We start from the raw sequence: 48,805 nt of genomic DNA on the forward strand, positions 1-48,805 counted from the left end.
ATGATTGTTAGCTGTGTGGGAGTGAGCTTTGCTTATAATCTTTTTGCAGGTTTGCTACGCTCTGTTGGCGATAGTCTTGCTGCGCTTGGTTTTCTTATTTTCTCAGCCATCGTTAATGTCATTCTGGATTTGTATTTTATTACACAATTGCAGTTAGGTGTTCAATCTGCTGGTCTTGCAACCATTATATCTCAGGGTTTGTCAGCTATCCTTTGTTATCTCTATATCCGAAAGAGTGTTCCAGAGCTCCTTCCTAGGTTGAAGGATTTCAAATGGAATAAGGCCCTCTATGTCGATCTCTTAGAGCAGGGGCTAGCCATGGGGCTGATGGGTTCAATCGTCTCTGTCGGAAGTGTTATTTTGCAATCCTCTGTCAATAGTTTTGGAGCAGTCATTATCAGTGCTCAGACAGCAGCACGCCGAATCATGGCCTTTGCCTTATTGCCAATGACGGCAATTTCTGCCTCTATGACCACTTTTATCTCTCAAAACTTTGGTGCAAAACGTCCAGATCGCATTGTCCACGGTCTTCGACTAGGGAGTTATATCAGTATGGCTTGGGCAAGCTTTGCTTGTGTATTCCTATTTTTTGCAAGCCCTAGCCTAGTTTCTTTCCTGGCAAGTTCGACAGACGGTTACTTGATTGAAAATGGGGCTTTGTACCTACGCATCAGTTCTGTATTCTATCCGTTTTTGAGTCTTTTATTGATCTATAGAAATAGCTTGCAGGGTCTCGGTCAAAAATTCTTGCCACTTGTATCAAGCTTTATCGAGTTTTTTGGTAAAATTATTTTCGTGGCTTGGATTATTCCTTGGACAGGTTATACAGGTGTGATTCTATGTGAGCCCCTTCTCTGGCTAGTTATGACTGCCCAACTTTACTTCTCACTTTCCAAACATCCATGGATCAAAGAAGGCAAAAAACTCTTGGCTACTGGCGGGAAATCCTAGCTTAATTTACAAAAGAAAAATCCATTTCCTCTAGTGAAAATCGGATAGACTTGTGTTATAATAAGAAAGATTAAAATGTGAAAAAAGGAGATTCCTAATGGGACGTAAATGGGCCAATATCGTAGCTAAGAAAACGGCTAAAGATGGAGCTAACTCTAAAGTATATGCAAAATTTGGTGTAGAAATCTATGTAGCAGCTAAAAAAGGTGAGCCAGATCCAGAACTAAACACTGCTTTGAAATTCGTTATCGATCGTGCCAAACAAGCGCAAGTACCAAAACACGTTATTGATAAAGCAATCGATAAAGCAAAAGGAAACACAGACGAAACCTTTACAGAAGGACGTTACGAAGGATTCGGACCAAATGGTTCTATGTTGATCGTTGATACCTTGACTTCAAACGTTAACCGTACAGCTGCCAATGTGCGTGCTGCCTTTGGTAAAAACGGTGGGAACATGGGAGCTTCAGGTTCTGTATCTTACCTCTTTGACAACAAAGGTGTTATCGTTTTTGCAGGTGATGATGCTGATGCTATCTTTGAACTCTTGCTTGAAGCAGATGTCGATGTAGACGATGTAGAAGCAGAAGAAGGAACAATCACTGTTTACACAGCTCCAACTGATCTTCACAAGGCTATCGTTGCTTTGCGTGAATCTGGTATTGAAGAATTCCAAGTAACTGAATTGGAAATGATTCCTCAATCAGAAGTTGAGTTGTCAGGTGAAGATTTGGAAACATTTGAAAAACTCTACGGAGTCCTTGAAGACGACGAAGACGTACAAAAAATCTACACAAACGTAGACGGATTCTAAGAATAAAAATAACCCCTTTGAAAATTCAATATTTTCAAGGGGTTTGTTTATCCTGTGATGACAAAAGGGCAGGAAAGAGACGAAAATCTCTTTTGCTCAAAACGTTATTAGTAATCTATGATTGTCCATAATCCAATGGATTGTGGAAATATCGTGGTGTTGGGATTTAGAAATCGAGACTTGGTCTATCGATTGCTATTCCCAGTACCTTTTTAGTTATGTTAAACTTTCACTCCAGAATCAGATTGTTCTTTTCGGTCCAGTCCGACAGCAAATTTACGGATTAGAAGAAACTGGCCATTTTCCTGCTTAACAAACGTGAGCACAACTGTCTTAGGGTCTGAACTGATGGAGAGATAGGTGATTCTTTTTATTTCATAGTCTCCCATAACTGAATCTGTTTCTGAATCTGGGATTCCGTGTTTTCTGATAATATCTTTGTAGTTGCTGCCACCTTTCCCACTATCAGAAGTGTCCCCTTCTACCAAGGCATCAAACTGTTCCTGGCTCCAAGTGAAGTATTCAGTATCCTCCTCGTCATCTTCCTCGCCTATACTACTATCAGGAAGTTCACCATAATCCTCAGCATCAGTTGAAGAAGTGATGTTTCTATAGGGGTGACTAAAGGTTCTGGCGAAATCAGTAAAGATATTAGTAGATAGAACTTGAGTTATTAAAACAAGGACAATGGAAATAAGACCTAAGGTTGTCCCGATGATAGCCAATGTTTTACGGTTTCTGAGATTGATGGCAATGCCAAAAACTCCTAAAATCAAAGTGGCAATGGCAAGGAAAAATGATAGGATGTTGACGATAGGTATCCAAGAACCAAGAAGCGCCAGGGCTCCAAAGATGATGGCAAGGATTCCTAAGAGTTTCTGTTCTTTTTGTTTCATGTGTGAATTTCTCATTTCTAGTAAACTGGATTCGTATCTTTGTGAGATAGTGTTTATTATAGATAAAATACTACCTAATGTCAATTTCTGCTTAGATAGTTCTCTAGGAAACTTTTTTCTTGACATTCTATTTGAAAATGATAAAATAGTTCTCATGAAAACTTAATTGTTCGCAAGAGAACTATTTTTATTTGGAAGGGAGAAAGCATGGATAAACCGATGTTGGTCTTTAAACGTTTTGGTCATCAGGTTCACCTCATGGTGCAAAAGGAAGCCAAGCGTTGTGGAATTGAATTTATGGGTGGACCGCAAGGGCAGGTCCTCCGTTTTTTAGATCGTCGTGAGCAGGATCAAGAATTGACACTTATCAAGGATATTGAACAAGAACTCAATGTCACCAAGTCAGTTGCTAGTAATTTAGTCAAGCGAATGGTGCAAAATGGTTTGGTAGAGTTGGAGGCGAGTCCAAGTGATAAACGGGCAAAATTTGTTCATTTGACTGAAAAATCTCGCTCTCAAATGAAGCAGGTCAAGTCTTTCTTTGATCGAATTGACCGCAGTTTACTCGATGGAGTATCTGAGGAAAAACTAGCTATTTTTGAGGAAGTCATGGGTCAACTACAAGCCAATGTAGAAAAAATAGGAGGGGAAGATGAAGAAACTCGCTAAGCGTATTACAGGAAAAGAGTGGGGTATGATCATAGTGACTGTTCTCTTTACCTGTTTCTCGGTCTATCTAGAGTTAGAAGTACCGACTTACATTTCAGAAATTACTGCATTGATAGGAACGCCAGGGACACAGTTGGATGCACTTTGGTCACCAGCTATTAAGATGATGGGTTTGTCGCTTTTGGCTTTTCTCTCATCCGTTACTGTTGGATTTTTTGCCGCTCGCGTTGCAGCGTCTTACACAACTCATTTACGAAGCGATATTTTTAATCGTGTTCTGGATTTCTCGCAAACAGAGATTAAACGTTTTTCAATCCCCAGTCTTTTGACTCGGACGACCAATGATATTACCCAGGTACAGATGCTCTTTACCATGGGCTTGCAAGTGGTCACTCGTGGGCCAATTATGGCTATCTGGGCCATCGGTAAAATCCTTGGCAAGTCTGAATACTGGATTTGGGCAGTAGTAGTGGCGGTTATCGTCAATGTTCTGATGACAACTGTTCTCATGACTCTAGCCTTTCCTAAACAATCTGTCATTCAAAAATTGACAGATAAACTCAATAGTATCACTCGTGAAAGCTTGACAGGGATTCGAGTGGTGCGTGCTTATAATGCCGAGGATTATCAAGATAAGAAATTCGAAGAAGCTAATGAAGAAGTCACGCGACTCAATCTCTTTGTTAGTCGCTTAATGGCCATTATGAACCCAATTATGCAGGCGATTTCTAGTGGCTTGATCCTTGCCATTTACTGGATTGGTGCCTATCTTATCAACGATGCTAGCCTGACAGAACGTCTGCCACTCTTTAGTGATATGGTGGTCTTCATGTCTTATGCCATGCAGGTCGTGATGGGCTTCTTGCTCATGGGTGCCCTCTTTATCGTCCTTCCTCGTACCTTGGTTTCTGCAGGACGTATCAATCAAGTGCTGGACTTGCATTCTTCTATTGAAAATCCTAGTCATCCACAGAATGCAGATTCTTCTGTTCAAGGTCAAGTGGAATATCGTGACGTAACCTTCCGTTATTCAAAAAATTCAGAAGCAGTTGTAGAACATGTCAGCTTCAAGGCAGAAGCAGGACAAACCATTGCCTTTATCGGTTCAACTGGTTCTGGTAAATCTACGCTTGTGAATCTCTTGCCTCGTTTTTATGACGTTTCAGATGGAGAAATCCTAGTAGATGGTGTCAATGTGAAAGATTACGACTTGGAAGTTTTGCGTAATAAAGTCGGTTATATCCCTCAAAAAGCTGTTCTCTTCTCAGGAGATGTCAAGGGCAATCTCGACTTTGGTAAGAGTCAAGAAACGCCACTAAGTGAGACTGCCATGTGGCAAGCTTTGGAATTGGCTCAATCTAAGAATTTTATCGAGGATAAGGAAGCAGGTCTAGACTCCGAAGTGGCCCAAGGCGGTACCAACTTCTCAGGAGGACAAAGACAACGTTTGGCCATTGCACGCGCCTTGGCTCGTAAGCCAGAAATTCTCATTTTTGACGATTCATTCTCAGCCTTGGACTATAAGACAGACCGTATCTTACGCCAAGTATTAGCTGAAAAGACACAATCCATGACCAAGTTGATCGTTGCCCAACGTATCTCAACTATCATGGATGCTGACTTGATTTTGGTCTTGGATCAGGGTAAAGTCGTGGGACAAGGCACTCACAAGGAACTTCTTGCAACTAACGAAGTTTATCAAGAAATTGCCTATTCACAACTATCGAAGGAGGAATTGGAACATGGAAAATAAGAAAATGTCCTTATGGAAACAATATAAACCTTTTCTAGCAGGTCTCCAACTTCCCCTACTAGTAGCTGTTGTAGCAGCTATATGTTCAAGCATCATTACGGTGTATGGTCCAACCAAGATTAAGGAAATCACCAACTTAATTTCAGATGGTTTGGCTACAGAAATCGACTTGGTAGCTGTGTCAAGTATCGCTAGCTTTTTGGTCATCCTATATGTGATTGGTATTATCCTAAACTATACGCAAGCCTATATTTTTTCAACGAGTATCCAACATTTTTCAAAACGTTTGCGAACAGCTATTGCTGAAAAAATCAATTGCTTGCCTTTAGGATATTTTGACCGTCATTCTCAAGGGGACACCCTTTCTCGTGTCACCAATGACGTTGATACAGCAGCACAGTCCCTCAATCAAAGTTTGGGGACCGTTATCTCAGCTAGTTTCTTGCTGATTGCTGTTTTGATTACCATGTTTGGGATGAACTGGATTTTGGCATTGGTGACCGTTGTTTCAACCCTTGTAGGTTTTGCTGCGGTTTCAGTGATTATGGCTAAGTCACAAGGTTATTTTAAAGCCCAACAAAATAATTTAGCAGCTGTAAACGGCTATGTGGAAGAAATGTACTCTGGTCACAATGTGGTGACCAGCTATAATGCTGTGGATACCACTAAAGAAAAATTCGCAGGCTTGAACCAGAATCTACATGATAGTATCTGGAAATCTCAGTTTATTTCAGGGATCATGATGCCCGCTATGTTCTTTGTCGGAAACTTTAGCTATGTTTTGGTTGTTATCGTCGGTGCTGCCTTGGCTCTTGAAGGCCATATCAGTATTGGGATTATCGTAGCCTTCATGGTTTATGTTCGTACCTTCTCACAACCCTTATCACAGATTGCCCAAGGGATTACCAGTTTACAACAGGCTAGTGCAGCTATGACACGTGTCTTTGAGTTTCTAGGAGAAGCTGAGATGGAAGACGAGTCTCATAAGGAAAGACAATTAACCGACATGAAGGGTCAAGTGGTCTTTGACAGAGTTGCCTTTGGCTATACTCCTGAAAAAACGATCATTCACGACTTTTCAGCGACAGCTCATGCAGGTCAAAAGGTTGCTATTGTTGGACCAACCGGAGCTGGGAAGACGACTATTGTTAATCTTTTGATGAAATTTTATGAGATTGATAAAGGAAGCATTCGCATTGATGGTGTGGATACCAAGAAGATGAAACGTTCAGAAGTGCACGATGCCTTTTCAATGGTCTTACAGGATACTTGGCTCTTTGAAGGAACCATTCGTGATAATCTCATCTACAACCAAACAGGGATTAGTGATGAACGAATGATTGAAGCAGCAAAAGCAGTAGGAATCCACCACTTTATCACAACTTTACCAGATGGATACGATACCGTCTTGGATGATACAGTGACCTTGTCCGTCGGACAGAAACAGCTCTTGACCATCGCTCGTGCCCTTCTCAAAGATTCTCCACTTTTGATTCTGGACGAAGCGACATCTTCAGTCGATACACGTACAGAGGAGTTGATTCAGAAAGCCATGGACCGTTTGATGGAAGGACGCACATCCTTTGTCATTGCCCATCGCTTGTCAACTATTCGTAATGCCGACTTGATTTTGGTTATGAAGGATGGAAATATCATCGAGCAAGGCAATCATGAGGAGCTTATGGCTCAGGGTGGTTTCTATGCCGACCTCTACAATAGTCAATTTACAGAAGATGAAGTAGAAGAATAAAACCAAAGAAGGCTTGACGGCCTTCTTTTTCTTCTTTATACTGGTATAATAGAAAGAGGAAAGTATGAGTCAGAAATTATACAATATGAAATTTTCTGCGATCTATCCAGCCTTGATTGCAAAGGTTGAGCGAAAGGGTGGAAGGGCAGAGTCCGTTCACCAAGTGACCAGTTGGCTGACAGGTTATGAAGTGAGTGCCATCCTTGCTTGTCTGAATAGGGACCTTACCTACGGAGATTTTTTTCGACAGGCACCGTCTTATGCACCTGAACGGATTGCGATAACAGGGAAGGTTTGTGGGATTCGTATTGAGGAAATTGACGATCCTCTGATGCAGGAAATCCGTCGTCTGGACAAATTAGTGGACTGGCTTGCCAAGGGAAAAACAGCCCAGTAGGTCCTAGAAAAGTATGAGAAATAGACATGAAAAACTATCAAGAGTGGTACGATAAGAGGAAATCAAGTCTCCTTCGTCATCCACAGCTATTACAATTGATGCGAGTTTTTAATCGCACGATGACAGTTCTGATGCCCTTAGCCTACTTGACTTTGCTGGGGACAAGTCTTATAACCAAGGGCTTGGGGAACGACTTTTACGCTTATATCTTAGTGCCAGCATTGGGTTTTGTTCTATTGACGCTGGTGCGTAAGTGGATTAATCAACCGCGTCCCTATGAAACTTGGGGAATTGTCCCACTATTAGACAAGGACAGTTCTGGCAATTCAATGCCTAGTCGCCACGTCTTTTCAGCAACCATTATTTCCATGGCTTGTGTGCATGCAAATCTGCCTGCAGGGTTGATTTTATTGGTCTTATCAGCTTTTCTCGGTCTTGTGCGGGTCTTAGGAGGCGTTCATTATCCCAAGGATGTTCTGGTTGGCTATGCCTGTGGGCTCATCTGGGGAATTCTTTTCTTTATTTTGTGAAATGCAAAGCAAGTGGGCCTGGCCTCGTAACCACTTACGGGTCAAAAGTGACCACTTGCTTTTTTGCCCTTGTAAAGTCCTCTGGCCTTTGGTATAGTAGATGCAGAAAGGAGATAGGATGAAGTTACGAATCGAGATTGATAGTGAATTAACTGAGACAGAGATTGTCATCAAGGCTGCAGCCCTGACAGATGAAATAGCTGACTTGCAACGACTCTTGCAAGAAACCAAGGCTCCTAGGTTGATCTTTTACAAGGGGACGGGTGAGTACTACTTAGACTTGTCGGAAATTCTCTTTTTTGAGACAGAAGGTAGCAAGATTTACGCTCATACCCAGAAAGAAGCCTACGAGGTTCGACTCAAGCTTTATGAGTTGGAGTCCATTCTCCCCCGCTATTTCAGTCGGGTATCTAAGTCGACCATTGCCAATATCCGGCAGGTTTACTCGGTGGACAAGTCCTTCTCAGGTACAGGCACTATTTCCTTTTATCAGACCCACAAGGAGGTACACGTGTCACGACACTACCAATCCCTCCTAAAAGAAAATCTAAGAAACATGAGGTAAGAAGATGAAAAAGAAAGCATTTGGTATTGTATTGCTAGTATTGGCAGCTTTAGTATTGTTACAGGGAAATTTTGGTATTCCTTCACTTGAAGGGAAGATTTGGCCCTTGATCGGTATTGGATTTTTTGCCTATCAATCAGTTGAAGCTTTGTTGCGTCGCCACTTAACTTCAGCCTCTTTTACAGCCCTAGTAGCTTTGATGATAGCCAATCATTTTTATGACATTCTGCCGATTCCCAATCAGTCACTGTTCTGGGCGGGAGTTCTAATCGTTCTCGGAGTAAGTATGCTGACTCATACTAACAGAACTTGGAATGGGAAAAAATGGTGGTATGACGGTGAAAAGACTATTCTGACAGACAAGGAAGTCGCTTTTGGGGCGGGTACATTTTACAAGCAAGACCAAGAATTGGTAGAAGACGAGTTTGAAGTCGGATTTGGGAATGCCAAAATCTATTATGACAATGCAGAGATGTTAGGTGATTTTGCTACTCTGAATATCGAAGTCGGATTTGGGAATGCAGTTATCTACGTGCCTCAACACTGGAGAGTAGATCTAAAGGTAGAGACTTTTTGTGGAGCAGCCAAGGCAGATGCCCCTCTAGGACCAACCAGCAAAACTTTGATTATCCGTGGAGATGTAGCTTTTGGGAAACTAGGAGTTGTTTACGTTAAATAAAAAAATATTCCAATCCCCTTGCCAAAAAAGAGAAAGTGTGATAACATAGTACAGTATGTGGTGCTAGCACATCCGCTATATTAGATCTAATAGGAGGAAAACACAAATGGCTAAAGTATGTTACTTTACAGGTCGTAAGACTGTATCAGGAAACAACCGTTCACACGCGATGAACCAAACAAAACGTGCCGTAAAACCAAACCTTCAAAAAGTTACTGTACTTATCGATGGTAAACCTAAAAAAGTTTGGGCTTCAGCTCGTGCTTTGAAATCAGGTAAAGTAGAACGCGTTTAATAAAGAGTAAAAGGCCATCAGGTCTTTTTCTTTTGCTCTACGCTCAAAATCACTTGTAAAAGGCGCAAATATCCGCCGATACAGTATTCTGCTTTTACACTTGGCCTGAAATATGATAAAATAGAGTATCAACTAGTTGAGGTAGAAAAAATGACTGTAAAAATTAATACAAAAGATGGTCAAATCGAACTAACAGATGAAGTGATTGCTACCGTTGTAGGCGGTGCAGCAACTGAGATTTTTGGTGTGGTCGGTATGGCAAGTAAGAAAGCCCTCAAAGATAATTTCCAAGCCCTCCTTGGGAAGGAAAATTATTCTAAAGGTGTCGTTGTAAAAGCGGCCGAAGATGGTAGCATTGCAGTTGATGTATATACCGTGTTGAGCTACGGAACTAAGATTAGTGAAGTCTCAAAAAATATCCAAGAGCGTGTACGTTTTAGTTTGGAAAATCAACTTGGCATCACTGCTCAAACTGTGAATGTCTACATTCAAAATATCAAAGTTGTAGGAGAATAATCGTGTCAAATATTACTACAAGCTTATTTCAAGAAATGGTACAGGCTGCATCTACTCGTTTGAACAAGCAAGCCGAATATGTCAACTCATTGAACGTCTTCCCAGTTCCAGATGGAGATACAGGAACAAACATGGGAATGACTATCGAAAATGGTGCTAAAGAAGTAGCAGACAAACCAGCTTCAACTGTTGGTGAGGCTGCAAGCATCTTGGCCAAAGGTCTTTTGATGGGTGCGCGTGGGAACTCAGGAGTTATCACTTCACAGCTTTTCCGCGGATTTTCGCAAGCCATCAAGACAAAAGAAGAGTTAACAGGGAAAGACCTAGCTCTTGCCTTCCAATCTGGTGTTGAAGTAGCCTACAAAGCCGTTATGAAGCCAGTTGAAGGAACAATCTTGACCGTATCACGTGGTGCTGCCATCGGTGCTAAGAAAAAAGCCGAGCAGACAGATGATGCTATTGAGGTGATGCGTGCAGCCTTGGAAGGAGCTAAAACAGCTCTTGCGAAGACTCCAGATATGCTTCCAGTATTGAAGGAAGTTGGAGTTGTAGACTCAGGTGGTCAAGGTTTGGTCTTCATCTATGAAGGTTTCCTTTCAGCTCTTACTGGTGAATACAGCGCTTCTGAAGACTTTGTAGCGACTCCAGCCAACATGAGTGAGATGATTAATGCCGAACACCATAAGTCTGTAGCCGGACATGTGGCAACAGAAGACATCACCTTTGGTTACTGTACAGAGATCATGGTTGCCCTTAAGCAAGGCCCAACTTATGCTAAAGACTTTGACTACGAAGAATTCCGTAACTACTTGAACGAACTTGGGGACTCATTGCTTGTTGTCAATGACGATGAAATCGTTAAAGTTCACGTCCATACAGAAGATCCAGGTCTTGTTATGCAAGAAGGTCTCAAATATGGTAGCTTGGTTAAGGTTAAAGTCGATAACATGCGTAACCAACATGAAGCACAAGTGGAAAAAGAAGCTAAAGTCAGCAAACCAGCTGAAGAAAAAGAATATGCTCTTATCGCAGTAGTAGCTGGACAAGGCTTGGCAGACATCTTCCGTGCTCAAGGTGTGGACTATGTCATCGAAGGTGGACAAACCATGAACCCTTCGACAGAAGACTTTATCAAGGCTGTTGAGCAAGTCAATGCTCGTAACATTATCTTCTTGCCAAACAACAAAAATATCTTTATGGCAGCTCAATCTGCAGCTGAAGTCTTAGAACAACCAGCTGTTGTGGTAGAAGCTCGTACAATCCCTCAAGGATTGACTAGTCTTCTTGCCTTCGATCCAAGCAAGTCTATCGAAGAAAATAAAGAACGCATGACTGCAGCTCTTGGTGATGTGGTCAGTGGTAGTGTAACAACAGCCGTTCGTGACACGACTATCGATGGTTTGGAAATTCATGAAAATGATAATCTTGGTATGGTTAATGGTAAGATCCTCGTATCAAACCCTGATATGCACCAAACTCTGACTGAAACTTTGAAACATATGTTGGATGAAGACAGTGAAATCGTAACCTTCTATATCGGTGAAGATGGAAGTGAAGAATTGGCTAACCAAATCGCCCAAGAAATCACAGAAGAATTCGAAGATGTTGAAGTAGAAATTCACCAAGGTCAACAACCAGTTTACCCATATCTTTTCAGTGTGGAATAAGAATTAAATAGAAAACGAAAGAGGTCGGGAAAAGATTCCCGATCTTTTTTGGTTTACAATGATTTTTTGAGCTGATATCTGACTGGTGCTAGCACATCGATCCAATCTAGTAATTTTTATTCCATCATTTTTTTATGACATTTGTCATATCTCCTCATGACAGAAGCTTCTAGTGACACTAGCTTCAAAGAATTATAATAGATGTATCAAATGGAGGAAGAAAAAATGAAACATAAAGTAATTATCGCAATGAGTTTAGTAGCAGCAGGAGTCATGACTTATCTCATGTTCTCAGGATTGGACGAAGGTTTCTATCATTTCCCTTGGGAGTTATTTGCAGGATTTGGCATGATGTCTTGGTTGATCCGAGAAGGTTTGAAATTGGTCTCAGATGTGAAAAAGGAGTTTGAAAAATGAAAAAAGCGATTCTCTATCTCTTTATTGCACTATCACTAGTGGTATGGTTGGTCGAAATGTTTACAGGGTGGTTTGATCAAGCCTTCCTTCACCAAGTCATTCGCGGTGCCTGGGGTCTAGGATTTATGATTTTTATCGCCTTTCCGATGGGAAAGGAGTGGCTGAAAGGAGAGTATCATGAACATGATTAAGGTAGAAAGCCTAAATAAAAGCATCAAGGGCAAGGCTATATTGAAGGATATTTCCTTTGAGGTAGCTGAAGGTGAATGCGTCGCCTTGATTGGACCAAATGGCGCCGGTAAGACAACACTCTTGGACTGTTTGCTTGGAGATAAACTGGTCACCAGCGGTCAAGTATCCATCCAAGGCTTGCCAGTGACGAGTTCTCAGTTAGACTATATTAGAGGCTACCTCCCTCAAGAAAATGTCATCGTTCAGAAATTAAAGGTCAAAGAGTTGATTGCTTTCTTTCAAAGCATTTACCCAAATCCCTTGAACAATCAGGAGATCGATCAACTATTGCAGTTTGACAAGCAACAAAAAGAACAATTGGCAGAAAAATTGTCAGGTGGACAAAAGCGTCTCTTTTCATTTGTCTTGACCTTGATTGGCCGACCAAAGCTTGTCTTTTTAGATGAGCCAACTGCGGCCATGGATACCTCAACCCGTCAACGTTTTTGGGAAATTGTTCAGGACCTAAAAGCGCAGGGAGTCACCATTCTCTATTCGTCTCATTATATTGAGGAAGTAGAGCATACAGCGGACCGAATCTTGGTCTTAAATAAGGGAGAGTTGATTCGTGATACGACACCTCTAGCCATGCGCAGTGAAGAGATTGAAAAGCACTTTATCCTACCTCTGGCTTATAAGGAAGTTGTTGAGCAGTCAAACTTGATTGAAAACTGGTCACAAAAACAAGATGCCCTGCAAGTAGTCACACGTGAAGCGGATGCTTTCTGGGCACTGTTAGTTCAGGCGGGATGTAGCATACAAGAAATCGAAGTTAATAACCGTAGTTTGCTAGATACAATCTTTGAAGAAACACAAAAGGGAGATGACTAAGATGAAACGATTGATCGCACTAAACAAGATAGAATTTCTATTGACCAAACGACAATTAGTCTATTATCTATTATCCGTAGGGATGCCGACGGCCTTCTATTTATTCTTTTCAGGCATGTACCAGGAAACACCAGGTGGACCGGCTAATTTTATGCGCGACTACCTCATCTCCATGACGGCCTTTTCCATGATGTCGACAGCTATCTTTTCATTCCCAGTTGTTTTACATACCGACAAGATCAACAACTGGCAGAAAATATTACGTCATAGCCCTGTAAATATGGTAGAATATTATCTATCAAAGATAACAAGTATGATGGTTGATTATTTGGTTTCAATTCTGGTTGTTTTCTCAGTTGGGCACTTGGTCAGAGGTGTGGATATGCCTTTAGGAAGCTGGATTGGGGCTGCGCTCTTGCTGATAGTAGGAAGTGTAGCTTTTGTAGCTCTTGGCTTGACCTTGACTCTCTTACCTTCTAGTCAGTTGATGTCTGTTGTGGGCAATCTTCTTTACTTTGGCTTGGCTGTGTTAGGCGGACTCTGGATGCCTGTCTCTTTATTTCCAGATTGGATGCAAGCAATCGGGAAGCGTCTACCAAGCTATCAGTTGATGGAATTGCTCAAGACCTTCTTAAATGAGGGTGGCATCAATCTATCAGCCACAATTTATCTACTTGTTTTTTCAGCAGTTTTATTTGGTTTGACTATTTACCTTCAAGGTCATAAGGAGAATGCTTAATGCTTGAAAGACTGAAAAGCATAGACTATATGTATTGGGCCAGTTTGATTTTTATGTTTTTTTCCATCATTCCTGTAGTGACTGGGGAGCTTCCTGTCTGGCATTTATTGATTGATATTCTATTTGTAGTGGCATATTTGGGTGTTTTAATAACTAAGAACCAGCGCCTTTCTTGGCTTTTCTGGGGCATCATGCTGGTCTATGTAGCTGGGTATACTGCCTTTGTTGCTGCGAATTATATCTGGTTTTTCTTTTTCCTTTCCAATCTCTTAATTTATCATTTTGGTGTACGTAGTTTAAAGTCTTTACATGTCTGGACTTTTCTCCTTACTCAAGTCCTTGTTGTAGGTCAACTTTTGATTATTCAGAGAATCGAAGTTGAATTTCTAGTCTATCTGCTTGGAATTCTTACTTTTGTGGATTTGATGACTTTTGGTTTGGTTCGGATTCGGATTGTCGAGGATTTGAAAGAAGCTCAGGCCAAGCAAAATGCTCAGATAAATTTATTGCTTGCTGAAAATGAACGCAGTCGTATCGGTCAGGACTTGCATGATAGTCTGGGGCATACCTTTGCTATGCTGAGTGTCAAGACAGATTTAGCCTTGCAGTTATTTCAGATGCAGGCCTATCCACAGGTGGAGAAGGAATTAAAAGAAATTCACCAGATCAGCAAAGATTCCATGAATGAAGTGCGAACCATTGTGGAAAATCTGAAATCACGGACTTTAGCATCAGAGCTTGAGACTGTCAAAAAGATGCTGGAGATTGCTGGGATTGAAGTCCAGGTTGACAATCAATTGGACAAGGCTAGCCTGACCCAGGATGTGGAGTCGACGGCTGCTATGATTTTGTTAGAACTGGCGACTAATATGATCAAACATGCCAGCGCTGAAAAAGCCTATCTAAAACTGGAACGTACAGATCAGGAATTGGTCCTGACAGTTAGAGATGACGGGAAAGGTTTTGCAACTGTAAAAGGAAATGAACTTCATACAGTCCGAGATCGTGCAGCAGCCTTCTCAGGTCAAGTAGAGTTGGTCAGTTTGAAACATCCAACAGAGGTGCGCGTGCATCTGCCTTATAAGGAGAGAAAGTAGATGAAAGTATTAGTCGCAGAAGATCAAAGTATGCTTAGAGACGCCATGTGTCAGCTCTTAAGCTTTCAACCAGATGTGGAGACCGTCTTGCAGGCGAAAAATGGAGCCGAGGCTATCGAGGTTTTGGAGAAAGAAGCAGTAGATATTGCCATACTTGACGTCGAAATGCCAGTAAAGACAGGACTAGAAGCGCTCGAGTGGATCAAACAAGAAGTGCCTGAAACAAAGGTGGTTATCGTCACGACCTTTAAACGCCCAGGTTATTTTGAACGAGCTGTCAAAGCAGGAGTCGATGCCTATGTCTTGAAAGAGCGAAGCATCGCTGAGCTCATGCAAACCCTGCATACGGTGTTAGAGGGACGCAAGGAGTATTCTCCAGAGCTGATGGAAGTCATGATGACTCATCCCAATCCCTTGACCGAGCAGGAAGTCGCTGTTTTACATGGAGTAGCACAGGGGCTGTCCAACCAAGAAATTGCGGACAAGCTCTACCTCTCAAACGGCACCGTCCGTAATTACATGACCAACATCCTCTCCAAACTAGGTGCCAGCAACCGAACCGAAGCGGCCAAAACTGCCGAAGAAGAAGGCTGGTTGTGAGGGGAGAGAAGTAAGTAAAAATCTCTTAGAAATGAATCTAAGAGATTTTTTATATTTATTTCACGAGTTTCTTCATCTCATCAATACGTGCTACGGTCGCGTCGTATTTAGCTTGGTAGTCGGCTTGTTTGTCGCGTTCTTTTTGGACGACTTCTGGTTTGGCATTGGCTACGAAGCGTTCGTTAGAGAGCTTCTTACTTACCATATCCAGTTCTTTTTGCCATTTAGCGAGTTCCTTGTCGAGACGAGCGAGTTCTTCTTCGACATTGAGGAGGTCAGCGAGTGGCAAGTAGATTTCTGCTCCAGTGATGACGCTTGACATAGCGAGTTCAGGTGCAGGGATGTTTGATGCGATTTCCAAGTGCTCTGGATTTGTGAAGCGTTTGATGTAGTTGACATTACTGTTAAAGAAGGCTTCCAAATCGCTATCGCTTGTCTTAACAAGAATCGTGATTGGCTTACTTGGTGCAACGTTTACTTCCGCACGCGCATTACGAACAGCACGGATCAAGTCTTTGAGGCTTTCTACACCAGTGTGAGCAGCGAGGTCTTCAAAGGCTGGGTTAACAGTTGGGTATTCTGCTGTAACGATAGAGCCTTCTGAGATTTGCCCAAAGATTTCCTCTGTCACGAATGGCATGATTGGGTGAAGGAGACGAAGGATCTTGTCCAAAGTATAAAGGAGAACAGAACGTGTGATGACTTTCTCTTCTTCGTTATCGCTATAAAGGACTTCCTTGGTCAACTCAACGTACCAGTCCGCAAACTCGTCCCAGATGAAGTTGTAGAGGATGTGTCCAGCAACACCAAACTCAAACTTGTCAAAGTTAGCAGTTGCTTTGCCGATGGTTTCATTGAGGTTGTGGAGAATCCAGCGGTCTGTGACATTTCCAGCTTCCTTGTTAACAACTTTTTCCACATTAGCAGTTGCTTGTTCAAGGGTCAAACCTTCATTGTTCATGAGGATGTAGCGAGAGATGTTCCAGATCTTGTTAATGAAGTTCCATGAAGCATCCATTTTCTCGTAAGAGAAGCGGACGTCTTGCCCTGGTGCAGAACCGTTTGAAAGGAACCAACGGAGGGCATCGGCACCATATTTCTCGATAACATCCATTGGATCAATCCCGTTTCCGAGAGACTTAGACATCTTGCGTCCTTGCTCATCACGAATCAAACCGTGGATTAAGACATTTTGGAATGGCTGACGGCCAGTGAATTCCAATGACTGGAAGATCATACGAGACACCCAGAAGAAGATGATGTCGTAACCTGTTACCAAGGTTGAAGTTGGGAAGTAACGTTTGAAGTCTTCTGAGTCGACATCAGGCCAGCCCATGGTTGAGAATGGCCAAAGGGCAGAACTGAACCACGTATCCAAGACGTCTTCGTCTTGAGCCCATCCATCACCTTCTGGAGCTTCTTCGCCGACGTACATTTCACCCTCAGCATTGTACCAGGCAGGGATTTGGTGACCCCACCAGAGCTGACGTGAGATTACCCAGTCATGGACATTTTCCATCCATTGGAGGAAGGTATCGTTGAAACGAGGTGGGTAGAATTCTACCTTGTCTTCTGTGTCTTGGTTGGCAATAGCATTTTTAGCCAATTGGTCCATCTTAACGAACCATTGCGTAGATAAGCGTGGCTCAACCACTACACCTGTACGCTCTGAGTGACCAACACTGTGGACACGTTTTTCGATTTTAACGAGGGCACCGATTTCTTCCAACTTAGCAACGACTGCCTTACGAGCTTCAAAACGATCCATGCCTGCAAATTCAAAGGCCAAGTCATTCATGGTTCCGTCATCGTTCATAACATTGACTTGTGGCAAGTTGTGACGTTGACCAACCAAGAAGTCGTTTGGATCGTGAGCAGGAGTAATTTTTACGACACCTGTACCAAACTCAGGATCTGCGTGTTCGTCCCCAACGATTGGAATCAATTTATTAGCGATTGGAAGGATGACGTTTTTACCGATCAAGTCCTTGTAGCGTGGGTCTTCTGGATTGACCGCAACGGCAACGTCTCCAAACATAGTCTCAGGACGAGTTGTCGCAACCTCAAGGGCGCGTGAGCCATCTTCCAGCATGTAGTTCATGTGGTAGAAGGCACCTTCGACATCCTTGTGGATAACTTCGATATCCGAAAGGGCTGTACGAGCTGCTGGGTCCCAGTTGATGATAAACTCACCACGGTAGATCCAGCCTTTCTTGTAAAGGTCCACAAAGACCTTGCGAACCGCTTTTGACAAGCCTTCGTCAAGCGTGAAACGCTCGCGAGAGTAGTCTACAGAGAGCCCCATCTTGCCCCATTGTTCCTTGATAGTAGTCGCATATTCATCTTTCCATTCCCAGACTTTCTCGAGGAATTTCTCACGACCAAGGTCGTAACGGCTGATGCCCTCGCCACGCAAGCGCTCCTCAACCTTAGCCTGAGTTGCAATCCCAGCGTGGTCCATCCCTGGAAGCCAAAGCGTATCAAAGCCTTGCATGCGTTTTTGACGGATGATGATATCTTGCAAAGTCGTATCCCAAGCGTGACCAAGGTGGAGTTTCCCAGTTACGTTTGGTGGTGGAATCACGATTGAATAAGGCTTAGCCTTTTGATCGCCTGAAGGCTTGAAAACATCTTCGTCAAGCCATTTTTGGTAACGACCAGCCTCAACCTCGGCTGGATTGTATTTAGGTGAAAGTTCTTTAGACATTAGTTTCTCCTTATCAATTTTTTTACTTCTTTAATAATTCGTTTCCTATTTTTCCTGTATCTATAAAATAAAATAGGGTGCAACATATATTCTCGTGGTTTCCTTAATTTTGTTAATTTTCTTTTTAATTTTTTTAAACGTTTATTTAGTGAATTAATAGTCGTAGTATCATATTCATACCGATTTAACTTGTCTTCTCTATCTCTTATTTGGTTTACAAGCTTAACTCCTAATTGGTATTTTTTACTTTTTGGCCTTAAAAATCTCTTTATTTCTCTGATATAGGTATCTTCATAAATATAAAATGAATACAAATAGAAAATTTCATACGCCAAAATTAATAGAGGACTAATAATATAAAAAGTCAAATCTAATTTTAATTTATATATTATGTTCCATGCTAAATAAATAAACGGAAAAGCATAAAATAGAAAGAATATCCATATTTGTTCTTTTCGGCTTTCAGATGGATTAGAAACAATAGCATTTGTCACAGTTGTCTGTAATAAAATTAAAACAAAAACAACAATACTCAATGACAAATTTATTACATGTAGGATATTGTTTGAGTTACTTGAAAAATTAACAAAAATTATATAAATACAATAAATAGACGAAAAAAATAAAAGGCACTGCATCACTTGATTTATCGCCTTAATAGGTCTAAATCTTACTTCACTTTTTGATCGTTCCCAATCAAATTTTAAGAGCAATTCAATATAGAATGCTAACCTATCAAAATCAACTTTTTCTCCGCTATCTAGTAAATCCCAAATATGGCCTTCTTTCATATAATATGGTTTAGTATGCTTAAACTCCATATTTTTCCCATAAGGATTTATTTCTGATTTTAGTTTGATTATAGCAGACTCTTTTTTAGTATCATCACTTAATTCTGATAATATTTCTTTTAATTTTTTCCGCCATTCTGATCGTTCTTTTGTAACAAAATCTAAATTGTTCTTTTTATTATTTTGAACGAATGCGATTATAGCACTAACGATTGTACTTATCCCAACTGCACTAATAATAGAGACAATTTGTTCAATAGTCAAGTTCATTTCTCCACCTCCCACTCACTCCTCAGCAAGCCGTATCTCAAATCATCACAGCGATTGCCTTGAGCATCTTTGCGGTCTCTTATGCGAGCTTCAAGGGTGAAACCAAGTTTCTCAGCGACTCGTTGACTTTGGACATTGTAGCCAAAGCAAGACAATTCTACCTTGTGAAGCCCCAATTCTTTAAAAGCTAGGTCAATCAAGGCACGCGCCGCTTCAGGAACATGACCGCGCCCCCAATAATCTGGGTGCAAGGTATAGCCAATCTCTAGCACATCATCTTCGTGGCGATGGGGGAAATCGACAGAACCGATGATTGTATCGGTCCCTTTAATCACAATTCCATAGCCTGCTGGGAGATTGTCCTTTTGATTACGCTCGGGAAGGATATGTTCTAGGTAATAAATCTCATCTTCCAAGGTTTTGACAGGTGGAAACCCTGCTGGGTAAGAGACTTCTGGACGACTGGCATAGCCAAAGATATCCTCAGCATCCGCCACTGTACGTACTCGCAAGACCAGTCGCTCCGTTTCGATTTGTTCTGGCAGTTCAGTTCTTGTCATTCTTCTTCCTCGCTTTCTTGATGAAGCTCCCCATAGGATCGACTCGGTCATCTAGATAACGATAAACGCGCTGATGGCCATCCCCCATAAAGTAAGTAGGCGCAAAGTGGTCATTTTTAAAATGGCCCTTGTCATCTAAGAACTCTGGATCAGCCAGTCGCTCGAGAATTTTGGCAAAGATATGACAAATACCATCTTCCTCGATAATCCGATCAACCTGGCAATCCAAAACGACTGGACAAGCCTCCAAAATCGGAGCCTGAGTCCGTTCAGAAATCTCGTAGTCAAGCCCTAGGTGTTTCAATTTCTCCCGATGGCTGATGAAGCCAGCCTGCTCCATCTCGAGCATGAAGTTTTCATCAGGGATGTTTACGGTAAACTGTTGATAATGCTTAATTTGGTCAGCCGCATTTTCCTCAGCGCCAACACCGATGACCAGCCAATCTCCCAGGCTATAAGAGGAGCTACAGGTTGTGATATTGTGCCCAAAGTTTTGGTCCTGATAGCCCAAGATGAAGATAGGGAAACCATAGTAGAGTTTACTGGTGTTAAAAGATTGTTTCATGACAACCTCCTTTGGCTAGGGGTGTAAAAGAAAAATCGCCCCTGTCATCAATCTGACAGGGACGAATGTGTTTAATCCGCGGTACCACCCAATTTCGGGCAGATGCCCGCATCTCTCGTCTTTTAAACAAAAAGACATTTATATTTCATTTTTAAATTTCATCCATTAGCAACCAGTTTTGACACATTTGTGGACTTCTCAGCACCGCCACTTTCTGTAAAATGTGGGACTCAAAACACCTCTAATGGCTTTATTTTAACAAGTTTTTGACGGAAAAGCAAGGAACAAGAAAGATTACTTGAACTTAATGCCGTTTTCTTTTAATTTCTTGATAGTTGCTGGACCGATTCCTTTCAAGGCAAGGAGTTCTTTTTCTGTCCAGTTTTTAAAGTCAGCAGCAGACTTGATTCCTTCATCGTAGAAAGTTTTAGCGCGATCTACTGAAAGTCCACCTAGGTTGGCTGCGAATTCCTCTACAGAGCTTGTAACCTTTTGAGCTTGTTCTTTGGTTGCTTCTACAGTTTTTTCAACCTTTTTAGAAACGGCTTTCCCTGCATCGCTTGCTGCTTTTTCAGCGTGCTTCACAACTTTTTTTGTTTCTTCGACAACCTTGTTTACAGTGTTTGAAAATGCACCTGAGCGACGTAGGCTGTTTCTCAATTGTTTTTTACGTTGGAGTGTCTTTGACATGATAAAATCCTTTCAATAAAAAATCCCTGTGGCTGAACAAGGATCGAATCTCTATGGTTTTATTGTATCAACTTTCTTTAGGAATTGCAAGGCTTGATATACTGGAAATATAGGAGATATATGGGAAATTTCGCCGTAGAATGATAGGCAATAATAGAAGAAAAGTGAAAAATATGGTATAATGAAACGATAGATTTTTGAATAGGAATACAATCATGTTTGGATTTTTAAAAAAAGATAAAGCAACAGAAACCCCCACAATGGTGCCAGACCACATCGGTGTGATCATGGATGGGAATGGCCGTTGGGCTAAAAAACGGATGCAGCCACGAGTCTTTGGCCATAAGGCTGGGATGGATGCTTTGAGAAAGGTAGCTATTGCTGCTAGTGATATGGGCGTCAAAGCCTTGACAGTCTATGCCTTTTCAACTGAAAACTGGACCCGTCCAGATCAGGAAGTCAAATTTATCATGAACTTGCCTGTTGAATTTTATGATAAGTTTGTTCCTGAATTGCATCAGAAGAACATGAAGATTCAAATGATTGGGGAGACTGAGCGTTTGCCGAAGCAGACTTTTGATGCCTTGAAAAAGGCAGAGGAGCTGACTAAGTTAAATACAGGCTTGATTCTCAATTTTGCCCTTAATTATGGTGGACGAGCTGAGATTACACAAGCGGTCAAGTTGATTGCACAGGATGTTTTAGATGCTAAGATTAATCCTGGTGATATCACAGAGGAGTTGATTGGGGAATACCTCTTTACGGGTCATTTGCCAAAAGTTTTGCGTGATCCTGACTTGATTATTCGGACCAGCGGTGAACTTCGTTTGAGTAATTTCTTGCCATGGCAGGCTGCTTATAGCGAGCTCTATTTCACGGATGTCTTGTGGCCTGACTTTGATGAGGAAGCCTTGAAAGAAGCTATCATCGAGTACAATCGTCGCAACCGTCGTTTTGGAGGAGTTTAGGAGATATTATGATACAGGATTTACAAAAGAGAACCCTTTTTGCTATCTTGGCCTTGGCTATCTTTATCCCAATCTTGGCGATTGGTGGCTTATGGCTCCAGATTGCCATGGGGATTGTGGCTATGTTGGGAGTCCATGAGTTGCTTCGTATGAAGGGGTTAAATACCATGACGCCTGAAGGGCTCTTGACTTTACTAGCAACCTTTTTTCTGACTATTCCTTTGGAAAACTACCTGAAGTTTTTGCCCGTGGATGGGAACGTTGTTGCTTATAGTGTCGTGATTCTCATTTTGCTAGGAGCAACAGTTTTTAGCAAGAACTATACTATTGAGGATGCTGTTTTTCCGATTGCCATGAGTTTTTATGTTGGCTTTGGCTTTAATGCTTTGGTCGATGCTCGTATCGCAGGTTTGGATAAGGCGCTTTTGGGACTTTGTATGGTCTGGGCAACCGATAGTGGCGCCTATCTAGTAGGAATGAAGTTTGGTAAGAGAAAGCTAGCTCCGAGAGTTTCCCCTAACAAGACCATAGAGGGTGCTATGGGAGGTATCTTGGCTGCTATGCTAGTGACTTTGATCTTTATGCTAGTTGATAGTACCGTTGCTTTACCTTATGGGATTTACAAAATGATGGTCTTTGCTATTTTCTTTAGTATAGCTGGTCAGTTGGGGGATTTGATCGAAAGTGCTATGAAACGTCACTTTGGTGTCAAAGACTCAGGCAAGTTTATCCCGGGTCATGGTGGGGTACTGGATCGTTTTGATTGCATGCTGGCTGTGTTCCCGATTATGCACCTCTTTGGCTTATTTTAAGGAAAGGTAAATAGAAATTAAATGATAGGATTACTAACATTTATCCTAGTTTTTGGTATTATCGTGGTAGTTCACGAGTTCGGGCATTTTTACTTTGCTAAGAAGTCCGGGATTTTGGTTCGTGAATTTGCCATCGGGATGGGTCCCAAAATCTTTGCCCATATCGGAAAAGATGGGACTGCTTATACTATTCGTCTCCTGCCACTGGGTGGTTACGTTCGGATGGCAGGTTGGGGTGAAGATACGACAGAGATTAAGACTGGAACCCCTGCAAGTCTAACATTGGCAGCGGATGGTAAGGTTAAGCGTATCAATCTCTCTGGGAAAAAGGTTGACCAGACTGCTTTACCCATGCAGGTCACTAAGTTTGATTTTGAGGATAAACTCTTTATTAGAGGCTTGGTCTTGGAAGAGGAAAAGACTTTCTCAGTTGACCATGATGCGACCATTGTGGAAGCTGATGGAACGGAAGTTCGTATCGCTCCCTTAGACGTCCAATATCAAAATGCGACTGTCTGGGGCAAATTGATTACTAACTTTGCTGGTCCTATGAATAACTTTATCCTAGGAGTTATCGTCTTCTGGATCTTGATTTTCATGCAAGGTGGCGTTCGTGATACGCAAACGAACAATTTCAATATCATTCCAGATAGCGCATTGGCTAAGGTTGGAGTTGAAAATACGGCCCAAATTACTAAGGTCGGAAGTTATGAGATTTCAAACTGGTCAGATCTGATCCAGGCGGTTGATGCAGAAACCAAGGACAAAACAGCTCCCGTTTTGGATGTGACAGTCTCTGAAAATGGAACTGAAAAACAAGTGAGTGTGACACCTGAGGAAAGCCAAGGGCGTTATATTTTGGGTGTCCAGCCGAGACTCAAATCAGATATCTGGTCTATGTTTATGGGTGGATTTACAACTGCGGCTGATTCAGCCTTGCGAATTCTCAATGCTTTGAAAAGCTTGATCTTCCAACCAGATTTGAATAAACTAGGCGGTCCCGTTGCTATCTTTAAGGCAAGTAGCGATGCTGCCAAGAACGGACTGGAAAATGTCTTGTACTTCTTGGCTATGATTTCCATCAATATCGGAATTTTCAATCTGATTCCAATTCCTGCGCTCGACGGTGGAAAAATCGTGCTTAACATCATTGAAGCTATTCGCCGCAAACCACTAAAACAAGAAATTGAAACCTATGTCACTCTGGTCGGAGTTGTCATTATGGTCGTTTTGATGCTCGCCGTGACATGGAACGACATCATGCGTACCTTCTTTTAAGAAATAGAGGAGTCATTATGAAACAAAGTAAAATGCTTATCCCAACGCTTCGCGAAATGCCAAGCGATGCTCAAGTTATCAGTCACGCCCTTATGTTGCGTGCTGGTTATGTTCGTCAAGTATCAGCAGGTGTTTACTCATACCTACCACTTGCTAACCGTGTTATCGAAAAAGCTAAGAAGATCATGCGTCAAGAGTTTGACAAGATTGGTGCTGTTGAGATGTTGGCTCCAGCCCTTCTCAGTGCAGACCTTTGGCGTGAGTCTGGCCGTTATGAAACCTACGGTGAGGACTTGTACAAATTGAAAAATCGTGAGAAGTCAGACTTTATCTTGGGGCCAACTCACGAAGAAACTTTCACAGCTATTGTCCGTGATTCTGTCAAGTCTTACAAGCAATTGCCACTGAACTTGTACCAAATTCAACCTAAATACCGTGATGAAAAACGTCCACGTAATGGACTTCTCCGTACGCGCGAATTCATCATGAAAGATGGTTATAGCTTCCACGCTAACTACGATAGCTTGGATGTAACTTATGATGAGTACAAGGCAGCCTATGAGCGTATCTTCACTCGTAGTGGTTTGGACTTTAAAGCCATCATCGGTGACGGTGGAGCTATGGGTGGTAAGGATAGCCAAGAGTTTATGGCCATCACACCTGCTCGTACAGACCTTGACCGTTGGGTTGTTTTAGACAAGTCTGTCTCATCATTTGATGAAATCCCTGATCAAGTGCAAGAAGAAATCAAGGCAGAATTGCTCAAATGGATGGTTTCGGGTGAGGATACCATTGCCTACTCAAGTGAATCAAGCTATGCAGCTAACTTGGAAATGGCAACCAATGAGTACAAACCAAGCAATCGTGTTGTGACTGAAGAAGAAGTATCTCGCGTGGAAACACCAGGTGTTAAATCTATCGATGAAGTCGCATCCTTCTTGAATGTCTCTGAAGAGCAAACAATCAAGACCTTGGTTTATATCGCAGATGAGGAGCCAGTTGTGGCCCTACTTGTTGGCAATGACCAGCTCAACGAAGTCAAATTGAAAAACTACCTTGGAGCAGATTTCTTGGAACCTGCAACTGAGGCAGAAGTGAAAGAATTGTTGGGAGCTGACTTTGGTTCCCTTGGCCCAGTAAATCTTCCAGAAAATGTTAAGATTATTGCAGATCGCAAGGTACAAGATAGCCGCAATGCTGTTGTAGGTGCCAACGAAGATGGTTACCACTTGACTGGTGTGAATCCAGGTCGTGACTTCACTGCCGAGTATGTGGATATCCGTGAAGTTCGTGAGGGAGAAATTTCTCCAGACGGACAAGGTGTTCTCAACTTTGCGCGTGGTATCGAAATTGGTCACATCTTCAAACTTGGAACTCGTTACTCAGCAAGTATGGGTGCAGATGTCTTGGATGAAAATGGCCGTGCTGTGCCAATCATCATGGGTTGCTACGGTATCGGTGTCAGCCGTCTCCTTTCAGCAGTTATGGAGCAACACGCTCGTCTCTTTGTTAACAAAACGCCTAAAGGTGAATACCGTTACGCTTGGGGAATCAATTTCCCTAAAGAATTGGCGCCGTTTGATGTGCATTTGATTCCAGTTAATGTCAAGGACGAAGCAAGTCTTGAATTGACTAATCGTATCGAAGAAGCCTTAGTCAATAAAGGCTACGAAGTCTTGACAGATGACCGTAACGAACGTGTCGGAGTTAAATTCAGCGATAGCGACTTGATTGGTCTTCCAATCCGTATCACTGTTGGGAAGAAAGCAGCTGACGGTATCGTAGAAGTGAAGATCAAGGCGACAGGAGATACAATCGAAGTTCACGCAGATAACTTGCTTGAAACTCTTGAAATCCTAACAAATAAATAAAATCTATAATCAGAAGAAAAACAAGACAAAAATGTAACTAGTTTTTGCCTTGTTTTTTCTTTATAATGAGAGAAAGTAAGACTCAATGAAAATCAAAGAGCAAACTAGGAAACTAGCCGCAGGCTGTACTTGAGTACGGCAAGGCGACGTTGACGCGGTTTGAATTTGATTTTCGAAGAGTATAAACATTAAAAGCGTAAAAAGAGGTAGTGCTATGCTAAAATTTCCAAAGGATTTTGTCTGGGGTTCCTCAACTTCTGGGCCACAGACAGAAGGGCGAGTGCCTGGTGACGGAAAGGGAGATAATCTCTGGGATTATTGGTTTCAAGTGGAACCAAATCGCTACTACAATGGTATTGGACCAGACAAAACGTCGACCTTCTATGAAAACTGGGAAAAGGATATCGAACTTTTGTTAGAAACTGGCCACACAGCCTTTCGAACTTCTATCCAGTGGTCTCGTATTTTCCCACAGGGCCGTGGAGAAGTCAACCCTCAAGGTGTGGCTTTCTACCGCCAGGTATTTGAAGCCATCAAGGCCAAGGGTATTTGCCTCTTAGTCAATCTCTATCACTTTGACCTGCCTTTCGCCCTTCAAGAAGATGGCGATGGCTGGGAAAATAAGGCAACTATTAAGGCTTATGAAGACTATGCTCGTTTCTGTTTTGAGACCTACGGTGACCTTGTGGACCAATGGATTACTTTCAATGAGCCTATCGTTCCTGTAGAGTTTGGCTATTTTTATGATGCCCATTATCCTCATAAGGTGGATGCCAAAGCAGCCGTTAAGGTTGCCTATCATACCCAACTAGCCAGCACTCTTGCAGTTAAGGCTTGTCATGAAGTCTTGCCTGGCTCTAAGATTGGGATTGTCCTCAACTTGACACCAGCCTATCCACGTAGTCAGCATCCTGCGGATGTCAAGGCTGCTCGTATTGCCGACCTCTTTCAGGCACAATCTTTCCTAGATCCGTCTGTTTTAGGAGCTTATCCAGAAGAGTTAGTGGAAATTTTGTCTGAGCATGACTTGTTACCAGAGTACACAGCCGAAGAGTTAGAACTTATTCGCGAGCACACAGTTGACTTCCTAGGAGTGAATTATTACCAACCTTTGCGTGTCATGGCGCCGCGTTTTGCTAAGCATCCTGACAGCCCACTCTTGCCTGAGCATTTCTATGAACCTTACGTCATGCCAGGTCGTAAGATCAATCCACACCGCGGTTGGGAAATCTACGAGCAAGGGATTTATGACATTGCCCAAAACATCAAGGAAAACTATGGGAATATCGAGTGGATGCTGACTGAGAATGGGATGGGTGTTGAAGGTGAGGATAAATTCCGTGAAAATGGAATGCTCCAGGATGATTACCGTATTGACTTTGTCAAAGGTCACCTTCGTGAACTTCATCGCGCTATCGAAGACGGTGCTAACTGTAAAGGCTATTTGATTTGGACCTTTATCGATTGTTGGTCATGGCTCAATAGCTATAAAAACCGTTATGGTTTGGTCGAGCTAGACTTAGAAACACAAGAACGTCGCCTGAAAAAATCAGGCCACTGGTTCAAAGAACTCAGTGATAATAATGGGTTTTAAGCTACTTTTCAAATAGATTCAAAAAAACCATTGGAAATGAACTCCTCGATTTGAGAGTTTCCAATGGTTTTTCTTGTTTTATAATAGTCCGATAAAAAGCATCAAGGCTGATAAAGCAATGAAAGCTAGGGTTGCAAGACCACGTTGGCCTGGGCTGTATATCTTTCGTTCGCCTAGAACTGGGAAGACGATAGCTAGTAATGCGCCGCCGACAGCTCCACCTACATGTCCAGCAAGGCTGATTCCTGGCATTAAAACACTACCTACTAGGTTGATGACTAAGAGGGAGAGGTAGGATTGACCGAGCTGTTGAAGATAGGGGTTGCGTGAGGCATAACGGAGAACGACAATAGAAGCGAACATGCCGTAGAGGGCAGTTGAAGCACCAGCAGTAATGGCATTGGGACTAAAAACTAGGACAAAGAGATTTCCCATCATACCTGATAGAAGGTAGATAAAGAAAAACTGTTTGGATCCAAAGATTTGCTCCATCTGACGTCCCAAGAAGTAGAGGGATAGCATATTGACTAAAAAGTGCTCCAAGCCAATGTGGACAAATGTCGCGGAGAATAAGCGCCAGATTTGTTCAGGCATGGCCTTAATTGCTGGGGGATAAACAGCTCCGAATTTATACAAGGTAGCTGCGCTTGTGTAATTGAAACCACTGGTTAGAAACATGAGTATAAAAACCAGGGTGGTCACGAGAAGAAAGAAGCTCGTGACAGGATATCGACGATCAAAAATTTCTTTCATAGATGAGTACCTCCTCAACGGGAATATCATGTGGATCAGGATGGAAATCCTGAATCTGACAAGGATAAAGTGTACTAATGGTGTGACCAGAAAAATGCTCCAAGTAACGGTCGTAGTAGCCACCTCCGTAACCAACTCGATAGCCAGAAGTGTTGAAAGCTAAACCGGGAACATGGATCAAGTCAATCTGAGAAGGCTCAAAGACAATAGCTTCCCCCTGAGGTTCAAGGAGACCAAAAGAGTTTCTTTCGAGCTTCTCTGGTTCATAGAGCACCAAGTCCATTTTCCCATGTGGATAGGTTTTGGGAATGAGGATAGTCTTCCCATCTTTTTGAGCTTGTTCGATGAGCTCAGCTGTCTGAAATTCATGGGGAAAAGACAGGTAAGTGGCGATGGTTTTTGCTTCCTTATAAAAAGGATGTTGAAGGAGCCGCTCTGTTAGCCAATCGTTCATGCTCTGCTTTTTTTCTTTAGAAAGAGCTTTGAGTTCTTGTAAGACCTGCTTGCGTAAGCTTTTTTTCATAGTTTACTCCGCAGCTTTCTTGGCTAAAAAACTTGATACAGCTTCAACACCGATTACCAGAGCTTCTTCTTTAGGACTCATCTTTGGATGGTGAAGAGCATAGGGACTATCAATTCCAAGCCAGAACATGACACCAGGAACCTTTGATAGAAGATACCCAAAGTCTTCCCCTGTCATGGCAGGTTCGATGTCGATTAGTTCAATTCCCTCTTTTTCATCAAAGAAGGTCATCAATTCACAGGCTAGTTCAGGGTTGTTTTCAACTGGTAAATAACCTCCCTGCTTGAGTTCAACTTCCACATCCATATCAAAAGCAGCTGCGACACCTTCAGCGATAGCTTTGACACGTTTTTGAACCAAGAGGCTCATGCTGTGTGTGAGAGCTCGAATGGTTCCATGCAAGAAAGCTGTATCAGCTATGACATTATTGGTTGTACCAGCTTGAAAAACACCGAAAGTGACGACAGCTCCCTCGATAGGATCGACATTACGGCTGACAACTGACTGAACTTGAGTGACAAAATAGCTAGCTGCAACCAGAGCGTCGTTGGCTTCATGTGGAAAGGCAGCGTGTCCGCCTTTACCCTTAAAGCGAATCTTAACTTCACATGTTCCAGCAAAGAGTGTATGAGTATTGGTCGCAATTTGTCCAACTTTTAAGTCGGGGCGAACATGGAGTCCATAGAATTGGTCAGGCAACCAGTCACCAAAGGCATCATCTTCATACATGAGCATACCGCCTGCCTCATTTTCTTCCGCAGGTTGGAAGAGAAAGAGGAGGTTGTTTTTTGGTTGTTTTTCTAAAGCACGTTCGAGACTTCCAAGTGCAATAGTCATGTGAAAATCATGCCCACAAGCATGCATGCGGTCTGGATGTTGAGAGGCAAAAGGAAGGCCTGTTTGTTCAACGATTGGGAGGCCATCAATGTCTGTCCGCCAACCAATGGTACGTTCTGGCTGACTTCCCTGCAAGTAAACTAAAATACCTGTTCGCCAGGTACGAATCTGAACAAAATCCTTACCAGCTGTTAATTTCTCAATGACATTGAGTAAATAAGCGTGAGTCTTGAATTCTTCTAAACCAATCTCGGGAATTTGGTGAAGATCGCGTCGAGTTTGAATCAAATCTAACATAGTTAATTTCCTTCTATTGATACGATAAAGAGGCTGGAAATATTTCAGCCTCTGTTACTAATTACAAGGTGCGAAGCGCATCCTCTAGCGCTGTTTTTTGTTGGGTTTGGCTATCGATTTCCTTGATAACACGAGCTGGGACCCCAGCCACCACAACATTTTCTGGAACATCTTGAGTGACGATAGCGCCTGCTGCAACAACAGAACCGCTACCAATTTGAACACCTTCGATAACCACAGCGTTAGCACCGATGAGAACATTGTCACCGACACGGACAGGCTCAGCACTAGCTGGCTCGATAACGCCTGCAAGAACAGCACCTGCACCAACGTGGCTATTTTTACCGACAATAGCGCGTCCGCCCAGAATAGCTCCCATATCAATCATAGTGCCAGCACCGATTTCAGCACCGATATTGATAACAGCACCCATCATGATAACAGCATTGTCACCAATCTCAACTTGGTCACGGATGATAGCGCCTGGCTCGATACGAGCATTGATATCACGTTTATCAAGGAGAGGTACAGCCGAGTTGCGAGCGTCTTGTTCAACAACATAGTCCTTGTTTTCTGTTAGTCCATCAAGAAGTGGAGCGATATCTTTCCAGTCTCCAAAGAGAACATTCCCAAGCTTGATAACAGAAGCAGGGATAGCTCCGGCAAGTTGTCCCTCAAAGGTCACTTTTACACTTGTCTTTTTCTCAGCATTTGCGATAAATTGGATAATTTCTTGAGCATTCATTTTTGTAGCAGTCATAGGTGTCTCCTCACTCTTTGTAATGCTTACTATTCTACCAAAAAAGGCTTCAATTTTGAAGCCTTAAGTGTTAAAAGAAGGTGTTTAATTCTTGGATTTAGATTCTTCAATGGACAAGAAAACCATAGGAATGATAATCAAAATCATGGCTAGTACCAAGAAACCATCCAGAACCATGCCAAGGAAAAGGACACTGAGGATAGCAGAGGATAGAGGTTCGCTTGCGCTAACGACCGAGACCACCAATGGGGAAACGAGAGAGACGGCCTTCATCGATAGGAAAAAGGCAAAGGCAGTTCCCAAAAAGGCAATGGTCAAACAAATACAGATACTGATGGCATCAACCTGGAAGCTAATCTTATAAACGGGGTAGAGAAAATTACTAAAAAGTCCAGCGATAATCATTCCCCAGCCAACAGTTGGCACAAAACCGTATTTTTTAGCGAAACGTTGGGGTAAGATGACATTGAACATGACGCCTAGGGCACTGAGAAGTCCAGTCAGTAAAGCAAGAGGAGTGATGGATAGCTTAGACAAATCGCCTTTGGTAGCCATCAAAAAGACCCCAAGCATAGCAGTCAGAACATAGAAGATCGCTTTTTTAGAAGCTTTTTTCTTGTAGATAATGCGGTTGTAGATAAGAATGAAGACAGGACTGATAAATTGTAGGATGGTTGCAGTTGTAGCATTGGAGTACTCCACACAGAGATAGAAGAAATACTGAACGGAGAAGATCCCTAAGATAGCATAGGCCAGAAAAGGAAGGTAATTGTTTCGATTTCTCCAGATCTCGAAAAGCTGGGACCGGAGTTTAAGGCTAGATAAGACGATTACGAAACTACCAGCGACGAGTAGACGCATAGAAGTAATCCACCCTGAAGATACTTGATAATGTGAAAAAAAGTACTCTCCTAAAATTCCGCAGATCCCCCAGATCAAGCCAGAAAGGAGAGAATAAATGGTTCCCTTAAAAATATTCTTTTGATATTTATTCATGTTGCTATTGTACCATGAAACGAAGAAAGAAAAAAGAGAGTTGAGAAAATCATTTCTTTCCCACTCTCAATGATTGTGCTAGTTAGCGCCGTTGATTGCTACTTCTGTTATTGGAACTAGAGCTACTATTATTGTTCCCGTTACTATTAGAAGTATTATTACGATTATTACGACTATTACTATTATTGTTGTTATTGTTACTGCTATTGTTTGATGAGGAAGAAGATACTTTTGGCAGACTTCCTAAAATGGTGTTCCAAGCATTTTGGTAGTCAGAATCGCTTCCACCAATAGCGAATTTATAAGTGGTAGTCGGCGCGCCAGCTTGGTTAGCCCAGTAGCTAGTCACCGTTTCTCCGCTTAGATTAATTTCTTTCCCATTGATAGTCACCTTTCCTGGCTTTTGACCAGTTGATTTGAGGACTTGTGATGAAGTGACACTTGAATCGAGTTTGAAACGTTCTGAACCCCAAGCAGAAGGAGATGCTTGCTGGATGGCATTTACCAGATGAGCCATGTATTTTGCATTGCGGTAGTATGCTCCCTGGGCTAGAGGGCTGTTATCATCATGTCCAACCCAGCCTCCAAGGGTTAATCTTGGAGTAGAGACCATTAGCCACATATCCCCTTCTTCATTGGTTGTACCAGTTTTTCCGATCCAGTCAGCACCTGCTAGACTGGAATTGATAGAAGTCAGATCCGTTTGGAAGCTTGTAGTGACTCGAGATGAAAGCACATCTCTTAGCAAACTCTGCATAATGGTTGCAGTAGCTTTAGAGTATACTTGGATGGGTTTAGCCTGATGTTCATAGAGAACCTCACCACTCGTTTTCTCAATTTTTGAGATCATGTATTTCTTATGATAGGTACCATTGTTCGCTAGCGTTTGGTAGCCATTGGTGTGCTGGGCTACAGTAACTTCAATTCCTCCTCCCATTGGAAGACTTTCAATGCCATATTCTGGGATTTCATAGCCCATTTTTTCCATATAAGAACGGACATCAACCCCTTTTTCACGGAGCATTCTGTAGGTCCAGTAAGCTGGGATGTTCCAAGAATAGTTGAGAGCTTCTTTAAGGTCTATCATGGCTGTTCCAGGACTGTTGACATGCATGATCGGAGTTCCGTTAGAGAAGTTTGTTGGATAGTTTGAGAGGATGCTAGCACTTCCCATAAGCCCTTGGTCGATAGCAATACCGTAGGCCAAGAGTGGCTTGGTAGTGGAGGCGGGGGAACGTTTGGTATCGAAGGCGTGATTGTTTTGATTGGTCTGATAATCTCGTCCACCTACAAACCCTAAAATCGCCCCAGTTTGATTGTCCATCAAGACATTCCCAACTTCAGGTTGACCCGAGCTATCATTTAGAAGGTATCCGTAGTTTGTTACGGCATTTTGCATAGCAGTATGAATCGTTTTATCGATGGTAGTTGTAATTCGGTAACCACCGTTTTGGATTTCTTTTTCAGCCAATTCTTGATAAGATTTTCGGATAGATTCGTTCTGTAGTTCTTGGTCAGAAACATTGTCCTTTTGCACCAGATAATCATACATAATCTTGGTAGCCTCATCGAGTGCAGTGAAGTAGAGGAAGCCTTTAGAGGTAACGCTAGCATTTTCTGATGGCAAGAAGTCTTGCTTAATGTCATAAGTCTTGTAGGTTTCATAGTCTTCCTGGCTGAGGACTCCTGTTCGATACATATTGTAGAGAACATCTTTTGAGCGCTTGATACCGAGTTTAATATCTTCTTCGCTCTTCATTTCACCAGTAGATTCATAAGGTGAGTAGGAAATAGGGCTTTGTGGTAAACCTGCTAGGAAAGCCGCTTGAGGAATGGTTAGCTTGCTTGCATCCACCCCAAAAATCCCTTTGGCAGCTTGTTGAGCACCTGCGATATTTTGACCCTTGTTATTGCGTCCAAAAGGTGCAACGTTGAGGTAGGTGGTTAGGATTTCGTCCTTGCTCATGGCTCTTTCTAAGGCCAAGGCATCCACGATTTCACTGGCTTTACGAGCAAGTGTAGGAGCATCACCAACCACTTGTTGTTTGATGAGCTGTTGTGTTAGGGTAGATCCTCCACTGGAAGAACCAAGTCCGATGAATTTTCCTAGACTGGCGCGAATAACCGCTTTAGGAACAACACCGTTGTGCTCTGCAAAGTGTTCATCCTCGGTTGCAACGATAGCTTGCTTGAGATTATCTGAGATGTCATCTGATGACACAGATGTGCGAAGTAGATCGCTTTCAATAGCGCTAATCATGGAACCATCTGCATAGCGAATTTCAGAGATGGATGAAATATTATTGACCTGCTTGATCAAATCCTCCGTTTGAGGGACACTAACTTGATCAAAGAGAGAAACAGCATAACCTAAGGCAACCCCTGTTCCAAGGAGACCGCCAATAAAAGCTAGGATGAAAAGTGTGTTAAAAGTTGCCTTTATTCCAAGTAAAATTTTTGCAAATAAAGCCCAGATATCGAATGGTGTTTGCGTTTGCTTTTTCTTCTTAGAAATTTTTCCACTCTTTTTCTTTGTATTCATTTTAGAAATTGTTAATTTTAGAGACCCAAGTAAGGCCAGTCCTTTTTGTTTGATTCTTGTTACATGTTTGTTCATAGAATTCCTCACTCTTTATTATTATACCATAAAAGCAATTATTGCAAGAAATTAGGCTTAGAACAGGGATTTGGATAGGGATTGGAGTTCGAAATTTAGACATTGAAAAAAGCCAGATTTGAGCTAAATCTGACTGTTTGACAAATTGTTTATTTTTCTCCTGAAAGTTCTTTTCCAAGATCAATCAAGTAGTCCTTCAAGTGGTCTTTGACTTGTGGGTGTTTAAGGGCGTATTCGATGGAAGTCTTCATAAACCCAAACTTGTCCCCGACATCGTAACGTGAACCTTTAAACTCACGAGCAAATACTCGTTGGGTTTTATTAAGTGTATCGATAGCATCTGTTAGTTGAATTTCATTTCCTGCACCTGGTTTTTGACTTTCGAGGATGCCGAAAATTTCAGGTGTGAGAAGGTAACGACCGATAATAGCTAAATCACTTGGTGCGTCTTCAGGTGCTGGCTTTTCAACGAAGGTTTCAACACTGTAAAGACCATCATTTCCTTCCCCTTGAGGAGCGATAACACCGTATGAAGAAACTTCTTCATGTGGGACAGGCATGACAGCGATAGTAGAAGCATGAGTCTTCTCATAATCATTCATGAGTTGTTTGGTCAATGGGACAGCTTTGTCATCAGTGATGTCCATGAGGTCATCTCCAAGCATAACCACAAAGGGTTCGTTTCCGACGAAAGCCTTTGCTTGTAAGACGGCATCTCCGAGTCCACGTGGGTGTGTTTGACGGATGAAGTGAAGACGCATACCAGTTGTTTCGTCAACTAGTTTCAAAAGGTCGGTTTTTCCTTTTTCCTTGAGGTTGTATTCTAGTTCAAAGTTTGAGTCGAAATGGTCTTCGATCGAACGTTTTGACTTTCCTGTTACCACAAGAATGTCCTCAATTCCAGACTTAAGAGCTTCTTCAACGATGAACTGGATGGTTGGTTTATCGACGATTGGCAACATTTCTTTGGCTAAAGCTTTGGTAGCAGGAAGGAAGCGAGTTCCAAGTCCTGCAGCAGGGATAACGGCTTTTCTAACTTTTTGCATCATGAGATTCCTTTCTAAATGTGGGTTAAGACCACTCGTTCTCTGCCTTGAACTCATTGCTCATGAGTTCAGAAACGGCATCCTTAATATTAACATTTTCATAAATAACTTGGTAGATGGCTTGGGTAATAGGCATATAAACTCCTAGCTCTTGTGCTAATTCGTAAGCAGCTTTGGTTGTTGAAATTCCTTCAATGACCATTCCCATATTTGCTTCGATATCTGCCAAGGCTTCGCCACGCCCAAGAGCATCTCCAGCACGCCAGTTACGTGAGTGGACAGAAGTTCCTGTAACGATTAAATCCCCAACTCCAGAAAGACCACTGTAAGTTAATGGATTTGCTCCAAGTTTAACACCCAGACGGGTAATTTCTGCCAGCCCGCGCGTGATAATAGCAGCTTTTGCATTATCACCAAATCCAAGTCCATGGAGGGCACCTGCACCAACAGCAATAATATTTTTAAGAGCACCAGCTGTTTCCACTCCGATAACATCCGTATTGGTATAAAGGCGGAAGTAGTGGTTACTAAAGAGTGTCTGAACATATTGAGCAGTTTGTAAATCCTTGGATGCAGCCGTAATCAAGGTAATGTCGCGTACAATCGTTTCTTCCGCATGGCTAGGACCAGATACAACCACAATCTCACTACGTAACTCTTGAGGGATTTCTTCTTCAAGAATGGTTGAAAGACGTTTGTGGCTATTGGGCTCGAGACCTTTTGAAGCATGCATGACCACCACTTTATGGTCAAGAACGGCAGCCACTTGTTGGGCAACTAGTCGTGTAACCTTGGTTGGGACAACAAATAAAACAGCATCTACATCCTTCAAAGCTACTTCTAGGTCTTGGTAGGCTACAATTTTTTCATCTAAGACAATATCCTTAAAATAGTGTTTGTTAGTATGATGTGTATTGATTTCTTTGATTTGCTCGGGAATGTTTCCCCAAATACGTACCTCATGACCATTGTCATTTAGGACTTGTGATAGGGCAGTTCCCCAAGAACCAGGTCCTAAAACTGCGATGGTTTGTTTGTTCATCTTTTCCTCCTTCTGAGAAAGCTCTTTCCTACATTCTACCACAAAAAGCACTATCATGCATCTATATTATTTATGAAGAATTAATTGAATGATAAATTATATATGTTAGAGAATTTTTAGAATTTATTTGTAAAATAGTCTAGTTTTCAAAGGGAGAAACGATAAAAAACACGAAAAGAGGAACAATATTCCCCCTAAAAATGGTATAATAGGAGCATCACGAAAATTGGAGAGACGCTATGAGTTTTTACAATCATAAAGAAATCGAGCCTAAGTGGCAAAAATACTGGGCTGACAATCACACTTTTAAGACAGGAACAGACGCTTCAAAACCTAAGTTTTATGCACTCGACATGTTCCCTTACCCATCTGGAGCGGGTCTTCACGTAGGACACCCAGAAGGTTACACAGCGACTGATATCCTCAGCCGTTTTAAACGTGCGCAAGGCTACAATGTCCTTCACCCAATGGGCTGGGATGCTTTTGGTTTGCCTGCAGAGCAATACGCTATGGATACAGGAAATGACCCGGCGGAATTCACAGCAGAAAACATTGCCAACTTCAAACGCCAAATCAATGCGCTTGGATTCTCTTACGACTGGGATCGTGAAGTTAATACTACAGATCCGAACTACTACAAGTGGACACAATGGATTTTCACCAAGCTTTACGAAAAAGGCTTAGCCTATGAAGCGGAAGTGCCAGTAAACTGGGTTGAAGAATTGGGTACAGCTATCGCCAACGAAGAAGTTCTTCCAGATGGAACCTCTGAGCGTGGAGGCTATCCAGTTGTCCGCAAACCAATGCGCCAATGGATGCTCAAAATCACTGCCTATGCAGAGCGCTTGCTCAATGACTTGGATGACCTTGACTGGCCAGAGTCTATCAAGGACATGCAACGCAACTGGATTGGTAAATCAACTGGTGCCAATGTCACTTTCAAAGTAAAAGGAACAGATAAGGAATTCACCGTCTTTACCACTCGTCCAGATACACTTTTTGGTGCGACCTTCACTGTTTTGGCGCCTGAACATGAACTAGTAGATGCCATCACGACACCTGAACAAACTGAGGCTGTGGCAGACTACAAACACCAAGCCAGCCTTAAATCAGACTTGGCTCGTACTGACCTTGCTAAGGAAAAAACAGGAGTTTGGACTGGAGCTTATGCCATCAATCCTGTCAATGGCAAGGAAATTCCAATCTGGATTGCGGACTACGTTCTTGCTAGCTACGGAACAGGTGCTGTTATGGCTGTACCTGCTCATGACCAACGTGACTGGGAATTTGCTAAACAATTTGACCTTCCAATCGTAGAAGTGCTTGAAGGAGGCAACGTTGAAGAGGCTGCCTACACAGAAGATGGCCTTCATGTTAATTCTGACTTCCTAGATGGATTGAATAAAGAAGACGCCATTGCTAAAATTGTGGCTTGGTTGGAAGAAAAAGGCTGTGGTCAAGAAAAAGTGACCTACCGCCTCCGCGACTGGCTCTTTAGCCGTCAACGTTACTGGGGTGAACCAATCCCAATTATTCATTGGGAAGATGGAACTTCAACAGCTGTTCCAGAAAGTGAATTGCCACTTGTCTTGCCAGTAACCAAGGACATCCGCCCTTCAGGTACTGGTGAAAGCCCACTGGCCAACTTGGCAGACTGGCTTGAAGTGACTCGTGAAGATGGTGTCAAGGGTCGTCGTGAAACAAACACCATGCCACAATGGGCTGGTTCAAGCTGGTACTACCTCCGCTATATTGACCCACATAATACTGAGAAATTGGCTGATGAGGACCTTCTCAAACAATGGTTGCCAGTAGATATCTATGTGGGTGGTGCGGAGCATGCCGTTCTTCACTTGCTTTATGCTCGTTTCTGGCATAAATTCCTCTATGACCTCGGTGTTGTTCCAACTAAGGAGCCATTCCAAAAACTCTTTAACCAAGGAATGATCTTGGGAACAAGCTACCGTGATCACCGTGGCGCACTTGTGGCAACTGACAAGGTTGAAAAACGTGACGGTTCCTTCTTCCATGTGGAAACAGGGGAAGAGTTGGAGCAAGCACCAGCCAAGATGTCTAAATCCCTCAAGAACGTTGTCAACCCAGATGATGTGGTGGAACAATACGGTGCGGATACCCTTCGTGTCTATGAAATGTTCATGGGACCACTCGATGCTTCCATCGCTTGGTCTGAAGAAGGATTGGAAGGAAGCCGTAAATTCCTTGACCGTGTTTACCGTTTGATTACAAGTAAAGAAATCGTTGCGGAAAACAATGGCGTTCTTGACAAGGTTTACAACGAAACCGTTAAATCTGTTACAGAGCAAATCGAGTCTATGAAATTCAACACAGCCATCGCCCAACTCATGGTCTTTGTCAACGCAGCTAACAAGGAAGACAAACTCTATGTAGACTACGCCAAAGGCTTTATCCAATTGATCGCACCATTTGCACCTCACTTGGCAGAAGAACTCTGGCAAACAGTCGTAGCAACAGGTGAGTCTATCTCTTACGTGGCTTGGCCAACATGGGATGAAAGCAAATTGGTTGAAGACGAAATCGAAATCGTCGTTCAAATCAAAGGAAAAGTTCGTGCTAAACTCATGGTTGCGAAGGACCTTTCACGTGAAGAATTGCAAGAAATCGCTCTGGCTAACGAAAAAGTCAAAGCAGAGATCGATGGCAAAGAAATTGTGAAAGTGATTGCGGTACCGAATAAATTAGTTAACATTGTTGTTAAATAACCAATTTATTTGCTCATTTGCAACCTCAAACAGTTCCCCAAACTGTTTGAGCCAACTAAACTCGTAAATATCGTAACGAAATAAATTTAAAAATCCTTCAGAGCTAAGTTCTGGAGGATTTTTTAGGCTCAGCTTGACAATAAATAGCATTTTTGTTAATATCATTAACAAAAGAGAGGCGCTATGAATAAGAAAGAACTGCATAAGTTTAATAATCGTTTTAACAGCTTTGCTTTAGCTTTTGAACAGTTGAAAAAAGCTCAGCATAGGAACAGTATTGATAAATCAATCACTATTAATGAAGTCCATTTGATCGACCTGATAGGTCGCAATCAGCCTGTGAATCTAGTGAAATTATCTGAGTTACTTGAAGTATCTAGGAGTGCCATTACTCAGAGTGTTAGACGTTTAACCAAGAAAGACCTCGTTACTTTTGAATTTGCACCGGATAATGAAAAAAATAAATATCTGATATTATCCAAAAAAGGTGTTGACGTTTTTAATATCCATAAAGAGCAGCAAGAACATATTGAAAAGGCCATTTTTTCAGTTTTAAAAAACTATAGTGAAAAGGACCTTCAAATGATTATGAAATTGATGGATGATGTTGAAAAGGTATGGCAAGAATTACCGTGGTAAAAATCACGGTAATTTTAAAACCGTATTGTTAATCATATTAACAAAAAGAGGAAGATATGAATATAAAAATTGAACTGATTTCAGAGTCTGATTTAGCAGACGAATCTTTTAATATTGTCATCGATGGCTTAAAACCAAGAGAAACATATCAAGTCGAAATGTTTCTATCCGATTATTATTGTATCAATGCTCCCATGCTATTAGCTCATGATGTTTTATGGAAATCAACAGCGACTTTTGTATCAGATAAGAATGGTATTATTGATATTTCACAAACTCCATCTTGTGCTGGCTCTGATGAAGATATTGCAACAATGGGGTTATTCTTTAATGCCAAGCCCTTGACCAATAAGGAAAAGAAACTGTCAAAATCTCTTTCTAAAATTCCCTTATTAGATCATTTTTTTGTGGAAGTCAAAATTATACAAGGTAATACTGTCGTCGCAGAGAGAACTTTCACAAGACATTACATGAGTTCGCAAATTAGTCATCAAGATATTTACGGGAAACATTTTCAAGGGAGACTCTTTTATGATAAAAAGGCAATAAAAGCACCAGCATTGATTATTGTGAGCGGTAGTGAAGGAAGGATTGAAAAGGCACAGAATATAGCTCAGCTTCTATCTTCTAGAGGTTATATTTGCCTAGCAGTTGCCTACTTTGGTTTAGAGGGGTTGCCAAAACATTTGGAACGTATTCCTTTAGAGTGCCTTGTGGAAGCAAAGGATTATCTACGTCAGCATCATCAAGTAGATAGTGAAAGAATTGGAATCTATGGACGTTCTAAGGGAGCAGAGTTAGTTTTAGCTGAGGAGAGCATTTTTAATGACGTTCAATGTTTGGTACTAAATTCACCCTCTGATGTGGTGTATGAAGGAATAGAAGGGAAATGGAACTCTCATACTTCTTCTTGGACGTATTTGCAAAGAGAACTTCCCTATCATAAGTTTCGACTTAGAGATTATCTGTTCAGCAAACTTTTAAAAAAATCCTTCCCTAAAGATTGCTCTGCTAGGATAGATATTGGTCAAATGCATTCACCAATCTTATTGCTCGGAAGTACTGTTGATGAAATATGGGATACCTCGTCAGCAATTGATGAGATTGTTTCACACTATAAAGGACACCACATTACATTTAAAAAATACCATGAAACAGGTCACATGTTGACGGTGGCTTATCAACCAAATCATCGTTATCGAAAAGATTGGCGTTTATTGATGAAAGAGAGTAAGGATTCTTGGTTGGCTACGATTCATTTTTTTGATAGGTATTTGAAGAAGCAATAACATAAGATTATAAATATGCTATAATAGTTCCAACTAAGATAAAAACACAGTTCTGGTTGGTAGTCCAGACGTAGGCAAGCCTATCAGTAACCTTCCTCCTTGGTTGTCCATTCTTAGGGATAGATTTAAGGAGGTGCTGTTGTGGAAACAATTTCAATTGGATTGACAGTTTATTTTGAAGATGGATTTTGGCATGGTTTGTTTGAACAAGTGTATCGAGAAACTTATCAAGTTTGTCGTGTGACATTTGGTCAGGAGCCAAAAGATGATGAAATTCTAGAGATTTTACAGACTCAGTTTACTCAATTATCTTTTAGTCCAGAAACTACAGTTAAGCAACATGTAAAAATCAAGAATCCTAAACGATTACAACGAATGGTGAGGAAACAAGTAAATCAAAAAGTTTCTTCCAAGTCGAAAGAACTATTGCAGTTGCAGTATGAGGAAAGGAAAAAGATTTCAAAACATCAATCTAGTGTCCAAAAGCAATTGCTCAAACAAGAGAAATTCGAACGCAAACAGCAAAAACGTAGAGAGAAGCACAGGGGGCATTAACTCACTTGTTTCCATATTTGATCAATCCTCCATAGACTGGAGGATTTTTTGAATATTATGTGTGAGATGTGATATACTATTCACATCTTTAAACTTATAAGTGTGAGATAAGGAGAAAGCTATGCCTGTAAATGAATATGGTCAGATGATTGGTGAACCTGTAGACGATACACCTGAAGTGTTACCGTCGCTTGTACGGATAGAAGGACAGTATACGATTATCGAAGCTCTGTCAGTGGAAAAGCATGCGGAGGATTTGCTGGCTGTTTATGGTCCAGAATCACCTCGAGAGATGTGGACCTATCTCTTTCAACCACCAGTAGAAAATCTTGAAGAATTAATTGTTGCTTTAAAGCAGATGATTGAGCGCAAGGATCGCTTCTATTATGCGATTATCGATAAAGTGACTGGAAAGGCGCTGGGGACTTTTTCTCTCATGCGCATTGACCAAGCCAATCGCGTGATTGAAGTTGGCGCGGTGACATTTTCTCCGGCTCTTAAACAGACCAGGATGGGAACAGAAGCCCACTATTTGCTAGCTCGTTATGTCTTTGAAGAGCTCAACTATCGCCGTTATGAGTGGAAATGTGATGCACTAAATCTACCTTCTAGAAAAGCGGCAGAACGTTTGGGTTTTATCTACGAAGGCACTTTCCGTCAAGCTGTTATTTATAAAGGGCGTACTAGGGATACGGACTGGATGTCTATGATTGATAAGGACTGGCCAAAGGTCAAAGCTCGTTTTGAATCGTGGTTGAGTCCAGATAATTTTGATGAAAATGGGGAGCAGTTGAAATCCCTTAGAGAATGTTAGAAAGGTTTGTTATGATTAAGATTACAAAAGAAACATCTGTTTCACTTGATGACGTTTTGCATCTCTACCAGGCAGTTGGTTGGACAAATTATACCAATCAGCCTCAAATGTTAGCCCAGGCTCTGACTCATTCACTGTCCATTTATCTAGCGCGTGATGGTGAGGAAATCGTTGGTCTAGTTCGCTTGATTGGAGACGGTTTTTCTTCGGTTTTTGTCCAGGATTTGATTGTCTTGCCTACTTATCAGCGTCAAGGAATTGGCAGCACCTTGATGAAGCAGGCTTTATCCGATTATAAGGATACCTACCAAATCCAACTAGCGACAGAAGAGTCTGAAAAGACTCTTGGATTTTATCGTTCCTTAGGTTTTGAAACCTTGTCTAGCTTCCAGTGTACGGGCATGATTTGGGTGGACCGAAAAAAATTAAAATAATCTTTTTCACTTAAGCTAACTTTAAGTCTTACCCTGTATCATGTAATTATTAAATAAAGACCTCCTAACTTTATTTAATGGAAATCCTAAAACTTTTTTCATCATAATCTCCCTAAAGAAGTCACCAAATTCGGTGGCTTTTTTCTTGTTTGCTTTTAGCAATTTTTAATCAGTATTTTTCATTTTTGAACAAAATTAAAAAACTAGAAATTCTTAAGTTAACTTTAAGCCTGCTTGTGTATCATGTAACCATTAAATAAAGACCTCCCAATACTCTTCGAAAATCTCACCATACTTCGTTAGAGTCGACTTACCTAACTTTAGTTATGCTTGCGTCGCTCTGCCTAGTCTGATTTCGATTTTCATTGAGTAACCTTTATTTAATAGAAATCCTAAACTTTTCTTTTTCATAATAATCTCCCTAATGAAGCCACCAAATTCGGTGGCTTTTTTGTTTGTGGGCTGGATTTTTGCTATAATAGGAGCATGAGTAGAATTTTAGATAATGAAATCATGGGCGATGAGGAGTTGGTAGAACGTACCCTTCGTCCCCAATATTTACGTGAATATATCGGTCAAGACAAGGTTAAAGACCAGCTTCAAATCTTTATTGAAGCAGCAAAAATGCGTGACGAGGCGCTAGACCATGTTCTTTTGTTTGGCCCTCCAGGTCTCGGGAAGACAACCATGGCTTTTGTCATTGCCAATGAACTGGGAGTCAATCTCAAACAAACGTCTGGTCCCGTTATCGAAAAAGCCGGTGATCTGGTAGCGATTTTGAATGACTTGGAGCCAGGAGATGTTCTTTTCATTGATGAGATTCATCGCTTGCCTATGTCGGTGGAAGAGGTGCTTTACAGTGCTATGGAAGACTTCTACATCGACATCATGATTGGTGCGGGGGAAGGTAGTCGCAGTGTCCATCTAGAATTACCACCTTTTACCTTGATTGGTGCGACGACACGAGCAGGAATGCTGTCAAATCCTCTTCGTGCACGTTTCGGGATTACTGGCCACATGGAGTATTATGCCCATGATGACTTGACAGAGATTGTCGAGCGGACGGCAGATATTTTTGAGATGGAAATCACCCATGAAGCTGCTGCTGAGTTGGCTCTCCGTAGCCGTGGAACTCCTCGTATTGCCAATCGTCTTCTCAAGCGCGTGCGCGACTTTGCACAGATTATGGGCGATGGCTTGATTGATGATGTGATTACGGATAAGGCTTTGACCATGCTGGATGTAGACCATGAAGGTTTGGACTATGTGGACCAGAAAATTCTCCGCACCATGATTGAGATGTACGGTGGCGGTCCTGTCGGTCTAGGAACACTTTCTGTTAATATCGCGGAAGAACGTGAGACGGTTGAGGATATGTACGAACCTTACCTAATCCAGAAAGGCTTTATCATGCGAACTCGTTCAGGTCGGGTCGCGACAGCTAAGGCATATGAACATTTGGGATATGAATACATTGAAAAATAAGGTTGAAATCTTAGACTTTTTCAGAGATAATTCTGACATGATGGCTATTCTGACTATCATCCGTGACTTGGAATTAAATGATTCCTGGTTGGCAGCAGGTTCGGTCCGAAATTTTATCTGGAATCTCTTGTCAGATAAGCCAGCCTTTGACCGTGAAACGGATGTGGATGTGATTTTCTTTGATCCAGATGTGAGTTACGAAGAAACGCTGGCTATAGAGAACAAGTTGAGGGAGGCCTTTCCCCAGTATCAATGGGAGCTGAAAAATCAGGTCTATATGCACCAACACAGTCCCCATACACCGCCGTATAGAAATTCCTGCGATGCCATGAGTAAATATCCTGAACGTTGTACGGCAGTAGGACTTCGCTTGCATGCTGACGCAACTTTAGAGCTCTTTGAGCCTTATGGTTTGGAGGATATTTTGAACTTTCAGGTTCGACCGACTCCTCATTTTTTAGAAAATGAAGACCGAATGAAGCTCTATCAAAAGCGTTTATCTAAGAAAAACTGGCGAGAAAAATGGCAAAATCTTACAGTTAAAAATACTTAAGGAAACTTTAAGATAGGAGCTGTATACTTATTTCATAAGTTAAGAAGAACTTAACTTTAACTCCTAAAACTTTTTCATAATAATCTCCCTATAAAAAATTAAGTCGCCCAATCAGGCGGCTTTTTTTGGTGTGAACTAAAGTGTCATCTTATCACTGTTAAGATTATGGTAGAGGTGACAAAATCTAGAGGAATCAAACTAAGCAAGTTTGAAAAAACAGGAACTCAAAGTTCACTGATATTCCTTTTGCTTATAAAATGAAAAAAATGAAACTTAGAAGGTTAAAATATGGTAAAAAATCGTCAAAAAGTTTAGACATAGATGTCAAAAATGTGCTATAATATAATGATTAAAACATTAGTCTATATTATAATTTTTTGAATATATATGCTGATAAAGATGATAAAATAAGTAAAACTCCAAATTATAGCCATTATTTACAAAAAAATATAAATAAGACTTTGTTTTATAAAAAAACGAAATCCAAGGAGATTTTAAAAATGTTTTTTAGACGTCAGGAAGGACGATATAGAGAAACAGACCGTGTTACCCGATATAAGTTGATTAAGTCGGGGAAACATTGGTTACGTGCATCAACGTCGCTATTTGGCTTGTTTAAAGTTCTTCGAGGTGGTATTGATACAGCCCAAGTTACAACTGAAGTTGTAGAAGATCGTGTGTCTACCTCTCTAACTGGATTAGATATCCTTAAGGGGATAGCCGCCGCAGGAGCAGTGGTTGGTGGTGGAGTTGCCACTCACACGCAAGTTCATGCCAATGAACAAGTTGCTGTGGAGAAGGTGGTTGAAGGAACCGATGCTCTCGCTACTTCCGACCAAGCTGTCTTGGGAACTGTCAATAAAGATGATGAGCAACAAGCTTCTGTTTCGACATCTAACTCTGTCAGTGAGAGTGTCTCTATCTCGGCTTCAACAAGTGCATCTGAGTCCGTAAGTACCTCGGCTTCAACAAGTGCATCTGAGTCCGTAAGTACCTCGGCTTCAACAAGTGCATCTGAGTCCGCAAGTGCTTCGACTTCAACGAGCACTTCAGCATCAACAAGTACATCTGTATCAGCATCAGCAAGTTCAGCTGTAAGTAGTTCACAGACAGCTACTGTAGATACTCCACAAGCGGAAAGTCAAGCAGAATCTGGTAGAACTAGTGCCCAAGAAACTGCTAGCCAAAAGGAAACTGCTACTCCAACTTTGGATGGTAAGGTAACACTTACCACTGCTATTTCTAATGTAGAAAACTTTAGCCCTAAACAAGGGGATGTGACGACTACTGTTACTACAGCCATTGCTGCTACTGTAACATCAGAAGCGACAGCTAAGAAGGTGGAAGAGGACCGCAAAAAACTAGCTAAACTATCAGCTGAGATGGGTGAATATCTAGCTAAAGCTGCTGGTTTACCAAATACCGATTCAGCTATCACTAAGGTGAATGCTGCTGTAGTAGAGATTGAAAAAGCACTTGCAAATCCAACTGCTGATTTGACAGCAGTCGTGCAAAAAGCTACTTCAGCTCGCAATTCCATCGTGAATGCTGTGACACGTGCAAATTCAGGTCAACGTGATAGCCGTAATGGACAGGCGATGCCGACAGGGGAAAATCTCAGAGGTTTTGCACCTAAAACTCAGAATGAGCAAACAACAGCAAATATTGTATCTGGGACTTTTTCACCGACTAGTCGTGAGGTAAAATGGACAATCTGGATGAATGCCCAGAGTCCTCATGCCTATGCGGGTTTGATTGCTAAGGTCGATCCAAATACGACAATCACAGCAGCCTATCTAAATGGTGTGAAAATGGACTTGCAAAGCCAGTCCAACAATGAGTATATTTTCCAGAATCGTCATGGTTACAGTGCCAGAAAAAACTTGGATGCCACTATTGAGATTGTTGCAACAGCCAATAATAGCTCAAGTCAGGCAACCTTGGATGCACAAGTTGCGACAAGTAGTAGGGAGTTTTCAGCAAGTAACCCTCCTGGCAACTACACTTCTGTAATGACCAGTACTGTTAAAACAGGACCGAAGACTACAACACCTGAAAAGCCGGTGAATCCAAGTACTCCAGGTAATTCTGCACAAACGGATGAAAAACCAACTGTTACCATGCCATCGCGCATTGAGGTGTATAATGATGATGCAGTAAGCTATAATATTGACTTCAATGACGATAAAGCCTTACAAGATTTTTGGGAAAATCCAAAAAATACAACTATTAAAGGCTTGATGGGAGAACATTTCCCAGGTAAATATGGTTTCGCCACGGTTCAAACAAATAATAAAGGTCAAGTAGTTGGATGGGTTTTTGATAATAAAACATGGACTGCAAGAGTTTATGGAACTGTAGGTAGAACTGGTAACACTTGGGATCCTATGACACCTGGTGAATACACTGTTGAATATCAAGCAAGTGATAGTCCTGGAATTCAGTGGGGAAAAGCAACTACAACATTTGTTATTAGAGGATTTAATGAACGTCAAGATCCTGTTAGTGGTGCGACAGTAGATGTTAAAAATCCTTCCGCACTAACACAAAAAGAAAAGGATCAAGTTCTTGAAAACTTTAAGCAGGCAAATGCAAGCATCCTTTCTAACACAGACTATAAAAAAGGTAACGAAATTGGTTCGCTTGCTATATCTGATAGTGGTGTAATTACAATTACTTATCGAGATAAGACAGTGGATATTGTCCAAAGTAGCCTGAAAGATTTAACGTCTGAGAGCATCTCGCTTAGCAACTCTATTTCTACAGCTGTGAGCCAAAGTGCCTCAACAAGCGCATCTAAGTCAGCGTCGACAAGTGCAAGCCAAAGTGCCTCAACAAGTGCATCTAAGTCAGCGTCGACAAGTGCAAGCCAAAGTGCCTTGACAAGTGCGTCTAAGTCAGCATCGACAAGTGCAAGCCGAAGTGCCTCAACAAGCGCATCTAAGTCAGCGTCGACAAGTGCGAGCCGAAGTGCCTCAACAAGCGCGTCTAAGTCGGCGTCGACAAGTGCAAGCCGAAGTGCTTCAACAAGTGCGTCTAAGTCAGCGTCGACAAGTGCAAGCCAAAGTGCCTCAACAAGCGCATCTAAGTCAGCGTCGACAAGTGCGAGCCAAAGTGCCTCAACAAGGCTCTAAGTCAGCTCGACAAGTGCAAGCCGAAGTGCTTCAACAAGCGCATCTAAGTCAGTGTCGACAAGTGCAAGCCAAAGTGCTTCAACAAGCGCATCTAAGTCAGCGTCGACAAGTGTGAGCCGAAGTGCCTCAACAAGCGCAAGCACGTCAGCTTCAACAAGTGCAAGCACATCAGCAAGCACATCTGCTTCAACAAGCGCAAGCACATCAGCAAGCACATCAGCAAGTACGTCAGCTTCAACAAGTGCAAGTACATCAGCAAGCACGTCAGCTTCAACAAGTGCAAGCACGTCAGCAAGTACATCAGCTTCAACAAGCGCAAGCACATCAGCAAGCACGTCAGCTTCAACAAGCGCAAGCACATCAGCAAGCACATCAGCTTCAACAAGTGCAAGTACATCAGCTAGCACATCAGCAAGCACATCAGCTTCAACAAGCGCAAGCACATCAGCAAGCACATCAGCTTCAACAAGCGCAAGTACGTCAGCAAGCACATCAGCTTCAACAAGTGCAAGTACATCAGCAAGCACGTCAGCGTCAACAAGCGCAAGCACATCAGCAAGCACGTCAGCTTCAACAAGTGCAAGCACATCAGCTAGCACATCAGCAAGCACGTCAGCTTCAACAAGTGCAAGCACATCAGCAAGCACGTCAGCTTCAACAAGTGCAAGTACATCAGCAGCACATCAGCTTCAACAAGTGCAAGTACATCAGCTAGCACGTCAGCAAGCACATCAGCTTCAACAAGTGCAAGCACATCAGCAAGCACGTCAGCTTCAACAAGTGCAAG

Annotated in this window: 46 protein-coding genes and 1 pseudogene; 33 read left to right on the forward strand and 14 right to left on the reverse strand. The window is 42.0% G+C overall.

What is annotated here, in order from left to right; genetic code table 11:
- Together HMPREF1116_RS02525 and HMPREF1116_RS02530 are read left to right on the forward strand one after the other, a co-directional pair.
- A partial coding sequence (locus HMPREF1116_RS02525) for an MATE family efflux transporter (protein ID WP_000637191.1) occupies nucleotides 1-951 on the forward strand: 951 nt, incomplete at its 5' end.
- Nucleotides 952-1,048: 97 nt separating this feature from the next.
- The gene (locus HMPREF1116_RS02530; RefSeq protein ID WP_000532896.1) at nucleotides 1,049-1,765 is read left to right on the forward strand and encodes a YebC/PmpR family DNA-binding transcriptional regulator; all 717 of its coding nucleotides are present in this window, start codon (nucleotides 1,049-1,051) and stop codon (nucleotides 1,763-1,765) included.
- A gap of 221 nt (nucleotides 1,766-1,986) precedes the next feature.
- Here HMPREF1116_RS02530 and HMPREF1116_RS02535 read toward each other — a convergent pair whose 3' ends face one another.
- Nucleotides 1,987-2,661: a CD20-like domain-containing protein gene (locus HMPREF1116_RS02535; RefSeq protein ID WP_000810312.1), complete on the reverse strand. Its 675-nt coding sequence runs from the start codon at nucleotides 2,659-2,661 to the stop codon at nucleotides 1,987-1,989.
- Nucleotides 2,662-2,868: 207 nt separating this feature from the next.
- Here HMPREF1116_RS02535 and HMPREF1116_RS02540 point away from each other — a divergent pair, with 207 nt between their 5' ends.
- From HMPREF1116_RS02540 to HMPREF1116_RS02615, 16 genes are all read left to right on the forward strand, one after another.
- Nucleotides 2,869-3,330: a MarR family winged helix-turn-helix transcriptional regulator gene (locus tag HMPREF1116_RS02540; protein ID WP_000360549.1), complete on the forward strand. Its 462-nt coding sequence runs from the start codon at nucleotides 2,869-2,871 to the stop codon at nucleotides 3,328-3,330.
- Nucleotides 3,314-5,083 (forward strand): ABC transporter ATP-binding protein, encoded by a 1,770-nt coding sequence (locus HMPREF1116_RS02545; RefSeq protein WP_000731796.1) that lies wholly within the window; start codon nucleotides 3,314-3,316, stop codon nucleotides 5,081-5,083. Before HMPREF1116_RS02540 ends, HMPREF1116_RS02545 begins: the two co-directional genes overlap by 17 nt.
- Nucleotides 5,073-6,833, forward strand: a complete 1,761-nt coding sequence (locus tag HMPREF1116_RS02550) for an ABC transporter ATP-binding protein (RefSeq protein WP_000428282.1) — start codon at nucleotides 5,073-5,075, stop codon at nucleotides 6,831-6,833. The genes HMPREF1116_RS02545 and HMPREF1116_RS02550 overlap by 11 nt, the downstream gene beginning before the upstream one ends.
- Nucleotides 6,834-6,897: 64 nt before the next feature.
- On the forward strand, nucleotides 6,898-7,230 hold the full coding sequence (locus tag HMPREF1116_RS02555) for a DUF2200 domain-containing protein (protein WP_000078813.1): 333 nt from the start codon (nucleotides 6,898-6,900) through the stop codon (nucleotides 7,228-7,230).
- A gap of 26 nt (nucleotides 7,231-7,256) precedes the next feature.
- Nucleotides 7,257-7,760: a phosphatase PAP2 family protein gene (locus tag HMPREF1116_RS02560; protein WP_000800910.1), complete on the forward strand. Its 504-nt coding sequence runs from the start codon at nucleotides 7,257-7,259 to the stop codon at nucleotides 7,758-7,760.
- Nucleotides 7,761-7,878: 118 nt separating this feature from the next.
- Nucleotides 7,879-8,325 carry a LytTR family DNA-binding domain-containing protein gene (locus tag HMPREF1116_RS02565; RefSeq protein ID WP_000776599.1) on the forward strand — a complete coding sequence of 149 codons (447 nt, stop codon included), beginning with the start codon at nucleotides 7,879-7,881 and terminating at the stop codon, nucleotides 8,323-8,325.
- A gap of 4 nt (nucleotides 8,326-8,329) precedes the next feature.
- A complete protein-coding gene (locus tag HMPREF1116_RS02570; RefSeq protein WP_000725725.1) occupies nucleotides 8,330-9,004 on the forward strand; it encodes a LiaF transmembrane domain-containing protein in 675 nt (224 codons plus the stop codon).
- Between the two features lie 106 nt (nucleotides 9,005-9,110).
- Nucleotides 9,111-9,299 carry a 50S ribosomal protein L28 gene (rpmB, locus tag HMPREF1116_RS02575; RefSeq protein WP_001140948.1) on the forward strand — a complete coding sequence of 63 codons (189 nt, stop codon included), beginning with the start codon at nucleotides 9,111-9,113 and terminating at the stop codon, nucleotides 9,297-9,299.
- A gap of 150 nt (nucleotides 9,300-9,449) precedes the next feature.
- Entirely contained in the window at nucleotides 9,450-9,815 is a 366-nt protein-coding gene (locus tag HMPREF1116_RS02580) for an Asp23/Gls24 family envelope stress response protein (protein WP_000216431.1), read from the forward strand.
- A 2-nt stretch (nucleotides 9,816-9,817) separates the two neighbouring features.
- Complete coding sequence (locus tag HMPREF1116_RS02585) at nucleotides 9,818-11,482, forward strand: DAK2 domain-containing protein (RefSeq protein WP_000065822.1); 1,665 nt, start codon at nucleotides 9,818-9,820, stop codon at nucleotides 11,480-11,482.
- 210 nt (nucleotides 11,483-11,692) lie between these two features.
- Nucleotides 11,693-11,899, forward strand: a complete 207-nt coding sequence (locus HMPREF1116_RS02590) for a hypothetical protein (RefSeq protein ID WP_025171227.1) — start codon at nucleotides 11,693-11,695, stop codon at nucleotides 11,897-11,899.
- A complete protein-coding gene (locus HMPREF1116_RS02595) occupies nucleotides 11,896-12,090 on the forward strand; it encodes a hypothetical protein (RefSeq protein ID WP_000709296.1) in 195 nt (64 codons plus the stop codon). The genes HMPREF1116_RS02590 and HMPREF1116_RS02595 overlap by 4 nt, the downstream gene beginning before the upstream one ends.
- The gene (locus HMPREF1116_RS02600; RefSeq protein ID WP_001055979.1) at nucleotides 12,077-12,961 is read left to right on the forward strand and encodes an ABC transporter ATP-binding protein; all 885 of its coding nucleotides are present in this window, start codon (nucleotides 12,077-12,079) and stop codon (nucleotides 12,959-12,961) included. The genes HMPREF1116_RS02595 and HMPREF1116_RS02600 overlap by 14 nt, the downstream gene beginning before the upstream one ends.
- 1 nt (nucleotide 12,962) lies before the next feature.
- Nucleotides 12,963-13,700 (forward strand): ABC transporter permease, encoded by a 738-nt coding sequence (locus tag HMPREF1116_RS02605; protein ID WP_000825482.1) that lies wholly within the window; start codon nucleotides 12,963-12,965, stop codon nucleotides 13,698-13,700.
- On the forward strand, nucleotides 13,700-14,797 hold the full coding sequence (locus HMPREF1116_RS02610) for a sensor histidine kinase (RefSeq protein ID WP_000893506.1): 1,098 nt from the start codon (nucleotides 13,700-13,702) through the stop codon (nucleotides 14,795-14,797). Before HMPREF1116_RS02605 ends, HMPREF1116_RS02610 begins: the two co-directional genes overlap by 1 nt.
- Complete coding sequence (locus tag HMPREF1116_RS02615) at nucleotides 14,798-15,397, forward strand: response regulator transcription factor (RefSeq protein ID WP_000866708.1); 600 nt, start codon at nucleotides 14,798-14,800, stop codon at nucleotides 15,395-15,397.
- Between the two features lie 55 nt (nucleotides 15,398-15,452).
- Here the strand turns inward: HMPREF1116_RS02615 and HMPREF1116_RS02620 are convergent, their stop codons facing one another.
- From HMPREF1116_RS02620 to HMPREF1116_RS02640, 5 genes are all read right to left on the reverse strand, one after another.
- Nucleotides 15,453-18,104, reverse strand: a complete 2,652-nt coding sequence (locus HMPREF1116_RS02620) for a valine--tRNA ligase (RefSeq protein WP_000032183.1) — start codon at nucleotides 18,102-18,104, stop codon at nucleotides 15,453-15,455.
- On the reverse strand, nucleotides 18,104-19,165 hold the full coding sequence (locus tag HMPREF1116_RS02625) for a hypothetical protein (protein WP_001054574.1): 1,062 nt from the start codon (nucleotides 19,163-19,165) through the stop codon (nucleotides 18,104-18,106). The genes HMPREF1116_RS02620 and HMPREF1116_RS02625 overlap by 1 nt, the downstream gene beginning before the upstream one ends.
- Nucleotides 19,162-19,725, reverse strand: a complete 564-nt coding sequence (locus tag HMPREF1116_RS02630; protein WP_000198665.1) for a GNAT family N-acetyltransferase — start codon at nucleotides 19,723-19,725, stop codon at nucleotides 19,162-19,164. The genes HMPREF1116_RS02625 and HMPREF1116_RS02630 overlap by 4 nt, the downstream gene beginning before the upstream one ends.
- Nucleotides 19,712-20,290, reverse strand: a complete 579-nt coding sequence (locus HMPREF1116_RS02635; protein WP_000813809.1) for a flavin reductase family protein — start codon at nucleotides 20,288-20,290, stop codon at nucleotides 19,712-19,714. Before HMPREF1116_RS02635 ends, HMPREF1116_RS02630 begins: the two co-directional genes overlap by 14 nt.
- A 294-nt stretch (nucleotides 20,291-20,584) precedes the next feature.
- Nucleotides 20,585-20,980, reverse strand: coding sequence for a helix-hairpin-helix domain-containing protein (locus HMPREF1116_RS02640; protein WP_000047728.1), 396 nt, complete (start codon nucleotides 20,978-20,980; stop codon nucleotides 20,585-20,587).
- Between the two features lie 215 nt (nucleotides 20,981-21,195).
- On the opposite strand from HMPREF1116_RS02640, the gene HMPREF1116_RS02645 reads away from it, so the two are divergent.
- The 5 genes from HMPREF1116_RS02645 to HMPREF1116_RS02665 all read left to right on the forward strand — a co-directional run bounded on the left by HMPREF1116_RS02645 (nucleotide 21,196) and on the right by HMPREF1116_RS02665 (nucleotide 27,503).
- Nucleotides 21,196-21,948 (forward strand): isoprenyl transferase, encoded by a 753-nt coding sequence (locus HMPREF1116_RS02645; RefSeq protein ID WP_000466754.1) that lies wholly within the window; start codon nucleotides 21,196-21,198, stop codon nucleotides 21,946-21,948.
- A gap of 8 nt (nucleotides 21,949-21,956) precedes the next feature.
- Nucleotides 21,957-22,760, forward strand: a complete 804-nt coding sequence (locus tag HMPREF1116_RS02650; protein WP_000613843.1) for a phosphatidate cytidylyltransferase — start codon at nucleotides 21,957-21,959, stop codon at nucleotides 22,758-22,760.
- 21 nt (nucleotides 22,761-22,781) lie between these two features.
- A complete protein-coding gene (gene rseP / locus HMPREF1116_RS02655; RefSeq protein WP_000579736.1) occupies nucleotides 22,782-24,038 on the forward strand; it encodes an RIP metalloprotease RseP in 1,257 nt (418 codons plus the stop codon).
- A 17-nt stretch (nucleotides 24,039-24,055) separates the two neighbouring features.
- Nucleotides 24,056-25,909 carry a proline--tRNA ligase gene (locus HMPREF1116_RS02660; RefSeq protein ID WP_000814014.1) on the forward strand — a complete coding sequence of 618 codons (1,854 nt, stop codon included), beginning with the start codon at nucleotides 24,056-24,058 and terminating at the stop codon, nucleotides 25,907-25,909.
- A gap of 214 nt (nucleotides 25,910-26,123) precedes the next feature.
- Nucleotides 26,124-27,503, forward strand: a complete 1,380-nt coding sequence (locus tag HMPREF1116_RS02665; RefSeq protein ID WP_000911350.1) for a glycoside hydrolase family 1 protein — start codon at nucleotides 26,124-26,126, stop codon at nucleotides 27,501-27,503.
- Nucleotides 27,504-27,581: 78 nt separating this feature from the next.
- Here HMPREF1116_RS02665 and HMPREF1116_RS02670 read toward each other — a convergent pair whose 3' ends face one another.
- From HMPREF1116_RS02670 to HMPREF1116_RS02705, 8 genes are all read right to left on the reverse strand, one after another.
- Nucleotides 27,582-28,256 (reverse strand): rhomboid family intramembrane serine protease, encoded by a 675-nt coding sequence (locus HMPREF1116_RS02670; protein ID WP_000658507.1) that lies wholly within the window; start codon nucleotides 28,254-28,256, stop codon nucleotides 27,582-27,584.
- Nucleotides 28,240-28,779, reverse strand: coding sequence for a 5-formyltetrahydrofolate cyclo-ligase (locus tag HMPREF1116_RS02675; protein WP_000749343.1), 540 nt, complete (start codon nucleotides 28,777-28,779; stop codon nucleotides 28,240-28,242). Before HMPREF1116_RS02675 ends, HMPREF1116_RS02670 begins: the two co-directional genes overlap by 17 nt.
- Nucleotides 28,780-28,782: 3 nt before the next feature.
- On the reverse strand, nucleotides 28,783-29,913 hold the full coding sequence (locus tag HMPREF1116_RS02680) for an N-acetyldiaminopimelate deacetylase (RefSeq protein WP_000885087.1): 1,131 nt from the start codon (nucleotides 29,911-29,913) through the stop codon (nucleotides 28,783-28,785).
- Between the two features lie 61 nt (nucleotides 29,914-29,974).
- The gene (dapD, locus tag HMPREF1116_RS02685; RefSeq protein WP_000127452.1) at nucleotides 29,975-30,673 is read right to left on the reverse strand and encodes a 2,3,4,5-tetrahydropyridine-2,6-dicarboxylate N-acetyltransferase; all 699 of its coding nucleotides are present in this window, start codon (nucleotides 30,671-30,673) and stop codon (nucleotides 29,975-29,977) included.
- A gap of 84 nt (nucleotides 30,674-30,757) precedes the next feature.
- Nucleotides 30,758-31,669 (reverse strand): DMT family transporter, encoded by a 912-nt coding sequence (locus tag HMPREF1116_RS02690; protein WP_001046385.1) that lies wholly within the window; start codon nucleotides 31,667-31,669, stop codon nucleotides 30,758-30,760.
- Nucleotides 31,670-31,751: 82 nt separating this feature from the next.
- Nucleotides 31,752-34,286 (reverse strand): penicillin-binding protein PBP1B, encoded by a 2,535-nt coding sequence (pbp1b, locus tag HMPREF1116_RS02695; protein WP_001033003.1) that lies wholly within the window; start codon nucleotides 34,284-34,286, stop codon nucleotides 31,752-31,754.
- Nucleotides 34,287-34,435: 149 nt separating this feature from the next.
- The gene (galU, locus tag HMPREF1116_RS02700; protein ID WP_001174607.1) at nucleotides 34,436-35,332 is read right to left on the reverse strand and encodes a UTP--glucose-1-phosphate uridylyltransferase GalU; all 897 of its coding nucleotides are present in this window, start codon (nucleotides 35,330-35,332) and stop codon (nucleotides 34,436-34,438) included.
- 25 nt (nucleotides 35,333-35,357) lie between these two features.
- The gene (locus HMPREF1116_RS02705; protein WP_001041845.1) at nucleotides 35,358-36,374 is read right to left on the reverse strand and encodes an NAD(P)H-dependent glycerol-3-phosphate dehydrogenase; all 1,017 of its coding nucleotides are present in this window, start codon (nucleotides 36,372-36,374) and stop codon (nucleotides 35,358-35,360) included.
- A gap of 239 nt (nucleotides 36,375-36,613) precedes the next feature.
- Between HMPREF1116_RS02705 and leuS the strand changes: the two genes are divergently transcribed.
- The 10 genes and pseudogenes from leuS to HMPREF1116_RS12530 form a co-directional block, all read left to right on the forward strand.
- On the forward strand, nucleotides 36,614-39,115 hold the full coding sequence (gene leuS, locus HMPREF1116_RS02710) for a leucine--tRNA ligase (protein WP_000011804.1): 2,502 nt from the start codon (nucleotides 36,614-36,616) through the stop codon (nucleotides 39,113-39,115).
- Between the two features lie 183 nt (nucleotides 39,116-39,298).
- Entirely contained in the window at nucleotides 39,299-39,754 is a 456-nt protein-coding gene (locus tag HMPREF1116_RS02715; RefSeq protein ID WP_001034370.1) for a MarR family winged helix-turn-helix transcriptional regulator, read from the forward strand.
- Nucleotides 39,755-39,810: 56 nt separating this feature from the next.
- Nucleotides 39,811-41,043: an acyl-CoA thioesterase/BAAT N-terminal domain-containing protein gene (locus HMPREF1116_RS12195; protein WP_001022025.1), complete on the forward strand. Its 1,233-nt coding sequence runs from the start codon at nucleotides 39,811-39,813 to the stop codon at nucleotides 41,041-41,043.
- 141 nt (nucleotides 41,044-41,184) lie between these two features.
- A complete protein-coding gene (locus HMPREF1116_RS02725; protein ID WP_000447946.1) occupies nucleotides 41,185-41,598 on the forward strand; it encodes a YjdF family protein in 414 nt (137 codons plus the stop codon).
- A gap of 121 nt (nucleotides 41,599-41,719) precedes the next feature.
- Nucleotides 41,720-42,412: a GNAT family N-acetyltransferase gene (locus HMPREF1116_RS02730; protein ID WP_001144897.1), complete on the forward strand. Its 693-nt coding sequence runs from the start codon at nucleotides 41,720-41,722 to the stop codon at nucleotides 42,410-42,412.
- An 11-nt stretch (nucleotides 42,413-42,423) separates the two neighbouring features.
- Nucleotides 42,424-42,846 (forward strand): GNAT family N-acetyltransferase, encoded by a 423-nt coding sequence (locus HMPREF1116_RS02735; protein WP_000591045.1) that lies wholly within the window; start codon nucleotides 42,424-42,426, stop codon nucleotides 42,844-42,846.
- A gap of 486 nt (nucleotides 42,847-43,332) precedes the next feature.
- A complete protein-coding gene (gene ruvB / locus HMPREF1116_RS02740) occupies nucleotides 43,333-44,331 on the forward strand; it encodes a Holliday junction branch migration DNA helicase RuvB (protein ID WP_000086807.1) in 999 nt (332 codons plus the stop codon).
- Nucleotides 44,312-44,884 carry a nucleotidyltransferase family protein gene (locus HMPREF1116_RS02745; RefSeq protein WP_001094254.1) on the forward strand — a complete coding sequence of 191 codons (573 nt, stop codon included), beginning with the start codon at nucleotides 44,312-44,314 and terminating at the stop codon, nucleotides 44,882-44,884. The genes ruvB and HMPREF1116_RS02745 overlap by 20 nt, the downstream gene beginning before the upstream one ends.
- A gap of 500 nt (nucleotides 44,885-45,384) precedes the next feature.
- Nucleotides 45,385-48,018, forward strand: a complete 2,634-nt coding sequence (locus HMPREF1116_RS12280) for an accessory Sec-dependent serine-rich glycoprotein adhesin (protein WP_000466180.1) — start codon at nucleotides 45,385-45,387, stop codon at nucleotides 48,016-48,018.
- Nucleotides 48,019-48,264: 246 nt separating this feature from the next.
- Nucleotides 48,265-48,805, forward strand: a pseudogene (locus HMPREF1116_RS12530) (hypothetical protein); the annotation flags it as partial.

This window comes from Streptococcus sp. SK140 (assembly GCF_000259525.1).
Lineage (GTDB): Bacteria > Bacillota > Bacilli > Lactobacillales > Streptococcaceae > Streptococcus.

Coding starts and splice junctions, on each gene's coding strand:
- HMPREF1116_RS02595 (WP_000709296.1), top strand. CDS start 11,896: ATGAAAAAAGCGATTCTCTATCTCTTTATTGCACTATCACTAGTGGTA.
- HMPREF1116_RS02735 (WP_000591045.1), top strand. CDS start 42,424: ATGATTAAGATTACAAAAGAAACATCTGTTTCACTTGATGACGTTTTG.
- HMPREF1116_RS02540 (WP_000360549.1), top strand. CDS start 2,869: ATGGATAAACCGATGTTGGTCTTTAAACGTTTTGGTCATCAGGTTCAC.
- HMPREF1116_RS02550 (WP_000428282.1), top strand. CDS start 5,073: ATGGAAAATAAGAAAATGTCCTTATGGAAACAATATAAACCTTTTCTA.
- HMPREF1116_RS02675 (WP_000749343.1), bottom strand. CDS start 28,779: ATGAAAAAAAGCTTACGCAAGCAGGTCTTACAAGAACTCAAAGCTCTT.
- HMPREF1116_RS02580 (WP_000216431.1), top strand. CDS start 9,450: ATGACTGTAAAAATTAATACAAAAGATGGTCAAATCGAACTAACAGAT.
- galU (WP_001174607.1), bottom strand. CDS start 35,332: ATGCAAAAAGTTAGAAAAGCCGTTATCCCTGCTGCAGGACTTGGAACT.
- HMPREF1116_RS02640 (WP_000047728.1), bottom strand. CDS start 20,980: ATGTCAAAGACACTCCAACGTAAAAAACAATTGAGAAACAGCCTACGT.
- rseP (WP_000579736.1), top strand. CDS start 22,782: ATGATAGGATTACTAACATTTATCCTAGTTTTTGGTATTATCGTGGTA.
- HMPREF1116_RS02630 (WP_000198665.1), bottom strand. CDS start 19,725: ATGACAAGAACTGAACTGCCAGAACAAATCGAAACGGAGCGACTGGTC.
- HMPREF1116_RS02635 (WP_000813809.1), bottom strand. CDS start 20,290: ATGAAACAATCTTTTAACACCAGTAAACTCTACTATGGTTTCCCTATC.
- HMPREF1116_RS02605 (WP_000825482.1), top strand. CDS start 12,963: ATGAAACGATTGATCGCACTAAACAAGATAGAATTTCTATTGACCAAA.
- HMPREF1116_RS02680 (WP_000885087.1), bottom strand. CDS start 29,913: ATGTTAGATTTGATTCAAACTCGACGCGATCTTCACCAAATTCCCGAG.
- HMPREF1116_RS02670 (WP_000658507.1), bottom strand. CDS start 28,256: ATGAAAGAAATTTTTGATCGTCGATATCCTGTCACGAGCTTCTTTCTT.
- rpmB (WP_001140948.1), top strand. CDS start 9,111: ATGGCTAAAGTATGTTACTTTACAGGTCGTAAGACTGTATCAGGAAAC.
- HMPREF1116_RS02620 (WP_000032183.1), bottom strand. CDS start 18,104: ATGTCTAAAGAACTTTCACCTAAATACAATCCAGCCGAGGTTGAGGCT.
- HMPREF1116_RS02705 (WP_001041845.1), bottom strand. CDS start 36,374: ATGAACAAACAAACCATCGCAGTTTTAGGACCTGGTTCTTGGGGAACT.
- HMPREF1116_RS02730 (WP_001144897.1), top strand. CDS start 41,720: ATGCCTGTAAATGAATATGGTCAGATGATTGGTGAACCTGTAGACGAT.
- ruvB (WP_000086807.1), top strand. CDS start 43,333: ATGAGTAGAATTTTAGATAATGAAATCATGGGCGATGAGGAGTTGGTA.
- HMPREF1116_RS02555 (WP_000078813.1), top strand. CDS start 6,898: ATGAGTCAGAAATTATACAATATGAAATTTTCTGCGATCTATCCAGCC.
- pbp1b (WP_001033003.1), bottom strand. CDS start 34,286: ATGAACAAACATGTAACAAGAATCAAACAAAAAGGACTGGCCTTACTT.
- dapD (WP_000127452.1), bottom strand. CDS start 30,673: ATGACTGCTACAAAAATGAATGCTCAAGAAATTATCCAATTTATCGCA.
- HMPREF1116_RS02650 (WP_000613843.1), top strand. CDS start 21,957: ATGATACAGGATTTACAAAAGAGAACCCTTTTTGCTATCTTGGCCTTG.
- HMPREF1116_RS02615 (WP_000866708.1), top strand. CDS start 14,798: ATGAAAGTATTAGTCGCAGAAGATCAAAGTATGCTTAGAGACGCCATG.
- HMPREF1116_RS02535 (WP_000810312.1), bottom strand. CDS start 2,661: ATGAAACAAAAAGAACAGAAACTCTTAGGAATCCTTGCCATCATCTTT.
- HMPREF1116_RS02690 (WP_001046385.1), bottom strand. CDS start 31,669: ATGAATAAATATCAAAAGAATATTTTTAAGGGAACCATTTATTCTCTC.
- HMPREF1116_RS12280 (WP_000466180.1), top strand. CDS start 45,385: ATGTTTTTTAGACGTCAGGAAGGACGATATAGAGAAACAGACCGTGTT.
- HMPREF1116_RS02590 (WP_025171227.1), top strand. CDS start 11,693: ATGGAGGAAGAAAAAATGAAACATAAAGTAATTATCGCAATGAGTTTA.
- HMPREF1116_RS02610 (WP_000893506.1), top strand. CDS start 13,700: ATGCTTGAAAGACTGAAAAGCATAGACTATATGTATTGGGCCAGTTTG.
- HMPREF1116_RS02530 (WP_000532896.1), top strand. CDS start 1,049: ATGGGACGTAAATGGGCCAATATCGTAGCTAAGAAAACGGCTAAAGAT.
- HMPREF1116_RS02560 (WP_000800910.1), top strand. CDS start 7,257: ATGAAAAACTATCAAGAGTGGTACGATAAGAGGAAATCAAGTCTCCTT.
- HMPREF1116_RS02715 (WP_001034370.1), top strand. CDS start 39,299: ATGAATAAGAAAGAACTGCATAAGTTTAATAATCGTTTTAACAGCTTT.
- HMPREF1116_RS02745 (WP_001094254.1), top strand. CDS start 44,312: ATGAATACATTGAAAAATAAGGTTGAAATCTTAGACTTTTTCAGAGAT.
- HMPREF1116_RS02545 (WP_000731796.1), top strand. CDS start 3,314: ATGAAGAAACTCGCTAAGCGTATTACAGGAAAAGAGTGGGGTATGATC.
- HMPREF1116_RS02625 (WP_001054574.1), bottom strand. CDS start 19,165: ATGAACTTGACTATTGAACAAATTGTCTCTATTATTAGTGCAGTTGGG.
- leuS (WP_000011804.1), top strand. CDS start 36,614: ATGAGTTTTTACAATCATAAAGAAATCGAGCCTAAGTGGCAAAAATAC.
- HMPREF1116_RS12195 (WP_001022025.1), top strand. CDS start 39,811: ATGAATATAAAAATTGAACTGATTTCAGAGTCTGATTTAGCAGACGAA.
- HMPREF1116_RS02660 (WP_000814014.1), top strand. CDS start 24,056: ATGAAACAAAGTAAAATGCTTATCCCAACGCTTCGCGAAATGCCAAGC.
- HMPREF1116_RS02645 (WP_000466754.1), top strand. CDS start 21,196: ATGTTTGGATTTTTAAAAAAAGATAAAGCAACAGAAACCCCCACAATG.
- HMPREF1116_RS02600 (WP_001055979.1), top strand. CDS start 12,077: ATGAACATGATTAAGGTAGAAAGCCTAAATAAAAGCATCAAGGGCAAG.
- HMPREF1116_RS02570 (WP_000725725.1), top strand. CDS start 8,330: ATGAAAAAGAAAGCATTTGGTATTGTATTGCTAGTATTGGCAGCTTTA.
- HMPREF1116_RS02665 (WP_000911350.1), top strand. CDS start 26,124: ATGCTAAAATTTCCAAAGGATTTTGTCTGGGGTTCCTCAACTTCTGGG.
- HMPREF1116_RS02565 (WP_000776599.1), top strand. CDS start 7,879: ATGAAGTTACGAATCGAGATTGATAGTGAATTAACTGAGACAGAGATT.